The organism is Anaeromyxobacter dehalogenans 2CP-1, from assembly GCF_000022145.1.
GTDB lineage: Bacteria > Myxococcota > Myxococcia > Myxococcales > Anaeromyxobacteraceae > Anaeromyxobacter > Anaeromyxobacter dehalogenans.
The window spans coordinates 56,968-112,083 of record NC_011891.1; the positions used below are offsets into that span (position 1 = coordinate 56,968).

The following is a 55,116-nucleotide window of genomic DNA, read 5'->3' on the forward strand; positions in this document are numbered from 1 at the left end:
ACCCGGCCACCGGCAAGCCCAACGTGGACCGGCTCATGCCGCTCTACACGCAGGCGGCCATGCCGGAGTGGTTCGCGTACCTGTTCATGCTGGCGCTGCTCGCCGCGGCGATGTCCACGCTCTCGGCGCAGTTCCACGCCATCGGCACCGCCATCGGGCGCGACCTCTACGAGCAGGCGTTCCGGCTGGGCGGCGGGGCCGAGCGCACCGTGCTGCTGGCGCGCGGCGGGATCCTGGCGGGCTTCGCCGGCACGGTGCTCCTCGCCTGGAACCTCGGCCCCGGCGTCATCGCCATCGCCACCGCGCTCTTCTTCGGCATGTGCGCGGCGACGTTCCTGCCGGCGTTCGTCTCGGCGCTGTTCTGGGCCCGCTCCACCCGCGCCGGCGTGATCGCCGGGATGCTGGCCGGCTTCGCCGCCTGGGCGCTGTGGGTGCTGTTCGTGCACGAGCGCGAGTCGGCGGCGCTGGGCGTGGTGAAGGCGCTGACCGGCCGGACCAGCCTCGGCGCCGGCACCACCTGGGCGCTCGTCGATCCGATCGTGGTGGCGCTGCCGATCGCGGCGCTGGTGACGGTGGTGGGCTCGCTGCTCGGCCGCGCGGCGCCCGCCGCGGACGCGGCCGGGCCGGCCCGGACCGAAGAAGGGGGGCTCGATGCTGGGCTTCGGTGACCTCGGCGTAACGGCGGCGTTCGTGCTCACGCTCGCGAGCGCGGCGCTGTGCGTGGTGTACGGGCTCCTCCACTGGAACGACGACGACGCCCCCCTGCCCCCGCCCGTCCACCCGCCCGGCGAGGCCGAGCTCGACGACCTCTGATCCGCCCCGGTCCGCCCGCACCGCCCGACCCCGTCCCACGGAGCCCTCGATGCGCCGCATCCGCCTCGCCCTCGCCGTGCTCGCGGCCCTGGCCGCGCTGCCGCCCGCCGCCCTCGCCCAGACCCCGCCCGCCCCGCCGGCCGCGCCGCGGGCTTCGGCCCCTGCGCCGGCCCCGGCCGCGAAGCCGCCCGGCGTCACGGTGGACCTCTCCGGCTGGCTCATCGCGAACGCCTACTGGAGCGACGGCGGCCTGAACGCGAGCGACCTGCCGCAGTGGGCGACCCCCGCGCACTCCACCGCGGGCATGACGGTGCGCCAGAGCCGGGTGCGCGCCGCGGCCGGGCTGCCGGTCGACGGGCTGCTCGGGGGCGCGGTGCTGAAGGGGCTCGTCGAGGCCGACTTCATGGGCACCTACGTCAACTCCGACGCGTCGATGCCGCAGGTGCGGCTGCGCCACGCGTACCTGACCGCCGCCTGCGCGAAGGGGAACCTGACGCTGCTCGTCGGGCAGACCTGGTCGCTCTTCGGCGGCCCGTGGTTCGCGGCCAGCCTCGGCCACGTGGCGCTGCCCCGCTTCGCCGGGGCGGGGTACCTGTACCGGCGCGCGCCGCAGGTGCGGCTCACCGCCGAGGCGGGCCGCGGCGCCGATCTCGGCGTGACGGTCGCGGTCGCCGCGCTCGCCTCGAGCGGCGACAAGGCGACGTCACAGAACCAGCTCGTGGGCGAGCGCGCCGGCGTGCCGGACGCGGAGGGGCGCATGGCGCTCGTGCTCCGCCGCGGCGGGAAGGCGTGGCTGGAGGTCGGCGCCTCGGGCCGCTTCGGGCAGCAGCTCTGGAAGCTGGACGGGCTCTCGACGCCGCGCGAGGAGCGGCTCACCGGCTGGGGCGCCGCGGCCGACGGACGCCTGGAGGTGCCGCACCTCGTGGTGCAGGGCGGCACGTTCATGGGCGAGGTGCTGGGCGGCTACGGCTCGGTGGCGCCGGTGGTGCGTCAGACGAAGAACGCCACCGATCCGGCCAGGCTCGACGCCATCTCGCCGGTGCGGACCGGCGGCTTCTGGGCGCAGGCGGTGGTGACCCCGGTCCCGGTGCTGCAGCTCCTCGGCGGCTACGGCATCGAGGAGCCGCGCACCTCCGACCTGCCCGCCGGCAGCGAGGCCACCACCATCGAGCGCAACCAGCAGGTCTCGGGCGGCGCCATCCTGGCGCTCACCTCCCGCTGGAAGGTCTCGCTCGAGGGCACGCTCTACACCACCGAGACGCTCGACGGCGCGCGCCGCGAGAGCACGCAGGTGGAGGTGGGCTCGCTGTACGCGTTCTGAGCGGTATACCGCGCCACGCTCGCCCTTCGACAGGCTCAGGGCGAGCGGACGAACCGAAGCCTCCGCTCCCTCGACTCCGCGCGGCCCGGCTGGCCGCGCTACGCTCGGGATGAGCGGCCTCGATCGCTCACCCTGAGCGTAGGCGGGCCAAGGGCCCGCCGGAGTCGAAGGGTCGGGACGAGCGCCGGAGCCGAAGGGCTACGCCGGCCCGGCCTTCCGGTGATCGAGCACCCGCCGCGCCTTGCCGGCGGAGCGCTCCAGCGTGTTCGGCGCCACCAGCTCCACGATCATCCGGATCCCGGTCACCGCGTGGATCTCGCGATCGATGCGGTCGCGCAGGCCCACCATCTCGCGCATCTCGTCGCGGAAGTCCTCGGGCCGGACCTCCACCTTCACCACCGCCTCGTCGAGCGCGCCGGGGCGCGAGACCTCGATGAGGTAGTGCGGGGCGGTGCCCTCGACGCGGAGCAGCGCCTCCTCCACCTGCGACGGGAACACGTTCACGCCGCGGATGATGAGCATGTCGTCGGAGCGGCCGCGCACCCGGCTCATGCGCACGCCGGTGCGGCCGCAGGGGCAGGGGGAGCGGTCGAGCGCGGCGAGGTCGCGGGTGCGGTAGCGCAGCACCGGCATCGCCTCCTTCGTGAGCGAGGTGAAGACGAGCTCGCCCACCTCGCCGTCCGGCACCGGCTCGAGCGTGACCGGGTCGAGGCACTCGACGATGAAGTGGTCCTCCTGCACGTGCATGCCATCGCGCGCCGGGCACTCGCCGGCCACGCCCGGCCCGATCACCTCGGAGAGCCCGTAGTTGTTGAAGGCGAGGATCCCGAGCGACCGCTCGATCTCCCCGCGCATCTCCTCGGTCCAGGGCTCGCCGCCGAAGTGGCCGTACCGGAGCGGCAGGTCGCCGGGCTTCAGCCCCTCGGCGCGCGCCACCTCGCCCACGTGCAGCGCGTAGGACGGCGTGCTGATGAGCACGTCGGCGGAGAGATCGCAGATGAGCCGCACCTGCCGCGGCGTGTTCCCGCCGCCGGACGGGACCACCGCGGCGCCCACCCGCTCGATGCCGTAGTGCAGCCCGAAGCCGCCGGTGAACAGGCCGTAGCCGAAGGCGACGTGGACGGTGTGCTCGGGGCGGAGCCCGCCGGCCACCAGGAAGCGGGCCACCAGGCCGGTCCAGGTGTCGAGGTCGCGGCGGGTGTACGCGACGAAGGTGGGGCGGCCGGTGGTGCCGGAGGAGCCGTGGATGCGCACCACCTGCTCGCGCGGCACCGCCAGCAGGCCGAGCGGGTAGCTCTGCCGGAGGTCGTCCTTCACCGTGAACGGCAGGCGCCGCACGTCGGCCGGGCCGCGCAGGTCCTCGTCGCGGACGCCGGCCCGCTCCAGCGCCTTGCGGTGGTGCGGCACCGCGCGGGCGCGGCGGACGGTCTCGGCGAGGCGGCGGCCCTGGAGCGCGGCGAGCGCGTCACGGTCGAGCGTCTCCTCCGGATCGAGGATCCGGTTCTCGAGCGCGAAGCGGGCCATCGGCTAGGCCCCCGCGCGCGCGAACAGCTCGGCCGCGCCCACCAGGCGGACGCCGCGCGCCTGCAGCAGCGCGGCGGCACGGTCCGGATCCGAGAGCCGGAACACGAGCGTGGCGTGCTCGCCGCGGCTCCGCACCGAGTACGCGTACATGTACTCGATGCCGAGGCCGCAGGCCTCGAACCCCTCGAGCACCTCGGCGAGGCCGCCCGGCCGGTCGGGCACGTCCACCGCCAGCACGTCGGTGACGTTCACGACGACGCCCGCCTTCTCGAGGACCTGCTTCGCGCGCTCGGGGTCCTTCACGATGAGGCGCAGGATGCCGAACTGCTGCGTGTCGGCGAGCGAGAGCGTGAGGATGTCGATGCCCGCGTCGCCCAGCACCTGGCACGGGACCCGGAGCTGCCCGGGGCGGTTCTCGAGGAACAGCGAGAGCTGACGGATCTTCATGCCGGCCTCCGGTGCGTTCTCAGATGTTGCGACGGTCGATGACGCGCTTCGCCTTGCCCTCGCTGCGCTGCAGGGTGCGCGGGGCCACCAGCGTCACCTGCGCGCGGAGGCCGAGCACCTGCTCGAGCGCCGCGCCGAGGTGCTCCTGCAGCCGCTGCAGGCCGCGGATCTCGTCGGAGAACACCTCCGGCGTGACCTCGATCTGCACCTCCATCTCGTCGAGCCCCTTCGCGCGGGTGAGGACGATCTGGTAGTGCGGCAGCGTCCCCTCGACCTGCAGGAGCGCGGTCTCCACCTGCGACGGGAACACGTTCACGCCGCGGATGATGAACATGTCGTCGGAGCGTCGGCCGATGCGGCGGATGCGCCGGAGCGTGCGGCCGCACGCGCAGGGCGTGGGGTCGATGGCGGTGATGTCCCGGGTCCGGTAGCGGATCATGGGCATCGCCTGCTTGGAGAGCGTGGTGAGCACGAGCTCGCCCTCCGCGCCGTCCGGCAGCACCGCGCCGGTCTCCGGGTCCACGATCTCCGGGTAGAAGTGGTCCTCGAACAGGTGGAGCCCGTCGCGGTGGACGCACTCGATGCCCACGCCCGGGCCGATGATCTCCGAGAGCCCGTAGATGTCGTGGGCCCGGATGCCGGCCTCGCGCTCGATGTGCGCGCGCATCGACTCGGACCAGGGCTCGGCCCCGAACACGCCCACCTTCAGCCGGCCGAAGCCGATCTTCGCGTCGCGGGCGCGCTCGATGAGGTGGACCATGTACGAGGGGGTGCAGCAGATGGCGGTGACGCCGAAGTCCTGCAGCACCATGAGCTGGCGCTCGGTGTTGCCGCCGGAGATGGGGATCACCGTCGCGCCGAGCGCCTCGCCGCCGTAGTGCGCGCCGAGGCCCCCGGTGAACAGGCCGTAGCCGTAGGCGTTCTGGATGAGGTCGCCCTGGTGCAGCCCGCAGGCGGCGAACGCGCGCACCATCACGCTCGTCCACACCTCCAGGTCCGCCGCGGTGTAGGCCACCACGATGGGCTTGCCGGTGGTGCCGGAGGACGCGTGCAGCCGGACGATCTCCTCCACCGGCGAGGCGAACAGGCCGAACGGGTAGGTGTCGCGCAGGTCGGCCTTCACCGTGAACGGCAGGCGCGCGAGATCCTCGAGCGCGTGGATGGCGTCGGGGAAGACGCCGCGGGCCTCCATGCGCTGGCGGAGGAGCGGGACCTTCTCGTAGGCGCGCGCCACCACGGCGCGGAGCCGGGCGAGCTGCAGCTTCTCGAGCTCGCGGCGGGGGAGGAAGTCGGGGGCGCTGGCCGGGTGGAAGGCGCTGCCGGCGTCGTTCCAGGAGGTGGTCACGGGGCCTCCCGGGTCAGCGCGCGGCGGCGGCGGTCTCCCGGCCGAGCCGGAAGGCCGCGTCGTTCACGGCGTGGAGCCGCTCGGGGAGCGCGGCGTGGATGGCGGCGAGCCAGTGGGCCTCGTCGAGCTCGAGGTGGTGCGAGAGCAGGCCGAGCAGCGCCACGTTCAGGCTGCGGCGGTTCGGGAGCCTCGCCTCGTCCACCGCGTCCGGCGGGATGAGGAGGCCGCCGGGCCGGAGCAGCGGGCGGGTCACCTCCAGCTCGGAGGGCGCCAGCACCAGCAGGAAGTCGGCCTCGCCGGCCGGGACCATGGGCGAGAGCACCTCGGCGCCGAAGCGGACGTCGGTGGTGACCGAGCCGCCGCGCTGGCTCATGCCGTGGACCTCGGCCTTCTTCACGTCCAGGCCGGCGCGGAAGGCGGTGTCGGCCAGGATCTCGGAGGCCTTGATGACGCCCTGGCCGCCCAGGCCGGCGACGACCACGTTCACGGTCCGGCTAGGCATCGGACACCTCCCCGGCGCCGGCGCAGCCCGCGCAGGCGAGCGCGGCGCGCTTCTCGTCGGCCGCCTTCTCGTACCGGCGGATGTCGGCGGCGGCGAGGATGCAGGGCCGCCGCGCGATGATGACGGACAGCCTCGGCTCGGCGAGGCGCTGCTTCAGCAGCTTCTCCCAGCCGGCCGGATCGGCCACCGGGTCGACGACGTCCACGTTCGCGACGCCCAGCGCCCGGGCCAGCCCCTCGATCGACACCTTGCCGGTGGGCTCGTGGTCGAGCGTGCGGCCGGTGCCGGGGTGCTCCTGCTGGCCGGTCATGGCGGTGGTGCCGTTGTCGAGCACCACCAGCACGTGGCCGGTGGGCGGCGGGTTGTAGACCATCTCGACGAGGCCGTTCAGGCCGGTGTGGACGAACGTCGAGTCGCCGATGATCGAGACCACCCGCCGCGCGTCGGCCTCCGGCAGCACGTGCCGCAGCCCGAGGCCCACGCCGAGCGAGGCGCCCATGGCCACGCAGGTGTCGATGCCCTGGTACGGCGGGAGGACGCCGAGCGTGTAGCAGCCGATGTCGCCCGCCACGATGCAGTCGAGCTTGCGCAGCGTGGCGTAGACCGGGTGGTACGGGCAGGCCTCGCAGAGCGCCGGCGGCCGGCCCTTCGGCAGCTCCGGCTCGGGCGAGGTGTCACGCGCCAGGATCCGGCGCACGCGCTGCACGTCGAGCTCGCCGAAGCGGTACGGCGCCTCCTTCGCCTCGACCGCGATGCCGGCGGCGCGGATGGCGTCGGCGAAGATGGGGTCGCCCTCCTCCACCACGATGCAGCGATCGACGCTGGCGGCGAAGGCCCGGATCTTCTCGATGGGGAGCGGGTAGACCGTCTTCAGCTCGAGCCGGCTCGCCGAGGGCGCGGCCTCGGCCACGTGGCGCGCGGTCACGCCGGAGGTGATGACGCCGAGCGCGCGGTCGCCCTTCACCCAGACGTTGAGCGGGGTCTCCTCGGCGAACGCCTGGAGCGCCTCCAGCTTCTTGCGGAGCCGGCGGTGCGCGGGGCGGGCGTAGGCCGGGATCATCACGCGGCCGGGGATGTCGCGCACGAACGCCGGGCCGGGCGGGGCCGGCAGGTCGGTGCGGCGCGCGGCCAGCGTCTTCGAGTGGCACACGCGCGTGGTCATGCGGAGGATGACCGGGATCGCGAAGCGCTCGGACAGCTCGAGCGCGGTCACGGTGAGGTCGTAGGCCTCCTGCGAGTCGGCGGGCTCGAGCATGGGCAGCCCGGCCGCGGCGGCGTAGTGCCGGTTGTCCTGCTCGTTCTGCGACGAGGCCATGCCCGGATCGTCGGCGCTCACCACCACCAGGCCGCCCTTCACCCCGGTGTACGCGGCGGTGAAGAGCGGGTCGGCGGCCACGTTCAGCCCGACGTGCTTCATGGTGACGAGCGCGCGCGCGCCACCGAACGCGGCCCCCAGGCCGACCTCCAGCGCCACCTTCTCGTTGGGCGCCCACTGGGCGCGGCCGCCGAGCGCGTCGAGCGCCTGGAGGATCTCGGTCGAGGGGGTGCCGGGATAGCCGGTGCCGAGCCGCACGCCCGCGTCGCGGGCCGCCGCCGCCACCGCCTCGTCCCCGGATAGAAGCCGCCGTTCCATCGTTCGGGTTCTCCTCTCGCGCGCCCCGGACCGCGGGGCGTGCAGGCCGCCCTCGGTCCGGGATACAACCCGGCCCGGCCGCGGTCGTCTCTGACGTGGACCCGGCATGATACCTGAACGGGGCTGATGATTCCCATCCCTACCCTGGCGCGGCTGACCGCGGAGGCGCGCACCGCCGGCCCGCTCCGGCTGGCGGTGGCGGCCGCGGCGAGCGACTCGGCGCTCGGCGCGGCGGCGCTCGCCCGCCGGCAGCGGATCGCCGACGCGGTGCTGGTGGGCGGGCGGTCGGAGATCGCGGCGCGGCTGCGGGCGCTCGGCGAGGATCCGGCGCTGTTCGAGCTGCACGAGGCCGCGAACGACGAGGACGCGGCGCGCCGCGCGGTGGCGATCGTCCGGGGCGGCGAGGCGGCGGTGCTGATGAAGGGCCGGCTCCAGACCGCCGCGCTGCTCGCGGCCATCCTGGATCGCGAGGCCGGGCTCCGCGACGGGCGCCTCCTCTCCGACGTGCTGGTGGCGGATCACCCGCTCTCCGCCGCGCCCCGGCTGCTCGGCGTCACCGACGGCGGCGTGAACGTGGCGCCCGACCTCGGGCAGAAGCGGGCCATCGTGGAGAACGCGGCGGCGCTGTTCCGCGCGCTCGGGCACGACCGGCCCCGGGTGGCGTGCCTGTGCGCGGTCGAGACCGTGACCGAGGCCATGCCCCACACCCGCGACGCGGCCGCGCTCGCCGCCATGAGCGCGCGCGGCGAGCTGACCGGCTGCGTGGTGGGCGGCCCGTTCGCGCTCGACAACGCGCTCTCGGCCGAGGCCGCGCGGGAGAAGGGCATCGACCATCCGGTGGCCGGCCGGGCCGACCTCCTCCTCGCGCCGACCATCGAGGCCGGCAACGCGCTCGGGAAGGCGTTCACCTACCTCGCGCATCGGAGCGTCGCGCACGTGATCGTGGGCGCCCGCGCGCCGGTGCTCATTCCGTCGCGGGTGGAGCGCCCGGAGGACAAGCTCTGCTCGATCGCGCTCGGCGTGCTGGCGGCGGCGCGGGGGACCCGGTGAGCGCGGGCGCGGGGCCTCCGGGGAGCGGCGCCGGCGCCGGCGGCGGGCCGCTGGTGCTGGCGGTGAACCCGGGCGCCGGGTCCACCAAGCTCGGCCTGTTCCGCGGCGGCCTGCCATTGCGCGAGGAGAAGGTGCTCCACCCCGAGGCGATGGCGCGCCCCGCAGCGCGGATCTGGGACGAGCTGCCCGGGCGCGTCGCCGCCGCCGAGGACTTCCTCTCGCGGGCCGGGGTGCGGGCGGGGGAGCTCGCCGCGGTGGCCGGCCGGGGCGGGCTGCTCCCGCCGCTCGCCGCCGGCGCGTACCTGGTGGACGACGCGCTGGTGGCCGAGCTGGAGCGGGCCGCGCACGGCGAGCACGCCTCCAACCTGGGCGCCCCCATGGCGCGGGCGCTGGCCGCGCCGCACGGCTGCCCGGCGCTGGTGGTGGACCCGGTCTCGGTGGACGAGCTCGCGCCGGTGGCGCGCGTCACCGGCCTCGCCGGGGTGGAGCGCTCCAGCTTCGTGCACGCGCTCAACCTCCGGGCGGTGGCGCGCCGCCACGCCGCCGGGGCGGGGCGGCCGCTCGAGGCGCTCCGGCTGGTGCTCGCGCACCTCGGCACCGGGATCTCGCTCTGCGCCCTGTCCGGCGGCCGGATGGTGGACGTGGTGAACCCGCGCGACGAGGGGCCGTTCTCGGGCGACCGGGCCGGCGGCGTGCCCGCGAACGCGCTCGTCGACCTGTGCTTCGCGCCGGGCGCCGACGTGCGGACGGTGAGGCGCCGGCTGTTCGGCGACGGCGGGCTCTACGCGCACCTCGGCACGCGCGACGTCCGGGAGGCGCTGGCGCGCGCCGAGCGCGGGGACGCCCGGGCCGCGCTGCTGGTGGACGCCATGTGCTACCAGGCCGCGAAGGCCGTGGCGGCGATGGCCGTCGCGCTCGACGGGCGGGTGGACGCGATCGTGCTCACCGGCGGCCTCGCGCACCTCGCGCCGGTGGTGGAGGGCGTCCGCCGCCGGGTGGCGTGGATCGCGCCGGTGGAGATCCATCCGGGCGAGGACGAGCTGCGCGCGCTCGCCGAGGGCGCGCTGCGCGTCCTCGCCGGCGAGGAGCCGGCCCGGCGCTACGCGCCGCTCGCTCCGGCGCGCTGACCGCCGGCGCGCGGCGACGCGCCGCTCGCTTCGCCCTCCGACCTCACCGCGGCAGCGCCGCGGCCAGCCGGCGCACCGCCTCGGCCAGCTCGCGCTCGTCGAGGCGGCCGAAGCCGAGCCGGAGGAACGGACGGGCCCGGCGGTCGTGCGCGAACAGGCGGCCCGGCTGCACCGCCACCCCGGCGCGGAGGGCGCGCGCCGCCCACGCCTCCGGGTCGAGGCCGGGCGCGACCCGGCACCAGAGCGCCATCCCGCCCGCCGGCATCCGGAAGGAGAGCGCGCCGGGGAGCCGCGCGCGCAGCGCGGCCGCGAGCGCCTCGCGCCGCCCCGCGTAGACGCGGCGGGTCCGCCAGGCGTGCCGCTGCGCCTCGCCCTCCTCGAACAGCTCGGCGACGGCCGCCTCCACCGCGAGGTCGCCCTGCCGGTCGAGGAAGCGGCGGTGCGCGGTGACCCGCTCGATCGCGTCCGGCGGGCCGGCCAGCCAGCCGATGCGCAGCCCAGGGGCGAGCACCTTCGAGAGCGTGCCCACGTACACCACCACCCCCGCGCCGTCGGCGCTGGCGAGCGGCGGCACCGGGCGGCCGTCGTAGTGGAACTCGGCGTCGTAGTCGTCCTCGAGCACGAGCAGCCGCGCGCGACGGGCCACCTCGAGCAGCGCCAGCCGCCGGGCGGGGGCGAGCGTGACGGTGGTCGGGTACTGGTGGTGCGGGGTGAGGTAGACGGCGCGGACGGCGCCGGCCGCGGCGAGCGCCTCGAGGCGCTCCACCTGCAGCCCGCGCGCGTCCACCGGCACCGGGACGGTGCGGAGCCCCGCCAGGCGCAGCGACTCCCACGCCGGCCGGTACCCGAGCGCCTCGACCGCGACGCCGTCGCCCGACCTGAGCAGCGCACGCCCGGCGAGCGAGAGCGCCATCTGGGCGCCGCGGGTGACGAGGATCCCGTCCGCTGCCACCGCCAGCCCGCGCGCCTCGCCCAGCATGCGCGCGAGCGCGGCCCGCAGCCGCGGGTGCCCGGCGGCGTCGCCGTAGGACAGGTGCTCGCGCCGGCGCAGCGCGCGGCGGTAGGCGCTCCCGAGCGCGGCCACCGGCACGAGCCGCGGGTCGGGCGTGCCGCCGAGGAGCTCGAGCGTGCCCGGCGGCAGCGTGCTCCAGGTGGCGTCGGCCGGGGCGGGCGGGAGGTCGAAGCCGGCGCGCGCGGCCGGCGCCCCTGCCTCGGGCCCGGCGCGGCCCGGCGCGCCCGGCGGCGGGGGCGGGAGCTCGCGCGAGACGAAGGTGGCGCGGGCCGGGTCGGACGCGATCCAGCCCTCGGCGGCCAGCTCCCCGTAGGCGGCGAGCACGGTGTTGCGGTGGACGCCCAGCGTCCGCGCCAGCGCGCGGCTGGAGGGGAGCGGCGCGCCGGGGCGGAGCGCGCCGGCGCGGATGCGCGCGCCGAGCGCGCGGGCGATCTGCACCGAGAGCGGGGCCGGGTCGGCGCGGTCGATCGCGAGCGGGGTCTGCCAGGTGCGCACTGGTCCATCCGATACCTCGAAACTGGACCTTCTCGCCAGACCAGCCCCGGCGCAGCCTGCCGCGCATGCGACGCGAGATCTTCCGGGCCGGCCGCGGGGAGGCCCTGGCGCTCCTGCGGCGGGCGCCCACCGTGCACCTCGCCACCACCACCCCCGAGGGCGCGCCGGTGCTGCGCGCGCTCGACGCCGCCGTGCTCGAGGACGGCGTCTGGTTCCACGGCGCGCGCGCCGGCGAGAAGGCGCGCTGCCTGGGCCGGGCGGCGGTGGTCTCCGCCGAGGAGCTGGTGGCGCACCTGCCCAGCTGGATGGCGGACCCGGTGCGCGCCTGCCCCGCCACCACGCTCTACCGGAGCGTCCAGGCGCACGGGACGCTGGAGGAGCTGACCGACTCCGCGCGCAAGGCCGAGGTGCTCTCGGCGCTCATGGCGCGGTGGCAGCCGGAGGGGCGCTACCGGCCCCTCCGCGCCGACGATCCGCTCTACGCCGGCGAGCTGCGCGGCATCCTGGTGCTGGGCGTCCGCCTGGGCGAGGCGCTCGACGGCAAGTGGAAGCTGCTCCAGAACCGGACCCCCGAGCAGATCGGCGCGGCGCTCGAGGGGCTGTGGGCGCGCGGCGCGCCGGGCGACGTCGCCGCCATCGAGGCCGTCCGCGCCGCGAACCCGCACGCGCCGGAGCCTTCGTTCCTCGCCGCCGGGATCCCGGGAGTCCGGCTGCAGGTGGCGCTCGGCGAGGCCGACGCGCCGGCGGTCCGGGCGCTCCTCGCCGGCGAGTACTGGTGGGAGGGCGAGCCGCTCGCGCTGGCCGGGCCCTCGCACCTCGCCTCCACCGCGTGGGTGGGCGCCCGCGACGCGGACGGCGCGCTGGTCGCCTCGGCGCGCGCCATGGCCGACCCGCGCCACGCCTGGATCTACGACGTGGTGGTGGCGCCGGCCTGGCGCGGGCGCGGCCTGGGCAAGCGGCTCGTGGCGCTCCTCCTCGACCACCCGGCGGTGCGGCGCACCCGCTTCGTCCGCCTCGTCACCGCCGACGCGCAGGGGCTCTACGCGCGCTTCGGCTTCGTGGACGCGGCGGGCAAGCGGCGCTTCGGGACGTCCACCGAGATGGTGCTGGTTCGCGATCCGCCCGCCGGCGCGGACGCCGGCGCGCCCTGAGGTCGCTCACGCGGCGGCGCGGGCGCGGCGGCGGCGGAGCCAGACCGCCACCGCGGCCGCCAGCAGCACCGCCCCGAGCACCGCGAGCTCCACCCGGCGCACGCCGCGCTCGGCCGTGCCGAGGTGGTGCGCGAACAGGTAGCCGACCGAGACCACCAGCGGCACCGACAGGAGCCGCGGAGAGCCCGTCCGCGAGCGCGAACGTGCGCAGGCGCACCCCGTGCGTCGCGGCGAGGGCGAACGCGGCGAGCCGCAGGCCCGAGGTGTGCCGCGCCACCGCCACCGAGAGGAACGCGTGGCGCGCGAGGTGCGCCTCCAGCCGATCGCGCCGCGCCGGCGTGAGCACCCGGGCCACCATGCGCGTGCGCAGCACGCGTTCCGCGTGCCGGCGCGCCAGGAGGAAGAACGCGACGTCGCCGAGCACGATCCCGAGCCAGCACACCCCGATGACGAGCGGCAGGCGCAGGTAGCCCTGGTGCGCCAGCGCCCCCGCGCCGAGCTGGGTGGCCTCCTCCGGGATCGGGACGCCCAGCCCCGCGCCGGCCAGCAGGGCCAGCACGGCGAGGTAGCCGAAGCGGGAGAGGAGCGCCTGGAGCACCTCGGGCAATCTACGGCGCGCGGCGCGGGCGCGCGCCTAGAAGTAGCCGAGCACCAGCGCGGCGGCCTCGGTGGCGAGCGGCTGGCGCCGGGCCTCGAACGCCAGGGAGAGGTCGCGCGCGAGGTGCAGCCGGAGCGCGCCGCCCCACGACCAGGTGGTGCGCGGCGCGGCGTCGGGCAGCCAGCGCCAGCGCGCGTCGGCGAGCAGGACCGCGCGCGACCCGAGGCGGAGCCGCGCCAGCGCCGAGGGGCCGATGCCCGGGCGCCACCCGGTGCCGCCCGCGCCGGAGAGGCCCGGCGAGGCGCGCAGCTCCAGGTCCCCGGTGGCGGCCAGGTCGAGGCCGCCGGGCAGCGCCGCGGCCAGCCCGCCGCCGAGGTCGCTCGCGAACGCGAGGCACCGATCGCAGCCGCGGTCGCGCACGGTGGTGGCGCCGAAGCTCGCCTTCCAGGACGGCCGCGCGTCGAAGCGCGTCACCGGGCTGAGCGAGACGATGCGCACGAGCGCCACGTCGTCGAGGTCCACCCGCCGCTCGCGCGGCGTCCAGCGGAGGCGGGTGGGGAGGAACTCGATCTGCGCGGTGGGCGGGTAGCCCTCGGGCGGATCGCCGAGGTCGTGGAGCGCGAGGCGGGCGTCGAGGAGCACCGTGCCGCCCTGCCCGTCGACCGCGCCGCCGCCCACGCCGAGGCGCAGCGAGCCGTGGCCGCGCTCGGGGCGGCGCGCCTCCGGGAGCGGGAGCGCGAGCGGCGCGCTCGGCACGCCCAGCGCGGCCCGGCGCTCGAGCAGCGCCTGCCGGTCCTGCGCCGCCTTCGGCTCGAGGCCGCGGATGAGCTCGCGCGCGTGGCGGAGATCGAGCAGGTCCACCGCCGCGTCGAGCACCTTCGCCAGCCCGTCCGGCGGGGTGCCCGGCGCGAGCGGCGCGGCCGGGTCGCCGGAGAGCGCCTCCACCTCGCGCAGCTCGGCGCGGGAGAGCCCGCGGGCCCGCGCCTCGAACTGCGTGCGGATGGACGGCCGGTAGTGGACGCGCCGGACCAGCCCCGGGTTCTCGAACAGCGCCACGACGGTGTCGGAGGGCAGCACCACCGCCCGGCCCACGTGCGAGAGCAGGTCGAGCCGCGGCGCGGCGGCCTCGAGCGCGCCGAGCACGTGGTAGCTGCAGTTCTCGTCGAGGTACCAGTAGTCGAACCAGGTGCCGCCCAGCTCCCACACGTGCGCGCCGAGCAGCGCCACCTCGCCCGGCGTGAGCTCGAGGTCGTACTCCCACAGGTCGCGGGACTCGTAGTCCCCGTACTCGCGGACCTTGTAGTAGTACGGGTAGTACTTGAACTCGCCCTTGAAGAAGCCGAGCAGGCCCTTCGCCGCGTAGAGCACCGCGTTCCCGGTGTCCACGGTGGCGGCGTAGTCCACCCCGTAGTCGAGCAGCTCGAAGTGCTTGCCGCCGATCGCCTCCGGCGCCTTGTCGAGGCGGAGCAGGGTGTGGCCGAACGCCGAGGCGGGGTTGTTGAGGTAGTACGACGAGAACACCACCGTCACGCCCTGCGGCCGGATCTTGCCGTAGAAGTCCTCGAACTTCGGGCAGCGGCGGGGCGGCAGGCGGGCGAGGTCGAAGCCGAGCCGCCCGCCCAGGAACGCGAAGCGCGCCGGGAAGCGGCACTGCGCGTCGTCGAGCTCCTCGGCCTTCGGCGCGGCGTCGAAGAAGCCGGCCAGCGTCGCCTCCAGCTCGGCGGCCGGGTCGGTCTTCCCGTCGCGGGCCCGGAAGAACTTCCCGCCATCGGCCTCGCTCTTCCAGCCGCCCAGCGGGCGGCGCCGCCAGTGCCCGAGCTTCAGCCACCCGGGATCGTCCGCCAGCCGGAGCGCGCGCGCCTTCGCCACGAGCTCGGCGAGGTAGGCGGGATCGGGCGCGGCGGTCGCGCCCGCTGCCGGGGCGGCCGGGGCGGCTGCGGAGGCGATCGCGGCCGCGGGCGGCGCCCCGGGTTCGGCGGACGGCGGGGCGGGCGCGCCGGGCGGGGACGCGAGCGCGAGGGCGAGGGCGAGCGGGCCGAGCATGCGGGGGGACGAGGGTAAACGAAAGGGGAGCCCTCTCGCGAGGGCTCCCCTCTCATGAAGCGGACCGCGGGGCGCTAGCTGCGGCCGCAGCCGAGGGCCGCGTCACCGTGCAGCGTGTCGAGGATCGCCTTGGTCACGTCCTCGTTCGAGGCGCTCTCGCTCGGGAAGATCGCCTTGAAGTTCTTCTGCAGCGCCGCGCCGACCGCGTGCGAGTTCTCGCAGGCGTTGATCACGGTGAGCGCGCCGATGGCCTCGCCCTCGCCGCGGGAGATGTCCTTGGCGAGCGCCTCGCGGTTCGCGTCCACGAAGTTCTTGGTGCCGGCCGTGAACACGCCGCTGCCGCAGTTCGAGGTCCCGGTGGTGATGCCGAAGGTCTGGTTGCCGAAGGTGCCGTTGGTGGTGGCGGCCAGGATCTGGACCGCGCCCGGGGTGTTGCCGAACGCCATGGAGCCGAGGCCGCAGCCGGCGGTGCCGTAGCGGCCGGTGCCCTTGATGGCGGAGGCGGTCTGATCGGCGGCGGCGGCCGGCACGGCGAGCAGCGCGGCGACGAGCGCGAGCGTGATGCGGGTCATGTGTCTCCCTTTCGTTCTCGGGGGTTCACGAACCCCCAGTGAAGTCCCCCACGCATGCTTTCCGTGGAGATCGTTCCCGTATACCGCTGTCTCTCACGCCTGCGAACTTCGCAGACGACCCTTCTCGGGGCCCTGCCGGACGGGACAGGATTTCGGTTGCGGCACCGTGGCGCACTGCGCAATATGGTCGAGCCCCAGGCTTGATTCCGGAATCAGGAGCGATCATGGCCCTCAAGATCGTGGTGACCGCGAAGCGCGTCGAGGACCCGGAGTCGAAGATCCGCGTGAAGCCGGACGGCTCCGGGATCGTGACCGACGGCGTCAACTACAAGATCAACCCGTTCGACGAGATCGCCGTCGAGGAGGCGCTCCGCCTGAAGGAGCGCCACGGCGGGGAGGTGGTGGTCGCGTCCATCGGTGGGGAAAAGTCGCAGACCGAGATCCGCGCCGCGCTCGCCATGGGCGCCGACCGCGGCATCCTCGTCCGCCACGACGGCCCGCTCGATCCGGTGGTGGTGTCGGCGCTGCTCGCCAAGGTGGTCGAGCAGGAGAAGCCCGACCTCGTCATCCTCGGCAAGCAGTCCATCGACGACGACCAGAACCAGGCCGGCCAGTACCTGGCCGAGCGGCTCGGCTGGCCGCAGGGCACGTTCGCCTCGAAGACCGAGAGCCTGGAGAGCGAGGCCGAGCAGAAGAAGGAGCCGGGCCTCGTGCTCTCCGCCGACGGCAAGGCGCTCACGGTGGTGCGCGAGGTGGACGGCGGCGTGGAGACGCTGGAGCTGGGCCTGCCGGCGGTGGTGACCACCGACCTGCGCCTCAACAAGCCGCGCTTCGCCTCGCTGCCCGGCATCATGAAGGCCAAGAAGAAGCCGCTCCAGGAGCTGGCCGCCGCCTCGCTCGGCGTGGACCTCGCGCCGGTCGTGGTGATGAAGCGCCTGGCCGAGCCGCCCGCCCGCAAGGGCGGCGTGAAGGTGGCCGACGTCGAGGAGCTCTGGAAGAAGCTGCACGACGAGGCGAAGGTCCTCTAGCCCACCGTCCGCGCGCCGCGCGGCGATCGAACCTCCGGAGGCGACATGTCGAACGTCCTCATCGTGGCCGAGCAGGGCGGCGGCCAGCTCCGCAAGGCGACGCTCCACGCCATCTCGGCGGGGCGCGCCCTTGCCGCCCGCACCGGCGGCGCGCTCCACGTCGCGCTGCTCGGCCAGGGCGTGCGCCCGCTCGCCGACGCGCTGGCCGCGACCGGCGCCGAGGTGCACGTGGCCGACGCGCCCGCGCTCGAGCACCCGCTCGCCGACGCGTGGGCGCCGGTGATCGCGGAGATCGCGAAGGCCTGCGGGGCCGCGTACGTGGGCGCCGCCGCGACCGCGCAGGGCAAGGACCTCCTCCCCCGCGTGGCGGCCCGGCTCGGCGCCGGGATGGCGACCGAGGTGCTCGGCTTCGGCGGCGACGGCGCGGCCGTGACGTTCCGCCGGCCCATGTGGGCGGGCAACGTGCTCGCCGAGGTGGAGATCGCGACGCCGGTGAAGGTGTTCACGGTGCGTGCGACGGAGTTCCCAGCCGCCGAGCCGGGCGCCGGCAAGGGCGCGGTGCACGAGGTGGCGGTCCAGGTGCCGGCCGGCCTGCGCACCCGGCACGTGGCCTTCCGCGAGGTGAAGAGCGAGCGGCCCGAGCTGACCGAGGCGCGGGTGGTGGTGTCGGGCGGCCGCGGCACGAAGGGCGACTTCAAGCCGGTCGAGGCGCTGGCCGATGCGCTCGGCGCCGCGGTGGGCGCGAGCCGCGCCGCGGTGGACGCGGGCTGGGTGCCGAACGACTGGCAGGTGGGGCAGACCGGCAAGGTGGTCGCGCCGGACCTCTACGTGGCGGCGGGCATCTCCGGCGCCATCCAGCACCTCGCCGGCATGAAGGGCTCGAAGGTGATCGTGGCGGTGAACAAGGACCCGGACGCGCCGGTGTTCCAGATCGCCGACTACGGCCTGGTGGCGGACCTGTTCCAGGCGCTGCCGGCGCTCACCGAGAAGGTGAAGGCCTCGAAGTGAGGGCGCCGCGGGGCGCGGCGGTGCGAGCGTGACCGAGGCGGATCTCGAGGGGCTCGGCGTCCACCGCATCGCCATCCCGGTTCCGTTCCCGCAGGCGGGCGGGCCGGTCAACGCGTACCTGGTGGAGGAGGCCGGCGGCGGCCTCCTCATGTTCGACTCGGGCCTCGGCACGCCCGAGGCGCAGGCGGCGCTCGAGGCCGGCTTCCAGCGGCTGGGCCGCCGCTTCGACGAGGTCGGCCGCATCGTGGTCTCGCACGGCCACGTGGACCACTACGGCGCCGCCCGCTTCGTGCAGGAGCGGCACGGCGGCCCGGACGTGCCGGTGTTCGGCCACCCGGCCGACGCGCCCAAGATGTCGGAGCAGGGGCCGCGCTGGCGGGAGCTGGCCCCGCGGCTGGCCGCGTACCTGGCGCGCCAGGGCGTGCCGCCCGAGGTGGTCGAGCTGCTCGCGAAGCAGGGCGAGGGTGGCTTCCGCTACGCGCGGCGGCTCCCCGAGATCCGGCCCATCGCCGAGGGGGAGGTGCTGCGCACGCGCCACCTCGCGCTCGAGGTGATGCACATGCCGGGGCACACGCCCGGGCTCCTGTGCCTGTACGACCGGGAGAAGCGGCTGTTCCTCTCCGACGACCACCTGCTCGAGAAGGTCTCCCCGAACCCGCTCATCGAGCTCGGGCCGGACGGCCAGGACGGCTTCTTCCGCCCGCTGCTCGCGTACCTCGACAGCATCCGCCGCCTGCGCGCGCTCGAGGTGGACCTGGTGCTCCCCGGCCACGGCCCGCCGTTCTCGGGCCACCGCGAGATCATCGACGCGCTCGTCGGCTTCTACGCGAAGCGGCAGGCGCGGCTGCTCGAGCTGCTCCAGGCCGGGCCCCGGACCGCGCACGAGCTCGCCCGCGCGCTCTGGCCCCGCGCCCGCCCCACCGACGCGTTCCTCACCCTCTCGGAGACGGTGGCGAACCTGGAGGTGATGGAGTCGCGCGGCGAGGTGCGGCGCGATCGCGCGGCCGAGCCCTGGCGCTACCTGGCCGCCTGACCGGGGCGGCGGCGCCGCTCGACAAGCGCGGCGCCATCGGGCATTCAAGGCGCCATGCTCGAGCTGCTCGGCCAGGCCGACACGTGGATCTCGCTCGTCACGCTCTCCGCCATGGAGATCGTGCTCGGCATCGACAACGTGGTGTTCCTCACCATCCTCGCCGGGCGGCTGCCGCAGGAGCAGCAGGGCAGGGCGCGCAAGCTGGGCCTCTCCTTCGCGCTGCTCACCCGGCTCGGCCTGCTGTTCGCCATCAGCTGGGTGATGGGGCTGACCCGGCCGCTGTTCTCGGTGCTCGGCCGGGAGGTCTCCGGGCGCGACCTCATCCTGCTGGGCGGCGGCCTGTTCCTCATCGCCAAGGCCACCCACGAGATCCACGACAAGCTCGAGGTCGAGCACGCCGAGGAGCGGAAGGCCGGCGGCGGCGCCGCGTTCTGGGCGGTCATCGTGCAGATCGCGCTGCTCGACATCGTGTTCTCGCTCGACTCGGTCATCACCGCGGTCGGGATGGCGAAGCACCTGCCGGTGATGGTCGCCGCGATGGTCCTGGCGGTCGGCGTGATGCTCGTCTTCGCCGACGCCATCGGCGGCTTCGTGGAGCGCCACCCCACCATCAAGATGCTGGCGCTGTCGTTCCTCATCCTCATCGGCGTGATGCTGGTGGCGGAGGGGCTCGGGAAGCACATCGAGAAGGGCTACGTCTACTTCGCCATGGCGTTCTCGCTCGGGGTCGAGCTCCTGAACATGCGGGTGCGCAAGACGCGGCAGGCGCCGGTCCACCTGCACGGGCGCTTCGAGGAGGAGCGGGCCGGGCGCTAGCGCCGCCCGCCGTGCGCCGTGGCCGACCTCGCCCTGCTCGTCCTCACGCTGCTGTGGGGGACCACCTTCGCGCTGGTGAAGGAGGCGCTCGAGATCGCCTCCCCGGGCGTGTTCCTCACCGCCCGCTTCGGCCTGGCCGCGGTGGCGCTGCTCGTCGCCTGGGCGCTCCGGCCGCGCGCGCCGCTCGGCGAGGGGTTCTGGCGGCACGGCGTCCTGCTCGGCCTCACCATGCTGGTGGGGTTCGTGCTCCAGACGGTCGCGCTTCGGCACACCACGCCCTCGCGCTCCGGGTTCATCACCGGCCTGAACGTGCTGGTGGTGCCGATCGTCGCCCGCTGGCTCCTGGGGCGCCGGGTGCGCCTCGCGTTCTGGGTGGGCGTGACGTTCGCGCTCGCCGGGCTGGTGCTGCTGACGCGGCCGTTCACCCCCGGTGCGGTCACGGAGGAGGTCCGCTTCGGCGACCTGCTCACGCTCTTCTGCGCGGTGGCCTACGGGCTCCAGGTGACGTTCACCTCGGAGTGGGCGCCGCGCCACCCGCTCGCGCCGTTCGTGGCGGTGCAGGTGCTGGTGACGCTGGCCGGCGCGCTCGTGCTCGCCCCGCTGGAGGGGCCGCGCTTCGATCCGGCCGGGGCCGGCCACTTCCTCGCGGTGGTGGCCTTCACCGGCCTCGTCATGACCGCGCTCGCGTTCTTCGTCATGAACTGGGGCCAGCGCCACACCACCGCGGTGCGGGCCGCGCTCATCTTCTCGCTCGAGCCCGCCGCGGCGGCGGTGTTCAGCTGGCTGTACTACGGCGAGCCGCTCGGGCCGCTCGACTGGGCCGGCGGCGGGCTCATGGTGCTCGGGGTGGTGGCCGGCGAGGTGGGCGGGGTGCTGGAGGCCCGCGCCGCCGAGGCCCGGGCCCGGGCCCGCGCGGGCGCGCCCGCGGCGTAGCCGTCGAGGCGCCGGCGGCCGGCCCGCGCCGCGCGGCCGGACCTCTGCTACCTTCGGCCCGATGCGACGCACCCCCCTCGAGCACGCCCTCCTCGCGGCGCTCGCCCTGTCAGTCGCCGCCTGCCGCCACGCGCCCCCGCCCGCGCCGGCGCGCACCGCCGACGAGGCGCTCCGCGAGGTGCCGCCCTCCGACCTCCCGGCGTTCGCCGACGATCTCGACTACGCCGGCCTGGAGGACGCGATCGGCCGCTCCGAGACCTGGCTGGCACGGCTCGCCGCCTCGGATCCGGGCCGGACGTTCGCCTACGGCAGGGAGCGCGTCCCGCTCGCGCGCGTGCAGGCGACGCTGGCGCGCTTCCGGACGGTCGTGGCGGCGCGGCCCGCGCCGGCGGCGCTGCGCGAGACGCTCCGCCGCGAGTTCCGCGCGTTCCGCTCCGCCGGCGACGGGCGCGGGACGGTGCTGTTCACCGGCTACTACCTGCCGGAGCTGCGCGGCGCGCTCGCCCGCGGCGGCCCGTACCGGGTGCCGCTCCACCGCGCGCCGGACGACCTCGTGGTGGTGCGCGCGCGCGACTTCCCGCAGGTCGCGGAGGACCTCGTCGGCCGGGTGGAGCAGGGCAGGCTCGTCCCGTACCCGACCCGCGCCGACATCGCGCGCGGCGCGCTCGACGGGAAGGGCGCGGAGCTCTGCTACGTGGACTCGGCGCTCGACGCGTTCTTCCTCGAGATCCAGGGGAGCGGGGTGGTGCGCCTCGAGGACGGCAGCTCGCGCGTGGTCACGTACGCCGGCAAGAACGGCCAGCGCTACGCCGCGGTCGGCGCGGAGCTGATCCGGCGCGGCGCGCTCCGGCGCGAGGAGGTGTCGATGCAGTCGATCCGCGCCTGGCTGCTCGCGCACCCGGAGGAGCAGGCGGCGGTGCTCGCCACCAACCCGTCCTACGTGTTCTTCCGGTTCGCCGACGACGCCATCGGCGCGCTCGGCGTCCCGGTCACCCCGGACCGCACCATCGCCGCCGACGCGAAGGTGTTCCCGAAGGGCGGGCTCGCGTTCCTGGAGACGGAGCGGCCGGTGGACGCGACCTCGGCCACCCTGCGCCCGTTCTCGCGCTTCGTCCTCGACCAGGACGCGGGCGGCGCGATCCGCACCTCCGGGCGCGTGGACCTCTACCTCGGGAGCGGCCCCTACGCCGCGAACGCCGCCGGCCGCATGAAGCAGCCGGGGCGCCTCTGGTACCTGCTGCTCAGGTAGGGCTCCCCGCCCGCGGCCGACGGCTCACCGCGGGCGGGATCGCCTCACCGGTGCCGAGCGGCCCGCTCGCCCCGGGCGCACCGAGGGGCGAGCGGGTCCCGCCGGCTACACGTCCGGCGCCTCGGCGACGGCGCCGTTCGCGGCGGTGCCCTCCATCCCGCGCGGCAGCACCAGGTTGAGCAGGATGCCGACGTAGGTGGCGAGCGGCATGGCGTCGATCTTCACCGAGCCGAAGTGCATCTCGGCGCCGCCCACGCCGATGACCAGCACCACCGAGGCGATGATCAGGTTCCGCTTCTGCGAGAAGTCGATGCCCGCCTCGACCAGCATGCGGATGCCGGCGGAGGCGATGATCCCGAACAGCAGGATGCAGATGCCGCCCATCACCTGGGTCGGGATGGAGCGGATGAGCGCGCCCACCGGCGGCAGGAAGGACATCAGGACGGCGAGCACCGCCGCGCCGCCGATCACCCACACCGAGAAGACGCGGGTGATGGCCATGACGCCGATGTTCTCGCCGTAGGTGGTGTTGGGCGGGCCGCCCAGCGCGCCGGAGATCATGGTCGCGACGCCGTCGCCGGCGAGCGAGCGGTGCAGGCCCGGGTCCTTCACGAAGTCCCGGCCCACCACGTTGTTCGTGACGATGAGGTGGCCGATGTGCTCGGTGATGACCACGAGCGAGATGGGGGCGAGCGTGATGATGGCCGCCCAGGTGAACCGCGGGAGCACGAAGGGCGGCACCGCCAGCGGCCGCGCCGCCGCCACGCCGGAGAGGTCCACCTGGCCGGCGAGGAGCGCCACCACGTAGCCGCCCACGATGCCGATGAGCACCGGGATGACGCCCAGGAAGCCCTTCAGGAACACCGCCGCCAGGATGGCGATGGCGAGCGACGCGAGCGCCACCGCGAAGAACTCCGGCCGGTAGGTGGGGCCGCCGCCGTTCATGGCCATGTTGACCACCGCCACGCGGGCGAGGCCGAGGCCGATGACCATCACCACCGAGCCGATCACCACCGGCGGGAGCAGGCGGTCGATCCAGCCGGTGCCGAACTTCGCGATGAGCGCCGCCACCACGAGGTAGCAGACGCCCACCGCCACGCAGCCGCCCATGGCCACGGCCACCCGGTCGGCCGGCGCGGCCTGGCCGGGCGCGACCCCGATGATGGCGGAGAGCGCGGCGATGAACGCGAACGAGGAGCCGAGGTAGGCCGGGATCTTCCCCTTCGTGATGAAGATGTAGACGAGCGTGCCGACACCGCTGGTGAACAAGGTCACCGAGGTGTCGAGCCCGACCAGGAACGGCACCAGCACGGTGGCGCCGAACATGGCGAACAGGTGCTGCAGCGACAGGGGAATGCTCTGGAGCAGCGGCAGCCGCTCCCCGACGTCCACGGTCCTCTTCATGGTCCCTCCTCGAGATGCGCCACGCGACGCGCCCGCTCGCCCGGGCGCTGGCCGCGAGGCGGCCGGGGTGCCGGAGGGCTGGGGCGGCGCATCATGCCCTCCCGCCCTGACACCCGCCAGAGGGGTGCGGGGCGGCGCTCGGCCGCGGCCGCCCCCCCATCGCGGGGAGACCTCGGGGGCGAACCCACCGTGGCGCGGACCGGTGCGCCTGGCCGCGAGAGGATCCCTAGGGTCCTCGAAGGAGGTGTTCCATGGCGGAGGAGAAGAAGAAGGGCGGGTTCCATTCCCTCGAGAAACGGATCCACCAGATCGAGGAGGAGGACCGGAGCCAGGCGGCGCGCGAGTCGAAGCCGGAGGAGAAGAAGGCGCCGGCGAAGGAGCCGCCGAAGAAGTAGCGGCGGGGTCCGCGGGCCTGCCGCGCGCCTTTGTCGGGCGCCCGTTGTAGAACGGGCGCCCGATGAGGCGCCCGCCGATCGAGCTCCACCGGGGCGAGCTGAAGGTCACCGGCTCGTCCCTCCACCTCGACGCCACCCGGCGGGTCGAGTGCGCGTTCGTGTCGCACGCGCACGGCGATCACATCGGGCGCCACGATCGGACCATCGCCACCGCGGCCACGCTGGCGCTCATGCGCCACCGGCTGGGCGAGGGGAAGCGCCGCAAGACCGAGCACCTGCCCGCCTCGTACCGGTCGCCGTTCGGCCTGGGCGAGCTGACGCTGGAGCTGTTCCCGGCCGGCCACGTGCTCGGCTCGGCCCAGGTGCGGGTGACGCGCAACGGCGTCTCGCTCGGCTACTCGGGCGACCTCTGCACCGAGCCCACCCACGCCGCCGAGCGCGCCGAGGTGATGGGCTGCGACGTGCTCGTGATCGAGTCCACCTTCGGCCACCCGCGCTACGTCTTCCCGCCGAAGGACGAGACGCTCGCGGCGGTCCGCCGCTTCGTGGACGGCGCGCTCGCCGACGGCGTCACGCCGGTGCTGCTCGGCTACGCGCTCGGCAAGGCACAGGAGATCCTGAAGTACCTCTCCGACCTCGGCTACGCCTGCCGCGCCCACCCGGTGGTCCACGCGGTGAACAAGGTCTACGAGGCGCACGGGGTGGCGCTGCCCAACGTGCGGCCGCTCGGGCCGGAGGGCGCCGGGATGGACGAGGTGGTGGTGTGTCCCCCGCACCTCGCCCGCAGCCCGGCCATGCGCGGCCTCCGCAAGCGCCGCACCGCCATCCTCACCGGCTGGGCCATCGACGGCGGCCGCTTCTTCCGCGGCGTGGACGCGGCGTTCCCGCTGTCCGACCACGCCGACTTCCCCTCGCTGGTGCGCTACGCCCGGGCCACCGGCGCCGGCCGGGTGTTCACGGTCCACGGCCACGAGGACGCGCTCGCCGCCGCGCTCCGCAAGGAGGGGATCCGCGCCGAGCCCCTGCGCGAGCACATGCAGCTCGAGCTGATTTGAGGTGTCGCGGGCCCGGGTGAGGTAGATCTCCCCCGTGATCCAGCTCACCGTCACGGCGGACGCGGCCGGCCAGCGGCTCGACAAGCTCGTGCGCAAGGCGCTGCGCGACGTCCCGCTCAGCCACGTCTACAAGATGTTCCGCACGCGCAAGGTGCGGGTGAACGGCCAGCGCGGGAAGGCCGACCAGCTCGTCGCCGAGGGCGACGTGGTGGTGATCCGCGGCGACGAGGAGCGGCTGCTCGCGAAGGCGGCGCCGGCGGCGCCGGGCGGCGCGCCGCGGGTGACGTTCGGCGTGCTGCACGAGGACGCCGACCTGCTCGCGGTGGACAAGCCCGCCGGCCTGGCCGCGCACCCCGGCACCGGGATCGAGGGCGCCACGCTGGTGGAGATGGCGCGGGGCTACCTGAAGACGCCGGACGACCTCCCGCCCACCGAGTTCAAGCCGTCGCCGGCGCACCGGCTCGACCGCGACACCTCGGGCGTGGTGCTGGTGGCGAAGCACCGGAAGGCGATGGTGCGCCTCACCGAGACGTTCACCAGCGGCGAAGGCGTCCACAAGACCTACCTCGCGCTCGTGAAGGGGAAGATGCCGCGCGAGGCGGGCACCATCGACCTGCCGCTCTCCGAGCACGAGCAGACCTCGAAGTCGAAGGCCATGCGCGGGGTGAACTTCCAGGAGGCGCTGACCCGCTGGAAGGTGGTGTCCGCCGCGAAGGAGATCTCGCTCCTCGCCGTCACCATCGAGACCGGCCGCACGCACCAGATCCGCCGGCACCTCGAGGCGGTGGGCCACCCGGTGGCGGGCGACCGGCGCTACGGCGACTTCGCGTTCAACCGGACCGCGCGGACGCGCTGGGGGCTGCGCCGCATGGGGCTGCACGCGTGGAAGCTGGAGGTCCCACATCCCCTCACCGGCGCGCCGCTCCGGCTCGAGGCGCCGTTTCCGGCGGAGCTCGCCGAGGTCCTCTCCCGCGCCAACCTGAAGCTCCCCGGGTCGCCCACCGGCGCACACGCGCCGGCCGCGCGCCGCGACGGACCGCACCGCGAGCGTTGAACTCCGGGGCGGGGCACGCATAGATTCGGCCACCCATGCGCGAGCCCGGCGATCCACAGCAGCCACCCGAGGAGCCCTCCTCGCGCGTGGTCCTCGACGGGCTGCCGCCCGAGCGCCCGCTGCGCCGGCGGCTCCTCCGCTGGGGGCTGTTCGCGGCGATCGCGGCGGTGAACGCCGTGATCGTCGCGGCGGTGGTGGGGTGGTTCGTCTTCTCGCGCGGGCTGCCGGACATCCCCACGCTGGAGCAGTACCGCCCGCCCATCATCACCGAGATGATCTCGGCCGACGGCCAGATCGCCGGCGAGTTCTTCGTGGAGCGCCGCAAGGTCGTCCCCTACGCGCGCATCCCGAGGCGCGTCATCCAGGCGTTCATCGCCTCGGAGGACAAGAACTTCTTCGAGCACGGCGGCATCGACCTGCTCGGCACGCTCCGCGCCGCGGTGAAGACGTACGTGCTCCGCTCGCGGATCCAGGGCGCCTCGACGCTCACGCAGCAGACCGCCAAGGCCATCCTCATCAGCGCCGAGGGCTTCGACCGCGGCACCGAGCGCAGCCTGCGCCGCAAGATCCGGGAGCTGATCCTGGCGCGGCGCCTCGAGGCGCGCTTCACGAAGGAGCAGATCCTCTGGATGTACCTGAACGGCGTGTACCTCGGGCACCACAGCTACGGGGTGCAGTCGGCCGCGGAGAACTACTACCGCAAGAACGTGGAGGACCTGACGCTGGAGGAGGCGGCCCTCATCGCCGGGCTGCCGCAGGCGCCCTCGCGCTACTCGCCGTTCTCGCGGCCGGAGGCGGCCGCCGAGCGGCGGCGCTACGTGCTCCGGCGCATGGCCGAGGAGGGGATGATCACCGAGGGCGAGCGCCGCTCCGCCGAGAAGGCCGAGGTGAAGGTGTTCGGCGTGGACGACGTGTTCCGCGAGACCGCCCCGTTCTACGTGGAGACCGTGCGCCGGCAGGTGGTGGACCGCTACGGCAACGACCGGCTGCTGCACGACGGCCTGCGGGTCGAGATGGCGATGGACCTCGAGAAGCAGCGCGCCGCGCAGGCGGCGGTGCTGAAGGGGCTCGTCGAGGTGGACCAGCGGCAGGGCTTCACCGGGCCGGTGGCGAAGGTGGCCGGCGCGGAGCGGACCGCGCTCGCCGCGCGCCTCGCGAAGGCGTGGCCGAAGGGCACGCTCCGCCCCGGCGACTTCTGCGTCGGCATCGTGGATCGGGTGGACGACAAGGCCGGCGTCGTCGAGGTGGAGGTGGGCGAGACGCGCGGCGTGCTGCCCATCTCCGGCATGCGCTGGGCCCGCAGGCCGAACCCGGTGGTGTCCTACGCGGACTCGCTCCTCTCCCGCCCCTCGAGCGCGCTCCACGCCGGCGACGTGGTGGTGCTGAAGCGCGTCGAGCGCGCCGAGCTGCAGCGGAAGGAGGCGCAGCTCGGGGTGGGCCGGCCGAAGGACGTGCCCGAGGCGCCGGTGCTGTTCTCGCTGCAGCAGGATCCCACGCTGCAGGGCGCGCTCGTGGCGGTCGATCCCGGGACGGCCTACGTCACCGCCATGGTGGGCGGCTACGACTTCGAGGCGTCCGAGTTCAACCGCGCCTTCCAGGCCTGCCGCCAGCCGGGCTCGGCGTTCAAGCCGGTCGTCTACTCCGCCGCGGTGGAGAAGCTCGACTACACGCCGGCCACCATCCTCACCGACGCGCCCATCGTGTTCCGCGACGACGAGTCGAGCTGGAAGCCGCAGAACTACGGCGAGGACTTCAAGGGCGACGTCACGCTGCGCACCGCGCTCGTCAACTCGATGAACATCCCGGCGGTGAAGACCGCCGAGGCGCTCAACGCGAAGCTCGGGCCGGCGGGGCTGGGCGACTGGGCGAAGACGCTCGGGATCACCACGCCGGTGAAGCAGGAGCTGGGCAGCGCGCTCGGCTCGTCCTGCGTCACGCCCTGGGAGCTCACCAACGTGTACGCGCTGTTCGCGCGGTACGGCGAGAAGCGGCCCAGCGCGTTCGTGAAGCGCGTGCTGGATCGCGACGGGCGCGTCCTCGAGGACCACGCCGACTACCGCGACCCCTGGGTCGGGCTCGACGAGCGGCTGGCCGGCGCGGTGGCGGAGGTGACGCGCCCGCGCGAGCAGGTGATGGACCCGCGCAGCGCCTACATCCTGGTCCGCCTCATGCGCGAGGTCGCGACCGTCGGGACCGGCGCGCGCGCGGCCGCGCTGGGGAAGCCGGCGGCCGGCAAGACCGGCACCACCAACGACTCCTTCGACACCTGGTTCATGGGCTTCACCCGCGACCTCGCCACCGGCGTCTGGCTCGGCTACGACGTCAACGTCACCCCGCTCGGCCGCTACGAGACCGGCGGCCACGCCGCGCTGCCCATCTGGCTCGACTTCATGTCGGCGGCGCTGAAGGGCAGGGCGCAGCCCGAGTTCGAGGCGCCGTCGGGCATCGTCGAGGTGCGGATCGACCCGGCCACCGGCAAGGCGGTGGCGGACGGCGCCGGCGGCGTGCCGGAGCCGTTCAAGCAGGGGACCGAGCCCGTGCTCGCCGATGCCGAGAAGAAGCAGGTCGAGGTGCAGGACCTGTTCATGCAGTAGTCCGCAGGAGATCGGCCCGGCTGCGTCCCGCGGTCGTGGTTCGCGCCGGCCTCCCGGGTGCGCACGCGGCGTGCGCGGAGGTGCGTGCGCCGCCGCCGCGGGCGCCGGCCGTTCCCTTGCCTCGATCCCGACCCGCCGGTAGCATCGCGCCGAACCGCCGGAAAATCGCGTGCTTCAGCCCGCGCCGGCGAGAAGGGCCCGATGCGTCCAAAGCTCGCCCACCTCGGCGTGAAGCGGATCCTGTTCCTGTCCATCGCCGGCGCGCTGGCCATCGCCGGCGTGCTCACGTCGATCGCGGTGAACCGCGAGATCCACGTCGCGCTGGAGCGCGCCGCCGTGCACCGCGGCGAGGCCGACGCCCGCGTCTACGCCTCCGCGCTCGCCCCGGCGCTCGCGGCCGGCGATCCGGCGCGCATCGCGGCGCGGGTGGACGAGGACTGGGACGAGGAGTCGTTCGCGTACGTGGTGGTGGTCCGCGAGGACTGGTCCGTCGCCGCGAGGCACCTCTCCCGCAACCTGGGCCGCAGCGCCGAGGAGGTGGTGGCCTGGCACCAGGCGGCGGGCGGCGCGGCGCAGCCGCAGGCGCCGGGCGTGCTCGCCTTCACGCGCCCGGTCGAGGGCGCGGGGGGCGGCGCGCGCGCCGGGTACGTCCTGCTCGGCCTCGACCGCGACCCGCTCGACGGCCAGGCCGGGCGCGCGGGCTGGTACATCTTCGCGCTCCTGGTGGGCGGCGGGATGGTGCTGGCGGGGCTCGTGTACGTGTTCGTCTCGCGCCTCGTGCTCCGGCCGCTCGACGAGATGAGCGCGGTGGCGCGCCGGGTCTCCGACTGCGACCTGACCGCCCGCTCCGCCCAGCTCGGCCCGGACGAGCTGGGGACGCTGGCCGAGTCGCTGAACCGCATCGGCGAGAACCTGGCCGCGACGCTGTCCCGCGTGCAGAACGTGACCGGCGGGGTGGCGACCGTCATCGACCGGATCTCGCGCACCGGCTCGGCGGTCTCCTCCGGCGCCGGCACCGTCACGGCGCGGGTGGTGGACACCTCCTCTTCGATGAGCCAGATGATCTCCTCGCTGAAGGGGATCGCCGACAACGTCGAGGTGCTGGCGCAGAGCGCCGAGGAGTCCTCCTCGTCGATCCTGGAGATGGCCGCCACCAACGACGAGGTGGCCGAGAACATCCAGGCGCTCGCGGCCAGCGTCGAGGAGACCACCGCCGCGATCGAGCAGATGACCTACTCGATCAAGGAGGTGGCGAAGAACATCGAGGACCTGTCCGCCACCACCGAGGAGACGTCGTCCTCGATGAACGAGATGGACGTCTCCATCTCGCAGGTGGAGTCGAACGCGAACGAGACGGCGCGCCTCTCCGAGCAGGCGCAGCGCGACGCGGAGTCGGGGGCGGAGGCGCTCTCGCGCACGCTCCTCGGCATCGACAAGATCAAGGAGTCCTCCAAGGAGGCGGCCAGCGTCATCGAGGCGCTCGGCGCCAAGATCGCCGCCATCGGCAACATCCTCAACGTGATCGACGACGTGGCCGAGCAGACCAACCTGCTCGCGCTGAACGCCGCCATCCTGGCGGCGCAGTCGGGCGAGCACGGCAAGGGCTTCGCGGTGGTGGCGGACGAGATCAAGGACCTGGCCGAGCGCACCGGCGCGTCCACCAAGGAGATCTCCGAGCTCATCCGCGCGGTGCAGGACCAGTCGCGCAACGCCATCCAGGCGATGGACCGCGGCGTCCGCAACGTCGAGGAGGGCGTGCGGCTCGGGCAGGAGACCGAGACCGCGCTGAAGAAGATCCAGGAGTCGAGCCAGAAGTCCACGCAGATGGTGAAGGCCATCGCGCGGGCCACCCTGGAGCAGGCGCGCGGGTCGAAGCAGGTGACCATGGCGATCAACCGCATCGCCGAGACGGTGCAGCAGATCGCGAGCGCGACCGCCGAGCAGGCGCGCGGCTCCGAGCAGATCATGAAGAGCGCCGAGCGGATGAAGGCGATCACGAAGCACGTGGAGCGCTCGGCGCAGGAGCAGGCGCGCGGCTCGAAGCAGATCACCCGCGCCATCGAGTCGATCTCGGAGATGGTCCACCACCTGAACCGCGCCCAGAAGGAGCAGACCAAGGGCTCCGAGCAGGTCATGACGGCGGTGGTGCAGATCAAGCAGGTGGCCGAGGCGCAGACGCACTCGGTCCGTGACCTCGAGGCCGCCATCGTCGATCTCGCCTCGCAGGCGGAGGTGCTCCGCGGCGAGGTGAGGAGATTCAGGATCTAGGGGAACAGCGGGCCGACCGGCGCGCCCGCGAGGTCACGGGCCCCGCAGCAGGAGTGGGGCCCCGGCGGCTCCGCCGGCGGGGCGAGGGCGCGGCCCTCGGCGGATCAGAACCGCGCCTTGCGCCGCAGGCCGCCGGTCCGGGCGATCACGTCGGCGAGCGAGGCGAGGTCGCGCCACTCCGCGGGCGCGAGCGGCACCACCGAGAGCCTGCCCTGCCTGAGCAGGACCGAGCCCTCGAACGCGGGCTCCTGCTTCAGCGCCTCGAGCGGAACGGGCGCCGGGAGCGGCTCGACCGCCTTCACGTCCACGCAGACCAGCTCGCCGCCGGCGGTCGGGTCCGGGTAGGCGGTCCGCACCACCTCCGCGATGCCCACCGCGCGCTTCTCGCCCGAGTGGTAGACGATCGCCCGATCGCCCGCCTTCATGGCCCGGAGGTTCGTCTGGGCCTGCGGGTTGGCGACGCCGGTCCACGGGGTGGTCCCGTCGGCGACGAGGTCGGACCACGCGTAGGTGCCGGGCTCGGTCTTCAGCAACCAGTAGGCCATGCGCGGGGACGTTAGGCGTGGCATGCTGCCGCCGCAACCGGATCCGTCCGGCGGCGGAAGCGTCCCGGTTTCCGCCGTGTTATAGGAACCGCCCTATGTTCGGTCTGTCCTTCGGCGAGATCGTGATCATCGCCGTCCTCGCCCTCATCCTCCTCGGGCCGGATCGCCTCCCCGAGGCGGCGAAGACCATCGGCAAGGGCCTGCGCCAGTTCAAGCAGGCCACCGACGACCTGAAGGACCAGATCGAGACCGAGATCTACAAGGATGACCGGAAGGTGGCGCGCCCCTCGCTGGTGCCACCCGTCCCGAACCGCCCGGTCCCCGGTCCGGCCGGCCCGCCCCCCGCCGCCACCGCCGAGAACGTTCCGGGGCTGGAGGCGGCGCTGGTGGACGCCGAGCCGGCCGCGCCGCCGGCCGAGCCCGCGGTGCCCGCCGCCGCGCCGGCCCCCACCCCTTCGCCTGCGCCGTCCGGCGAGGGCGCCCCGCCGCCCGGCACCGGCGGCACCGCCGCGTAGGTCCGCATGAGCGAAACCGTCCCGCAGCTGCCGCCGCCGCCGTCGCCCGAGCCCGAGGGCGAGGTGAAGCTGTCGTTCCTCGATCACCTGCGCGACCTGCGCGTCCGCATGGTGCGCGCGATGCTCGGCATCGCGATCGGGATGGGCCTGGTCGGCGGGTTCGTGCCGCAGATCGTGGACCACCTGATGAAGCCGGTGCGCGACGCGCTCCCGGCCGGCCGCCAGCAGCTCGTGTACACGAGCGCGATCGAGCCGATGATGGTCTACATCAAGGTGGCCATGTACGGCGGCGTCTTCGTCGCGGCGCCCTGGGTGCTGTGGCAGCTCTGGCTGTTCATCGCGCCCGGCCTGTACAAGCGCGAGAAGAAGGTGGTGTTCCCGTTCCTGTTCTGGGGGACGCTGCTCTTCTACCTGGGCGCGCTGTTCTGCTTCGAGCTGGTGATGCCGCAGGCGTTCCCGGCCATGCTGGCGTTCGCAGAGAGCGACACGCTCTCGCCGATGCTCTCCCTCTCCGAGCAGCTCTCGCTCGTGCTCGCCATGCTGCTCGGCTTCGGGGTGGTGTTCGAGGTCCCGGTGGTCATCGCGTTCCTGTCGATGATCGGCCTGGTGCAGTGGCGCACGCTCGCGAAGTACCGGCGCATCGCCATCATCGTGAACGTGATCGCGGCCGCGATCATCACGCCCACCGGCGACCCGCTCAACCTCGCGCTCATGGCCGTGCCGATGATCGTCTTCTACGAGGTCGGCATCGTGCTGGCCCGGATCCTCGGCAAGAAGCCCGCCGCGGACGCCGCCCCCGCGGCCTAGGCCCGCCTGGCCCGGGCGGGCGCGGCGCGCCGGCGCGCTGTTCACGGCCGGCGCGGCCGTCTAGCATCGGCGCATGCTCGTCTTCCAGTCGGTCGCGGCGCTGTTCGCGGTCTACATGCTCGCCCGCCACGCCCCGCGCGCCTACGCCGCGCTCCGGGGGCGCGCCGGCGACCGGGTGGGCGCGCTCGTGCCGGCCCTGAACGTGGCGCTGGCGCTGGCCATCCTGGTCGTGGCCGTGAAAGGCCTGGCGGGCGCGCTTATCTCGAGGTGACGCACCAGGAGGCGTCATGAACCGGGCCGGCCAGCAGGACGTGGTGTTCCTCGCCGCGAAGCGGACGCCCTTCGGGACGTTCGGCGGCTCCCTGAAGGACCTCAGCGCGACCGACCTCGCGGTCCACGCCGCGCAGGCGGCGATCGAGCAGGCGGGGGCGCCGCCCGCGGACTACGGCCACGTGGTGGTCGGGAACGTGGCCCAGACCTCGCCGGACGCGATCTACCTGGCGCGCCACGTCGGGCTGCGCGCCGGCCTCCCCGAGGGCGTGCCCGCGGTCACCGTGAACCGTCTGTGCGGCTCCGGCTTCGAGGCGGTCATCGAGGCGGCGCGGCTCATCCACGGCGGGGAGGCGGAGCTGGTGCTGGCCGGCGGCACCGAGTCGATGAGCCAGGCGCCGCTCGTGCTGCGCGGGACGCGCTTCGGCCACGCGTTCGGCAAGACGCCGCCGCTCGAGGACATGCTCTGGTCGGCGCTCACCGACACCTACGCCGGCATGCCCATGGCGCTCACCGCCGAGAAGCTGGCCGAGCGCCACGGGATCGGGCAGGACGCGGTGGACGAGCTCGCGGTGTCCTCGCAGCGGCGCTGGGCCGCCGCCGACGAGGCCGGGCGCTTCCGCGAGGAGCTGGCGCCGGTGGAGCTCCGGACGCGCAAGGGGACGGTGCGGTTCGAGAAGGACGAGCACCCGCGCCCCGGCACCACGCTGGAGGGGCTGCGGAAGCTCCCCAAGGTGTTCAAGGCCGACGGCGTCATCCACGCCGGCGCGGCGAGCGGTATCGCCGACGGCGCCGGGATGCTGGTGGTGGCCTCGCGCGCCTACGCGGAGCGGCGCGGGCTGCGGCCGCTGGGACGCCTGGTGAACTGGGGCCACGCCGGCGTGGACCCCACCGTGATGGGCATCGGGCCGGTGCCGGCGGTCCGGAACGCGCTGGCCCGCGCCGGCGCCACGCTCGCCGATCTCGACCTGATCGAGGTGAACGAGGCGTTCGCGCCGCAGGTCCTGGCGGTGGAGCAGGAGCTGGGGCTCCCACGCGACCGCACCAACGTGGACGGCGGCGCCATCGCGCTCGGCCATCCGCTCGCCGCGAGCGGGGCCCGGATCACCATGCACCTGCTGTACGAGCTCCGTCGCCGGAAGGCCCGGGCCGGCCTCGGCTCGGCCTGCATCGGCGGCGGCCAGGGCGTGGCGGTGATCCTGGAGCCGCTGTAGCGGCGACGTTCTTGCCCCCGCCCGGAGGGGACGATAGGGTCCCCGAGGGTCCGCGGCGAGGAGGGGCGACGATGACGAGCTTCACCGGCGTGAAGGTCTTCTCGACGACGCTGGCGCGCGATCGCGACGCCATGGGCGAGACGATCACGCGCTGGCTCGCCGGCAACCCCGAGCTCGAGGTGGTGAGCCACGAGGTCCGGCAGAGCTCGGACAAGGAGTTCCACTGCCTCACCATCACCCTCTTCTACCGGGAGAGGAAGAAGGGCTAGGACCGCGTGCGCAGCAGACGGAGCCCCGACCTCGGCAGCGCGTTCACGTTCGGCGGCCGCATCCCCTCCGGGCTGGGGCTGCTGCTCGTCCTCATCCTGGTCGCGACCGTCGGCTCCTGGGTGACGCGCGACGACACCTGGGCGGCGCTGGTGCCCGGGCTGGTGCTGCGCGGGCAGGTGTGGCGGCTCGTCTCCTGGGCCTTCGTGCAGAACGACCCGCTCACGCTGCTGTTCGGCGGGTTCATGCTCTACTCGATCGGCCAGCAGCTCGCGTTCACCTGGAGCGAGCGGCGCCTGGTCGGCACGTTCCTCGGGCTCGCCGCCGGGGCGACGGCCGTGACCGTGGTGGCGGCGCTGCTCTGGTTCCCGGCCGACCGCCCGCACCTCGGCATGTGGCCGGTGGTGAACGCGCTCCTGCTCATGTGGGCGATGATGTACCCGGATCGCCAGGTCAGCATCTGGGGCGTGCTCCCGCTCACCGGGAAGACGCTGGCGCTGCTGGTGGTGTTCGGGACGGTGCTCTACGGCCTGGCCGGCGGCGGGCTCCCCGGGCTGGGCGCGTTCGTGCCGCACTTCGCGGCGCTCGCGCTGGGCTTCGCGCTGTCGCGCGGCGGCCGCATGCCGACGCGGCGCTGGAAGCTGCAGGCGCGCGAGTGGTGGGCGGAGCGCGAGTTCCGCCGGCGCTCCAAGCACCTGAAGGTCATCGGCAAGGACGGCAAGGGCGAGCCGCCCCGCTGGATGAACTGAGCCGCGGCGGGCGCGCCCGCGCTCGGAGCGCGTGAATCAATCCCCGGGGTTGGGTTCACGTGCTCTCAGCTCACCGCCACCTGGCGCACCGCCGAGCGGTAGATCCAGATCCGCGCCGTGCTGGTGCGCGTGTCCGCGGGGATCATGAAGAAGCCGGGCCCGTCCTCACGGTAGTCCGGGCTGAACCCGGCCACCTGCCGGCCGTCGCGGAAGGTGACGCGCACGCGCTTCCCCTCCGGCGCCGGCGCGGCCTCGCCCGGCGCCAGCATGAAGAAGATCGCCTTCACCTTGTCGGTGGGGATCCGCTCGGGGAGCGGCCCCTGCGCGACCACGTCCAGCGCGGGCGCGTCCAGCGCCGCGTCCTCGATGAGGCCACGCTTCACCAGCCCCTCGAGCGTGTGGATCACCACCCGGTGTGCGCCGGGCACCTGCCACGCACCGGCCGGTGCCGGCGCCGCCTCGACCGCCGGCGGCGGGGTGAAGGAGACCTCCTCGACCGGCAGCGGCTCGAAGGCGGCGTCGGGGATCGCCGCCGCGGCTGCCGGCGGGGCGGGGACGGCGGCGGGCTCCGGCTCGGCGGCCGGCTCCGGGGCGGGCGCCGGCGCCGGCGCCGAGACGGACGCCGAGACGGGCGCGGGGGCGAGCGAGACCTCGCCGAGCTCGACGCCGCCGCCGGCCTCCTCGTCGGGTGGCAGCGGCACCAGCTCGTCGGCCGGGATCTCCTCGAGGATGTCCTCGCCGTCGAGCGTGGGCAGGTCGTCGGCGTCCGGCGGAGGCATCGCGGCCAGGTCGGCCACCTCGGCCACCTCGGCCACCTCCGTCGCGTCGGCCCCGGGCGCCGCCGGCAGGTCGCCGAGCAGGTCGTCGATGGCGGGCGGCGCCTCGGCGCCGGCGTCGAGCAGCGTGCCGGCCGCCGCGGTCAGCGACGCCGCGGCGTCCGCCGCGGGCTCCGCGTCGGCGAAGGGCTCCGGCGCGGCCGGCCCGTCCAGCTCGAGCGGCGGCAGCGCCTCGGCGGCCTCGGCGAGGAGCGCGGAGGGCTCGGCCGCCGCGATCGCGGCGCCGCCGCCCACGAGGTCGACGGCCGCCGCCTCGTCCCACCGGGACGGCTCCAGCTCGAGCGCGGGCGCGGCGCCGGCGTCCCACGCCGGAAGCTCGGCCTCCGGATCGGGCCCGGCGAGCGGTTCCGCCTGCGGACCGACATCACCCATCGTGAATGGTTCCGGCTCCCCGGGCGCGGTCTCCGCCGCGGCCCAGGCGTCGGCGTCCTCGCCCAGCTCGCCGGCGGCGAAGTCGAGCGCCGAGAGGTCGCGCGCCCCGGTCGGCTCGGGCTCCGGCGCGCGCAGCGCGAAGGGATCGTCGCCGGGCGAGGCGCCGGCCTCGCCGGCCGCCGGCTCCTCCAGCTCGGCCAGCTCGAGGGTGGGCTCGACCGGCGCGCCCAGGTCGAGCGTCGGCTCGAGCGCGATCGGCTCGCCGTCCTCGCCCGCCTCGTCGCCGAGCGCGATCGGCTCGGCTGCGGGCTCCACCGGCGCCTCGACGTCGCCGTCGAGGCCCAGGCTCCCGGCCTCGAGGGCGTCCGGGGCCGGCGCGTCCCACGGCGGGAGCCCGGCCTCCCTGGCCCACTCGGGCACGGTGGCCTCGGCGGCGGCGTCGAAGGAGCCGCCCGACTCGAGCTCGAAGCCCTGGTCGAGCGCCACCTCCTCGGCCCAGCCCGCGTCGGCGGCGGGCGCTGCGCCGGGGGGCGCGACCTCGAGCACGCCCTCGGCCGCCGGCGCCGCGAAGCCGCTCGTGTCGTCGTACTCGCCGAGCTCGAGCGGGGCACCGGGCGCCTCCGGCTCCGGCGCCGGCTCGGCGCCGAGGTCCTCCGGGGACAGCGCCGCCGGGGCCGCGCCGGCCTCGTCGTACTCGCCGAGCACGGCGGCCACGGGCGCGTCCGGCGGTGGCGCCGTCACCTCCCAGCCGTCGGGCGGCAGCGAGGCCGCGTCGCCGCCGGCGAGCGGCGCGGGCGGCTCGGCCGAGGGATCGCCCTCGAGCGCAAGCCCGTCCGCCGAGAGCGGCTCCAGCTCCTCGATCACCGCCTCGGTGGCGAGGTCCACCGTCTCGGGCTCGTCCGCCGGCGTGGTCCACGCCTCGTATCCGGGCGCGCCGTCGGCCGGCGCCGCCTCGGCGGAAGGCTGCGCCTCGGGCTCGCCGAAGGTGGCGGTCGTGTCCGGGTTCCACGCCGGCTGCGCGGCGTCCGGATCGTACGGCTGCGCGCTGGGATCCCAGGCCTGCGCGGCGCCGGGATCGTACGGCGTCGCGTTCGGATCCCACGCCGCCGCGTTGGGATCGTACGGCTGCGAGTTCGGATCGTACGGCTGCGCGTTCGGATCGTACGCCTGCGCCGCGTTGGGATCGTAGGGCGGCGCGTTGGGATCCCACCCCTGCGCCGCGTTCGGATCGTAGGGCTGCGCGTTCGGATCCCACGCCTGGGCGGCGTTCGGATCGTACGGCTGCGCGTTGGGATCCCAGGCCTGCGCGGCGTTCGGATCGTACGGCTGCGCGTTGGGATCCCAGGCCTGCGCGGCGTTCGGGTCGAAGGGCTGCGCGTTGGGATCCCACGCCTGCGCGGCGTTCGGATCGAACGGCTGCGCGTTCGCATCCCAAGCCTGCGCGGCGTTCGGATCGTACGGCTGCGCGTTCGGATCCCACCCCTGCGCCGCGTTCGGATCGAGCGGCTGCGCGTTCGGATCCCAGGCCTGCGCGGCGTTGGGATCGAAGGGCTGCGCGCTGGGATCCCAAGCCTGCGCGGCGTTCGGATCGAACGGCTGCGCGTTCGCATCCCACGCCGGTGCGGCGTCCGGATCGGAGGCCGGCGCCTCCGGGTCCCAGCCCTCCGCTGCCTCCGCCGCGGCGGGCTGCGCGGCGGCCTCCCACGCCGGCGCGTCCGGCGCGGGAACCTCCAGCGCCTCGAACGCCTGACCCTCGAACGCCTCCGCGAGCCCGGCGTCGGGCGCGACGTCCTCGAACAGCGGCGCCGGCCCGGCCTCGGCGGCGGGCGCCGCCGGCGGCGCCTCGGCCGGCGCGCGGCGAAGCCCGGCCGGCTCGAGCGAGGCGCGCAGCCGATCGGCCGCGGCGCCCACGTCGAAGCCCGAGCCCGACGCCTGCAGCTCGGGCTCCACCAGGTCGCGCAGCTCGGCGTGCCGCCGCTCCTCCTCCGCGGTCAGCCCCTCGGAGAGGCGCTTGCGGTCGAGCTGGCGGAACTCCTTCAGTGCGCTGCGCGGATCGGGCATGTGCGGTGTACCGCCGGTGGGCGAGGGGGCCGGCGCTCCGGAGGGCCGGATGATACCTCCGCTCCCCGTCCGCTCAAAGGCGAGGGCGGCTTGCTTTCCCGGGGCCCGGCGGCCATCTATGTGCGCCGATGGCCCGACTTCCCGTGCTCCAGGGCGACCGCGCCCGCCGCCCCGCGCCGCCCGGCCCGGAGGCCTTCCTGCCCATGTTCCCGGAGCACCTGCGGGCGCGGGGCTGGGCCGACCTGGACGTGCTCCTGGTGAGCGGCGACGCGTACGTCGATCACCCGAGCTTCGGCGCGGCGGTGATCGGGCGGGTGCTGGAGGCGGCTGGCTACAAGGTGGGCGTGGTGGCGCAGCCGGACTGGCGCTCGCCGGCCGAGCTCCTGCGGCTGGGGCGGCCGCGGCTGTTCGTCGGGATCACCTCGGGTGCGATGGACTCGATGGTGAACCACTACACCGCGCACAAGCGGCGGCGCTCCGAGGACGCGTACACGCCGGACGGCGCCGCCGGCAGGCGGCCGGACCGCGCCACCACCGTCTACGCGCGGCTGGCGCGCGCGGCGTTCGGGGCCACCACGCCCATCGTGCTGGGCGGCATCGAGGCGTCGCTCCGCCGGATCGCCCACTACGACTACTGGGACGACCGGGTCCTGCCCTCGGTGCTGGTGCCGTCCGGCGCCGACCTGCTCGTCTACGGCCAGGGCGAGAAGCCCATCCTGGAGATCGCGCGCCGGCTCGCCTCGGGCGAGGACATCTGCGGCCTCACCGACGTGCCCGGCACCGCGCTCGCCGTGCCCGACCTCGGCATGGCGATGCTGGACGGGCGCGATCGGAAGGTGCTGGAGCTGCCCGCCTACGAGGAGATCGTCCTCGACAAGCGGCGCTTCGCCGAGTTCAGCCGGCTCTACCACCTCGAGCACAACGAGGCGAACGCGCGCATCCTGGTGCAGCGCCACGGCCGCGGGCCGGCGCAGCGCCACGTGGTGGTGAACCCGCCCATGCGGCCGCCCTCGACCGAGGAGCTGGACCGGATCGCCGAGCTCCCCTACGTGCGCGAGGCGCACCCGGCCTACGGCGGCGCGCACATCCCGGCGCTCGAGCAGATCCGCTGGTCGGTCCAGATCCTGCGCGGCTGCGCGGCCGGCTGCGCCTTCTGCTGCATCACGGAGCACCAGGGGCGGGACATCGCCAGCCGCTCCGAGGCGAGCGTGCTGCGCGAGATCGCGACGCTCGCGAGCAAGGACAGCTTCCGCGGGACCATCACCGACGTGGGCGGCGCCACCGCCAACATGTGGCGGATGGAGTGCACCAGCGCGGCGGCGCACGCCGCCTGCCGGCGCGCGAGCTGCGTCTACCCGAGCGTCTGCCAGTTCTTCTCGGTGGACCACGGGCCGCTCGTGGACCTGTACGAGAAGGCGCGGAAGGTGCCCGGGGTGAAGCACGTGTTCGTGGGCTCCGGCGTCCGCTACGACCTCGCGCAGGCCGACGAGAAGAACGGCGCGCGCTACCTCGAGGCGCTCGTCGCGAACCACGTGTCCGGCCAGCTCAAGGTCGCGCCCGAGCACGTCTGCGAGCCGGTGCTGAAGGTGATGAAGAAGCCCGGGGTCGAGTCGTTCGAGCGCTTCCGCAAGGACTTCGAGCGGTACACGAGGAAGGCGGGCAAGGAGCAGTACCTCGTCCCGTACTTCATCTCCTCCCACCCGGGCGCCTCGCTGGAGGAGGCGGCGGATCTGATGGAGTACCTGCAGGCGAACCGCTGGAAGCCGCAGCAGGTGCAGGACTTCATGCCCACGCCCATGACGCTCGCCTCGGACATCTTCTGGTCGGGCTACCACCCGATGACGGGCAAGCCGGTGCACGTCACCCGGGACATGGAGGAGAAGCGCATGCAGAAGGCGCTCCTCCGCTGGGGCGATCCGGCGAACCGGCCGCTCATCGAGAAGGCGCTCCGGAAGATCGGCCGGCTGAGGCCGGGCGAGCGGCTCGGGCCGGGCATGCGCCCGGGCCGGCGCGGCGCGGGGCGGCCCGGGCCGGGCGCGCGCGGCGGGGCCGGGCCCGGCCGCGGACCGCGGTAGGGCAGCCAGGGCTCCCGAGCGGCGCCCTCACCCCGCGACCCGGATGTGGTAGGGTCCCGTATGCCCCAGATCCGCCTTTTCCCCGCCGCCGCCCTCCTGTCCCTCGCGCTCGCGCAGCCCGCGCGCGCCGCCGACCCGGCCCCGGCGCCGGCGAAGCCCGCCGCCCCGGCCGCCGCGCCCGCCCCCGCCGCGAAGCCGTCGCCCGCCGCAATGGACCTGGCGCGCACGCTCGCCACGCAGGAGACGTGGAAGCGCGGCATGGATGGGCTCACGCAGTCGCTGGTGGGCCAGTTCCGCGGCCACCCCGGCTCGGAGCTGAGCATGCCGAAGGACTTCCAGGCCAAGGCGCGCACCGAGGTCGAGGCGCTGCTCCCGTACGAGGACCTGGTGAACATCCACGCGCGCCAGCTCTCCGCCGCCTACAGCGAGCAGGAGCTGAAGGACCTGGTCGCGTTCTACAAGTCGCCGCTCGGGCAGAAGGCGCTGAAGGCCATGCCCGAGGTGCAGGAGAAGGTGGCGATGGAGACGCAGCAGCGGATCGAGCCGAAGCTGCCGCAGGTGATGCAGAAGCTCGCGAAGGACGTGAAGCCGCCCGCCGGCGGCGCGAAGGCGCCCGCGAGCCCGCACGGCGGCGCCGCGCCTGCGAAGCCGGCGCCCAAGAAGTAGCCGCGCAGCAGGTCCCGGGCGGGCGGCCGGGCGCTCACCCGCTCCCGCGCCCGCCCGTGGTGGTTAGCTTCACCGCGTGATCCCACCGACCCCTGGCCGCGCCGGGCGCCTCGTGCGCCCGGCGGTCGCGCTCGCCGTCGTCCTCCACGCGCTCGGCGCGAGCGCTGCGCGCGCCGCCGGCAATGCGCCGGCGCCGCTCGTCTACGTGGCGCTCGGCGACTCCACCGCCGCCGGGCAGGGCGGCGGTCCCGGCGGCGGCTACCCGCCACGCCTCGCCCGCCGGCTCGAGGCCGCCGGGCTCGGCGTGAAGCTCGTGAACCTCGGCGTCGCCGGCGCGACGGCCGGCGACCTGCGCCGCGATCAGCTCCCGCGGGCGCTCGAGGCGCGCCCCGGCCTCGTCACGGTGGGCATCGGGATCAACGACCTCGTGCAGGGACGACCGCTCCGCGAGTTCGCGCGCGACCTCGAGATCGTGGCCGACTTCCTGAAGCAGACGCGCGCGACGGTGGTGATCTCCAGCCTGCCGGACCTGGTCGATTCACCGTCCGCGAAGGGGGCGCCCGCGGCGCTGGCGCGCCGCCTCGACCAGTTCAACGCCGCCATCGAGCGGGTGGCCGAGCGGCACGGGTTCCTGGTGGCGGACGCGTTCGGCGAGACGCGCCGCGCGGTGAGGCGGCTCGGCGCCGCCGCGGTGTTCTCGGGCGACGGCTTCCACCCGTCGGCGGCCGGCTACGACGCCTGGGCCGACGCGCTCCGGCAGCCGGTGGAGCGGGCGCTCGGCGCGCGCCTGCAGGGCCGCCGCCCCCCCGCGCCGCCCGCGGCCGCCCGGCCGTGACGGCGCCGGGCCGGTGCGCTAGGGTCGCGGCCCTATGGACGACCGCGAACGCCGTGAGCGGCACCGCCGGCTGTGGGAGGCGGACCACCGGCACCTCTGGCACCCGTTCACGCAGATGAGGGACTGGCTCCGCGAGGAGCCGCTCATCGTCGACGCGGCCGAGGGCGTCCACCTCGTGGACACGCTCGGGAACCGCTACCTCGACGGCGTGTCGTCGCTCTGGTGCAACGTGCACGGCCACCGCGTCCCGGAGCTCGACGCCGCGGTGCGCGCCCAGCTCGAACGCGTGGCGCACTCGACGCTGCTCGGCCTCGCCTCCACCGCGTCGATCGAGTGCGCCGAGGAGCTGGTCCGCCACCTGCCGTCCGGCCTGACCCGGGTCTTCTTCTCCGACGCGGGCGCCACCGCGGTGGAGATCGCCATCAAGATGGCGTTCCAGCACCACCAGCTCCGCGGCGACGAGCGCCGCACCGAGTTCGTGGCGCTGCACGGCGGCTACCACGGCGACACCCTCGGCTCGGTCTCGGTGGGCGGCATCGACCTGTTCCACCGCATCTTCAAGCCGCTGCTGTTCGACGTGCACCACGCGCCGCAGCCCTACTGCTACCGCTGCCCGCTCGGGAAGGCGCTCCCCGGCTGCGGGATGGCCTGCGCGGACGAGGTGGAGCGCATCCTCGCGGCGCGCGAGGGCAGGGTGGCCGCGCTCGTGGTCGAGCCGCTCGTGCAGGGCGCGGACGGCATGATCACCCAGCCGCCCGGGTACCTGCGCCGCCTGCGCGAGCTCTGCGACCGCCACGGCGCGCTGCTGGTCTGCGACGAGGTCGCGACCGGCTGGGGCCGCACCGGGACCACGTTCGCGGTGGAGCAGGAGGGCGTCCTGCCGGACATCCTCACCATGGCGAAGGGGCTCACCGGCGGCTACCTGCCGCTCGCCGCCACCGTCACCACCGAGCAGGTCTTCGAGTCGTTCCTGGGCGAGCACGCCGAGAAGCGGACCTTCTTCCACGGCCACACCTACGCCGGGAACCCGCTCGCCTGCGCCGCCGCGACGGCCTCCATGACGCTGTTCCGCGAGCGCGGCGTGGGCGCGGCGGTGCCGGCGAAGGCGGCCGCGCTCGCCCGCGCGCTCGCGCCGGCGGCGCGGCTCCCGCACGTGGGCGAGGTCCGGCAGCGCGGGCTGATGGTGGGCATCGAGCTGGTGCGCGACCGGGCCACGAAGGAGGAGTACGCGTACGCGCTGCAGGCCGGGCACCGGGTGATCCTGGAGGCCCGCAAGCTCGGCGCGATCCTCCGGCCGCTCGGCAACGTGGTGGTGCTCATGCCGCCGCTCGCCATGACCGAGGCCGAGCTCACGCGGCTGGCCGGGATCACGCTCGCCGCCATCGAGGCGGCCACCGCGAGGCTCTAGTGCGCGGGCTGTTCGTCACCGGCACCGACACCGGCGTGGGCAAGACCGAGGTGGCGTGCGCGCTGGTGCGCGCCGCGCGCGCCGCCGGCCTGGACGCGGTGGGCATGAAGCCGGCGCAGTCCGGCCACGTGCCCGGCGAGCCGTCCGACGCGGAGCGGCTCCGCGAGGCGTCGGACCGCGTCGAGCCGCTCGAGGCGATCTGCCCGTACACGTTCGGTGCCCCGCTCGCGCCGGCCGCCGCGGCGCGGCTGGAGGGGCGCGAGGTCTCGCTGGCGCGGGTGGTGGAGGCGGCGCGCGCGCTCGCGGCGCGCCACGCCGCGGTGGTGGTGGAGGGGGCCGGCGGGCTGCTCGTGCCGCTCACCGCGCGCGAGACCCACGCCGACCTCGCCGCGGCGCTGGGCCTGCCGGTGCTGGTGGTGGCGCGCGCCGGGCTCGGGACGGTGAACCACACCGCGCTCACCGTCGAGGCGCTGGAGCGCCGCGGCCTCGCGGTGGCCGGGATCGTGCTCAACCGGACCGGGCCCGAGGACGATCCCTCGGTGCCGCTCAACGCCGCGGAGATCGCGCGCTTGACGTACCGTGAACCACTCGCGCTGCTGCCGTGGGAGCCCGATATCGCGCGGCGCGCGCGCTCTCTCGGATCCATCCTCGGCGCGAAGATCCAGTTTTGAGCGGTGGGAGCGAAAATTGGATCGATCGCGAGATCGATCCTAGATCGCTGACGTGCCGAACGTCGTCGACCTCACGCTCGTCTCGCGCGCCCGGCGCGCGCTCCACGCCGTGCTCGAGGAGCGCGGCCTCGGGTTCTTCCTCGCCGCGGGCTCGCGCACGCCGCGCCTCGATCCGCGCCGCATCGCCTGGGTGGTGGAGGTGGCGCGCCGCCAGGTGTCGCTCCGCGCCCGCCGCGATCCGGACGCGCTCTCGCGCACCCGCCGCGTGCTGCGCCGCGAGCTGATCCGCCGGCTCACCGAGGCGATGCTGCAGGCGGGGCTGTAGCGCTCCTTCGACTCCGGCGAGCGGCGGCGCGCCCACGCTCCGGGTGACCCTTCGACTCCGGCCGTGCCTGCGGCCCGCCTACGCTCAGGGTGAGCGGTGGTCGTTCAGAGGCGTCGGCTCCGGCCGCTCATCCCGAGCGTAGCGCCGCGTGAGCGGCGCGGAGTCGAGGGAGGGCTACCGCCCGCTCGACTTGCCCACGTAGCGCAGCCTGAGATCAGTGAGCAGGTTCTCGAGGAAGCGCGCCTCCTCGTCGGTCAGGTTGCCCTTCGTCTTCTCGGCCAGCATCGACAGGATGTCGATGGTCTGCTTCGCGAGCAGCAGGTTCGCCTCGGCGATCTCGCCGGTCTCCGGGTGCGGGGCGTCGCCGAGGTGGACGAACGCGGAGGAGCCGAGCGACAGCACGAACGTGTAGAAGTCGATGGGCGCGGGCTGCTTCTCGTCGGCCATGGTCGGGTCCTCCCGGACGATCTAGTCGAAGTCGAAGGCGATGCGGTCGGCGGCGTAGCCGCGCTGGACGAGCAGCACGAGCCGGCCGCCGCGGCGGGCGCGGGCGGCGGCGCGCTGGAACGCCGCCACCGAGGAGACCTCGGACGAGTTCACCTCGCGCACCAGGTCGCCCGGCTGCAACCCGGCCTCGGCGGCGGGCGAGCGGCCGGTCACGCTGCGCACCACCACCAGCGTGCCCCCGGAGACGCGCTCCTCGGAGACGCGCAGCCCCACGCGGCGCTGCACCAGCTCGGCGGCGCGCTGCGGGGTGAGCTCCACCGCGGTGACGGCCGCCTGGACGCGCGCGCCGCGGCGCGACAGGTCGAGCCGCGCGGCGCGGCCGATGGGGAGGTCGCGCAGGCGGAACAGGAGCTCCGCGGCGCTGCCGGGCGGGGTCCCGTCCACCGCCTCCACCACGTCGCCGGCGCGGACGCCGGCGCGCTCGCCGGGCGAGCCCGGGTCCACCCCGGTGACGCGCACGCCGCCGGACCCGCCGTCCACCGTGCCGTCCTTGCGAGGCAGGTCGTCCACCGAGACGCCCAGGTAACCCTCGCGCACCTCGCCGTGCGCGATCAGGTCCTCGGCGACGCGGCGCGCGCGGTCGATGGGGATCGCGAAGCCGATGCCGGCGCTGCGGTCGCCCAGGATGGCGGTGTTCACGCCCACCAGCCGCCCGTCGATGTCGAGCAGCGGCCCGCCGGAGTTGCCGGGGTTGATGGAGGCGTCGGTCTGGATGAAGTCGAACATCATCCGCTCGCCCGCCTTGAAGTTGCGGTGCACCGCCGAGACCACGCCGGTGGTGACCGTGTGCGCGAGGCCGAACGGGTTGCCGATGGCGATCACCGTCTCGCCGATGAGCAGGTCGTCGGAGCGGCCGGTGGTGACGTAGGGGAGCTTCTCGCGGGTGTCGAGCTTCAGCACCGCCAGGTCGGACGACGGGTCGGTGCCGACCACCTTCGCCATGAGCTCGCGGCCGTCGAGCAGGCCCACCCGGAAGCGGGCGCCGCGCTCCACCACGTGGTTGTTGGTGAGCACGTAGCCGTCGGGCGACACGATCACGCCCGAGCCGAGCGAGGTGGTCGCGTAGCCCTTGCGGTAGCGCGGCCGCTCGAACAGGTCGCCGAACAGCAGGTCGCCCATCGAGCCGCCGCGCGGCTGCGAGGGGACGCGGATGCGGACCAGCTCCTCTGCGGAGACGTTCACCACCGCGCCGCGCACCTTCTCCACCGCGATCACCACCGGCGTGCGGCGGTTCGCGGAGGGGCGCTCGTCGGCGCGCGGGAGCGCGGCGGGGGGCCGGGCCGCGGCGGGCGCCGGGAGCCCGGCGGCGAGCGCGGCGGCGAGCGCGAGGGCGCGCCCGGCGCCGCGAACGGCGCTACGGCTGCTGCTGCGGCGGGACCTCACCACCTCCGACGTCCTCCTCGGGCTCGTCGTCGTCGAGATCGTCCGGCTCCTCGACGCCGCTCATCGACGCCTCGATGGGCATCGCCTGATCGGCGAGATCCGGGAGCGCCTTCTGGAACTTCTCGTACTCCTTCTCGTCGACCTTGCCCTTGCGCAGGTAACGCTGCACCACGCGCTTGTCGACGAGCTTGTTCTCGAACGGGTCGGCCATGTCACTTCCTTGCTGTCTGGGCGGAGGCCGGAAAATAGGCCCCGCCTTGCGGCCCCGTCAAGCGCGTGTTAGCGCTGTCGCCATGCCGGTTTCCGAAGCCTCGGTGGGCGCCGGGCGGCGCGCGCGGCTCGGCGGGCTCTACGTCATCGTGGGGGGGGCGGATCCGGTGGCGCAGGCACATGCCGCGATCGGCGGAGGCGCCCGCGCCGTCCAGGTGCGGATGAAGGACGCGCCCGCCGGCGCGGTGCTCGAGGCCACCCGCCGCATCCTGGCGCTCGCCGCCGGCCGGGCGCTCGTGCTCGTGAACGACCGCGCCGACCTGGCGCTCCTCGCCGGCGCCGACGGCGTCCACCTCGGCGACGACGACCTGCCGGTGCCGGAGGCGCGGCGGCTGCTCGGCCCCGACCTGCTGGTGGGTCGCACCACCCGGACGCTGGAGGAGGCCCGGGCGGCGCTCGCCGAGGGAGCCGATCACGTGGGCTACGGGCCCATCTTCGCGTCCCGGTCGAAGGCGCTGCCGGTGCCGCCGCGCGGGCTGCAGGCGCTCGCCGAGGTGGCGCGCGCGCTCCCCGCGCCGGTGGTGGCGATCGGCGGCATCGGGCTCGACGACGTCGGCGCGGTGGCGCGGGCGGGCGCCGCCTGCGCGGCGGTGATCGAGGCGGTGGTGGGCGCGGCGGATCCGGAGGCCGCCGCGGCGCGCATGCAGGCCGCGTTCGAGGCCGGCCGCGCCGCGCGGGGGGCGAACCCGTGAGCCCGCGCCCGAGGATCGGGATCACGCTCGACGCCGACGCGTCGGGCCGCCGCTACGAGCTGCCGCGCGGCTACGTGGAGGCGGTGCTGGACGCGGGCGGCCTGCCCATCCTCCTGCCGCACGCGGTGGACGTGGCCGGCGCGTACCTGTCGCTGCTCGACGGCCTCGTGGTGAGCGGCGGCGACTTCGACCTGCCGCCCGAGCTGTACGGCGAGGCCCGGCGCCCGGGCTGCGGCCCCTCGCGCCCGGAGCGCACCCGCTTCGAGAAGGACCTGCTCGAGGCCGCGCTCGCCGCGCGCCTGCCGGTGCTGGGCGTGTGCGGCGGCATGCAGCTCCTCGACGTGGTGCGGGGCGGCACGCTCTGGCAGGACCTGCCGGGCGAGGCCGGCCTCCACGGCCACGAGCAGCCCGCGCCGAAGGACGTGCCCTCGCACGAGGTGACCATCGCGCCCGGCACGCAGCTGGCCGCGCTCGCCGGGGCGGGTCCGCTCATGGTGAACTCGACGCATCACCAGGCGGTGCGCGAGCCCGGGCCGGGCGTGCTCGTGTCGGCGCGCGCGCCGGACGGCGTGGTGGAGGCCATCGAGCTCCCCGACCTGCCGTTCGCGCTCGGCGTGCAGTGGCACCCCGAGGCGACGCGCGACGATCCGCGCCACGCCGCCATCTACCGGGGCCTGGTGGACGCGGCGCGGAGCCTGCGCCGGTGATCCCGCGGGTCCTGGTGGTGGCCGGCCTCGACCCGTCGGGCGGGGCGGGGCTGACCGCCGATCTCGAGGCGCTCGCCGCCGTCGGGGCGCGCGGCTGGGCGGTCGCGACCGCCCTCACCGCCCAGGGCCCCCGCGGCGCGCGCGGCGTCTCGCCCGCGAGCGAGGCGTTCCTGCGGCTCCAGATCGACGCGCTGCTGGAGGGGCGGGAGCGGCCGCACGCCGTGAAGACCGGCATGCTCGGGACCGCGGGCCTGGCCCGGGCGCTGGCGGCGCGGCTCGCGGAGCCGCCGATCGCGCGCGTGCCGCTGGTGGTCGATCCGGTGCTGCTCGCGTCCTCCGGCGCGCCGCTCCTCGACCCGGGGGGCGTCCCGCCCGGCGAGGCGCTCGCGCCGCTGCTCGGCCGGGCGCGGCTCGTCACGCCGAACCTGCCCGAGCTCGCTGCGCTCACCGGCGTCGAGGTCGCGGACGACGAGGCGGCGGTCCGGGCGGCGCGGATGCTCCCGGCGCGCGCGGTGCTGGTGAAGGGCGGGCACCGCGAGGGCGCGCCGGTGGACCTGCTGGTGGAGGGGCGGCGGCGCGTGACGCGGTTCACCGGGCGGCGGCGGGCGGGGACGGCGCGCGGCACCGGCTGCCGGCTGGCGTCGGCGATCGCCGGGCTGCTGGCGGGCGGCGCGTCGCTGGAGGAGGCGGTGCGCGGGGGGAAGCGGGTGGTGGAGCGGTATCTGGATGCTTGCGGTCGGGGGGCGGTCGGGCGTTGAGGGTGCGGGCGGGGGCGAACGGACGGTGAATGGGAGAGGTCGGGGCGGGGGGGGTGGGTTGGCGGGGCCTTGAGGGTGCGGGGGCGGTCGGGGCGGGACCGTGTGGCCGGAACCGGGGTTGGTGGGATCGGCTTGCGAGAGGCCGGAGGGTGGGGGCGCGTGGCGCGGGGGGCTCCGCTCGCGGTGATCGCGGCGAACGGGCGAGTGGGGCGTGGACGGGGGAACCAGTCAAGACATCGCTGACACGTGCGCGGAGCGTCGCCCGGGTCGCGACGTCGAAGCGCGGGCATGGCAGCGGAACGCATCTTCCTGCCGAAGCGCCCGACGATGTGGCCGGTGCGGTCCGTGCTGACCATGAGGCTATCGTCGTCGCCATGGACACGTTGCCATTCCGAGAGGGAACGAGCGACGCCAAGGAGCAGCGGCGGTTCGAGCCCCGGTGAGCTCCACCAGGAGTCCACGCGAGCGGAGCCCTCACCCTGCGCCCCGCGCTCCACCCTCGGGCCTCTCGCAAGCCGATCCCGCCGGCCCGGTTCCGGTCACGCGGCGCCGGGCCCCGACCGCCGCCGCACCCTCGTAGCCTGGAGGGTACCGAAACGTCCCTGACCGTAGTCGTCTCAGGACATCGCTGACACGGGTGGCTGCCCGACCGTCACGCGTGCCCCGGAGGCGCAGCGAGTCATGAGCCAGAAGCGTCGAACGGCGAGCTGGGCGCGGAAGCGAGCCGGGGCCGCCGAGTGGTGATAGGTGCCCAATCATCTCGCGCGAGCGGACGTTTGCGACCCACACGGACGGTGGATCGCGGCTTCACGTCGAGTTAATATCTGCCCAATCATGATGCGCGGCGCTCGCCAGCTCCGGTTCCGGCTCTCCCCTCCTCGCGCCCACGGCGGCCGCCGGGCGGGCGCGGGGCGGAAGCCCTCGGGCGCGCGGGCGGGGGTCTCGCACCAGGGGCGGCCTGCGGTCACCGGGTCCTCGCCGGTGCACGTCACGCTGCGTGTACTCCCGCACGTCTGGAACCTGCGGAGCCAGCGCGCGCTCCGCGTGATCGAGGGGGCGCTCGAGGCGGCGACGGCGGCTCGCAGCACCTTCCGCGTGGTCCACTTCTCGCTCCAGGTGAACCACCTCCACCTCCTCGCGGAGGCGGACGGGTCGCGGGCGCTCTCGTCGGGGATGCAGGGGCTGTGCATCCGGCTCGCGAAGGGGCTGAACCGCATGATGGGGCGGCGCGGCAAGGTCTTCGCGGACCGCTACCACGCGCGCGTGCTGGGCACGCCCACCGAGGTCCGCATCGCGCTCGCCTACGTGCTGCTCAACCACCGGAGCCACCTCGCGCGGATGGGAAAGCCGGTCGGGCACGGGGGCGTGGACCGGTTCTCCTCCGGCGGCTGGTTCGACGGGTGGCGCGGGGGCGAGGCCGGGGTGGCTGCGGCGGTTGCGGCGCGGGAAGGGGCACGGCGGCCCACGGCGGCGCCGCGCACCTGGCTGCTCTCCACGGGCTGGAGATGCCGGGGGCTGCTCTCGCTCGACGAGGTCCCGCGGGCGGTCGGGGGATGACGGGCGGGTGCGCCGACGGGCCTACTGCTGGGGCCGGCGGTCCATCTCGGCGAAGTAGGTGGTGCTCTTGAAGAACACCAGGTCGATGGTGCAGGTGGGGCCCTGGCGCTGCTTCGCCACGATGAGCTGCACGGGGAGCGTGTCGCCGGCGGCGGTGCCCTGCTGGACGTCCTTGTTGTCCTCCTCCGCGCGGTGCAGGAACATCACGATGTCGGCGTCCTGCTCGATGGCGCCGGACTCGCGGAGGTCGGAGAGCATGGGGGGCTCGCCCTTGCGCTTCTCCACGCTGCGGTTCAGCTGCGAGAGCGCCACGATGGGGCACTCGAGCTCCTTCGCCAGCGACTTGAGCGAGCGGCTGATGGTGGCGATCTCCTGCTCGCGCGACTGGTTGGAGCGATCGCTGGGCGCGTGCATGAGCTGCAGGTAGTCGATCATCACCAGGTCGAGCCCGCCGTTCTCGCGCTTCAGCTTGCGGCACTTCGAGCGCAGCTCGACGGGGGTGAGCACGAAGTTGTCGTCGAGCCACAGGCTGGCGGCGCCGATGCGGTCGGCCTGGGTGGCGAGCTTGTCCCAGTCGTGCCGGGAGAGCTGGCCCTGCGAGAGCTTGCGCCAGTCGAGCTTGCCCTCGGACGCGAGCATGCGGAGCGCGAGCTGGTCGGCGGGCATCTCCAGCGAGAAGAACGCCACCTTGCGCTGCGCCTTGGTGGCGGCGTGGGTGGCGATGTTGAGCGCGAAGGCGGTCTTGCCGACCGACGGGCGGGCGGCGAGGACGGTGAGCGTGCCGGGCTGCAGCCCGAGCGTGTTCCGGTCGAGCGTCTGGATGCCGGTGGGCACGCCGGTGATGGGCGACAGGCCGGCCTGCACCCGCTTCTGCACCGCCTCGAGGTTCTCGAGCGCGCGCAGCACCGGCTCGGAGATCTTCTTCAGCGTGTCGACGCTGGTGCCCTGCGCCGCGCCGAACACCTCCTGCTGGGCGGCGTCCAGGAAGTGCTGGACGTTCGCGCCCGCCTCGTAGCCGCGCTCCACCAGCCGCTGCGCGGTGAGCATCATCACGCGAAGCCGGGCCAGGTCCTGCACGGTGCGCGCGTAGTGGCCCACGTTCGACGCGGTGCCGATGGCGCGCGCCAGCGTGAGCGGGAGCTCGTGCGGGACCGCCGAGCCGAGCAGCCCCTTCGCGTCGAGCCGCTGCTGGATCAGGATGGGGTCGAGCGTCTTCGACTCGCGGGCCAGCTCCTCGCACGCGCCGTACACGTGCTGGTGGGCGAGCAGGTAGAAGTCGCCGGCCCGGAGCAGCGCCGCCACCTGGTCGAAGGCGGTCTCCTCCACCAGGATCGCGCCCAGCACCGCCTGCTCGGCCTCGAGGCTGTGGGGGAGATCGCGCGCGGAGCGCAGGGGGGAGACGCCGGCTTCGGCGACGCGGCGGGCAGGATCCGATTCGGCCATCGAGCGGCGCAGCCTACCAGCCGACTGTGACCCGATCATTGTCGATGTGCGGTGGATAACCGCCGAAAACGCATGGAAAGACGCGGTGGAAAGGCTGTGGACGGCGTGTGGATGGGCTGTGGACGGCTCGCCCGGGCCCGGCGGTGTGCCCTGGGCGGGTGGGGTGGGAGGTGGGTCCGGTACGCCCGCGTCCCGCGGTCGCGGTACAACCACCGGATGCGATCCCTCCGGCTCCTCGCCCTCACCTCGATCGTGGCGCTCTCGGGCTGCGCCGCCCTCAACCAGCTCGCCGCCTCGGCGTTCGAGAAGCCGAAGCTCACCTTCCGCTCCGCCACGCTGCAGTCGCTCGACCTCGAGGGCGCCACGCTGGGCTTCCAGTTCGACCTCGAGAACCCGAACGGCTTCGGCCTCACGCTGGCGCGCCTCGGCTACGGCGTCGAGGTGGAGGGGACGCGCATCGCCGCCGGTGACATGCCGGGCGGCCTCAAGATCCCGGCGGCCGGGAAGGCGCCGGTCACGTTCCCGGTGCGGGTGCGCTTCAAGGACGTGCCGGGCATCGTGTCGCTGCTCGGCCGCCAGCAGGAGTCCATCCGCTACAAGCTGGGCGGCACGGTCGGGGTCTCCACGCCGGTGGGCGTGGTGGACCTGCCCATCTCCCACGAGGACAGCCTGAAGCTGCCGCGCCTCCCCGGCTTCACGCTGGAGGGGCTGTCGGTCCGCTCGGTGTCGCTCTCCGACCTCGCGCTCGACGTGAAGCTGCGGGTGAAGAACCCGAACGCGTTCGCGATCCCCTCCGGCACGCTCGACTCGGCGGTCTCGCTGGCCGGCAGCCAGGTCGGGCGCATCGACGGGCGCGCCCTGGCCGCGGTGCCCGCGCAGGGGAGCACGGTCCTCACCATCCCGCTCAAGGTGGACCTGGTCCGCGCCGGCCGGGCCGCCAGCGAGCTGATGCGTGGCGCGCCGGTGGACGTGGGGATGCACGGCACGGCCGACCTGGGAGGCCTGCCGCTGCCGCTCGACCTGGGCGGGCGCGTCCCCGTCGCGAAGTGAACGAAAGGAGACGCCCGGCGGGGAGACCGTCCGCCGGGCGCCTCGAGGCCGGCGTGGGAGGGGAGGAGCCGGCCTCCCTCCACCCTGATGCCCGACGGGCGTGCCAGCAAGCCCCCGCCCGAACGTTCCGCGCGTGGGGGTGCGGTGCCCCGCCGTGGAGTCGGTCGCCGCGAGGGCGGGCCGCGACCACCGCGGGGCGCGGCTAGAGCGCCAGCCGGAGGAGCGGCGTCGCGACCAGCACGCCCAGGCCGGCGACGATCATCACCACCCCGGCGACGGCGCCCTCGACGCGCCCCAGCTCCATCGCCTGCGCGGTGCCGGCGGCGTGCGCGCCCATGCCGAACAGCGCGCCGCGCGCCACCGGGCTCCGGAGCGGCAGCCAGCGCACCAGGAGCTGCCCCACCACCAGGCCGACCACCGCGGTGAGGATCACGAACACCGCCGCCAGCGCCGGCACGCCGCCCAGGTCGCCCGCCACCTGCATCGCGAACGGCGTGGTGATGGAGCGCGGCGCGAGGCTGAGCGCGAGCGGGCGGGCGAGGCCCAGCGCGCGGGCGAGCAGGAACGAGCTCCCGACCGCCACCGCGCAGCCGGCCAGGATCCCGGCGCAGAGCTCGGCGGCGTGCCGGCGCAGGAGGCCCGCGTGCCGGTGGAGCGGCAGCGCGAACGCCACCGTGGCCGGGCCGAGGAGGTCCACCAGGAGCCGCCCGCCCTGCATGTAGCCCGGGTACGGCACGCGCGCGGCGAGCAGGAGCGCCGCGAGCGCGCCCGGCACGACCAGCAGCGGCGTGAGCCACGGCCGCGGGAAGCGACGGTGCAGCGCGCGGGCGGCCGCGTACAGCGCGGCGGTGACGGCGATCCAGGCGGCGGCGATCACGGCGCCTCCTCGCGGCGGCGCGCCAGCCACTCCACCGTGGCCCCGGTCACCGCCATCACGAGCACCGTGCTCACCGCCACCACCGCGAGCGCGCGGGCCCCCTCGCCGCCGAGCAGCTCCGGGTACTGGATGGCGCCGACCGCGGCCGGGATGAAGAAGAGCAGCATGTGGCGGAACAGCCACGCGGCCCCCCGCTCCAGCCACTCCGCCCGCACCACGCCGAGCCGGAGCGCGGCGAGGAGCAGCAGCATCCCCACCACGCCGCCGGGGAGCGGGAGGCGCAGCGCGCGGGCGGCGAGCGCGCCCGCGCCCCAGAACGCGCCCAGCGCGAGGAGCTGGAGCGGGAGCGCCAGCAGCGCGGCGGTGCGGGGCGGCGGGGCGGCGGGGGAGGCTGCGGGGACGGCGCGAGGCATCGGCGGAACCTAGGCGGCGCCCTGCCATGATGGAAGTGAATCTTTGGACTAGGATGCATTCCGGACAGGCATGGAGGCGCGGATGGATCTGCGCGGGCTGGGCGCGTTCGTCGAGGTGGTGCGGCAGGGCGGCTTCACCCGGGCGGCGGCCGCGCTGCACGTGACGCAGCCGGCGGTGAGCAAGGCGGTGCGGGCGCTGGAGGACGAGATCGGCGTGCCGCTGCTCGAGCGCGGCGCGCGCCGGACCGTGCCCACCGACGCGGGGCGGGCGGTGCTGGGGCGGGCCGAGGGTGTGCTCGCGGCGGTGCGGGCCATCGAGGACGAGGTGGCCGACCTGGGCGCGCTGCGCCGCGGCCGCGCCCGCGTCGGCCTGCCGCCCATGGTGAGCGGCGCGTTCTTCCCCCCGGTGCTGGCCGCCTACCGCCAGCGCTACCCGGGCATCCAGCTCGAGCTGCGCGAGGAGGGGGCGCGCGAGGTGGAGGCGCTGGTGGCGTCCGGCGCGCTCGACGTCGGCGTGACGGTGCTCCCGACCGACGAGGCGCGCTTCGAGGCGCTCCCGTTCGTCCACGACGTGCTCGCGGCGGTGCTCCATCCGGCGAGCCCGCTCGCGCGGCGTCCGCGGCTCGCGCTGGCCGACCTCGCCGGCACGCCGTTCCTGCTCTACCGGGCCGACTTCGCGCTGCGCGGCCGCATCCTCGATGCCTGCCGCGCGGCCGGGTTCTTGCCGCAGGTGGCGAGCGAGACCGGGCAGTGGGACTTCATGGCGGCCATGGCCGCGGCGGACGTGGGGGTGGCGCTGCTCCCCCGCACCATCTGCCGGCGGCTCGACCCGGCGCAGGTGGCGGTGGTGCCGCTCGCCGCGCCGGCCATCGGCTGGAACCTGGGCCTCGTCTGGCGGCGCGAGGGGACGCTCTCCGCCGCCGCCCGCGCGTTCGTCGAGACCGCGCGCGAGGTGCTGCTCCCGCGGCGGGCGGCGGGCTACCCGGCCGCGCGCTCCAGGCCGCGCACCAGGAAGTAGATGGCGTCCGGGTGGTGGAGCACGATGGCGCTGGTCGACTGCTCCGGCACCATCTGGCAGGCGTCGGTGAGCGAGACGCCGATGGTGCGGACCGGGTCGAGGAGCTTCCAGACCTGCCGCTGGTCCGAGAGCTCCGGCCACGACGGGTAGCCGGGCGAGTACCGCTTCCCCTGGCCGTCGGCGAGCCCGAGCTCCCCGCGGACCTGGCGGTGCCAGTACTCGGCGAGCGCCTCGGCGGTCTCCACCGCCAGGCCGTGCAGGAACAGCGCGCGGGTGTAGTCGCCGCGCTCCTGCGCCTGCTCGGCCAGGTGCGTCGCCTGGTCGCCGACCGTGACCACCTGCAGCGCGCACACGT

At 75.0% G+C, this 55,116-nt stretch carries 54 protein-coding genes and 1 pseudogene (2 of these 55 cut by a window edge); 35 read left to right on the plus strand and 20 right to left on the minus strand.

Annotated elements, in window-relative coordinates:
• The 3 genes in view from A2CP1_RS00260 to A2CP1_RS00265 are tightly spaced (at most 49 nt apart) and all read left to right on the plus strand, a layout consistent with a single transcriptional unit that may run on beyond the window.
• A protein-coding gene (locus A2CP1_RS00260; RefSeq protein ID WP_012631503.1) for a sodium:solute symporter family protein crosses the window boundary here: on the plus strand, window positions 1–668 show its 3' end. The gene continues 964 nt to the left of window position 1, outside the view; 668 of the gene's 1,632 nt are visible here — the last part of the coding sequence; its start codon lies beyond the left edge, outside the window; its stop codon occupies window positions 666–668.
• Complete coding sequence (locus tag A2CP1_RS23350; RefSeq protein ID WP_012631504.1) at window positions 652–813, plus strand: symporter small accessory protein; 162 nt, start codon at window positions 652–654, stop codon at window positions 811–813. The genes A2CP1_RS00260 and A2CP1_RS23350 overlap by 17 nt, the downstream gene beginning before the upstream one ends.
• 49 nt (window positions 814–862) lie before the next feature.
• Window positions 863–2,134: a hypothetical protein gene (locus A2CP1_RS00265; protein WP_012631505.1), complete on the plus strand. Its 1,272-nt coding sequence runs from the start codon at window positions 863–865 to the stop codon at window positions 2,132–2,134.
• A 198-nt stretch (window positions 2,135–2,332) separates the two neighbouring features.
• Here A2CP1_RS00265 and A2CP1_RS00270 read toward each other — a convergent pair whose 3' ends face one another.
• Genes A2CP1_RS00270 through A2CP1_RS00290 form a run of 5 tightly spaced genes read right to left on the minus strand, consistent with a single transcriptional unit; the run spans window position 2,333 to window position 7,585 of the window.
• Complete coding sequence (locus A2CP1_RS00270) at window positions 2,333–3,658, minus strand: phenylacetate--CoA ligase family protein (RefSeq protein WP_012631506.1); 1,326 nt, start codon at window positions 3,656–3,658, stop codon at window positions 2,333–2,335.
• Between the two features lie 3 nt (window positions 3,659–3,661).
• Window positions 3,662–4,105 carry an amino acid-binding protein gene (locus tag A2CP1_RS00275; RefSeq protein WP_012524122.1) on the minus strand — a complete coding sequence of 148 codons (444 nt, stop codon included), beginning with the start codon at window positions 4,103–4,105 and terminating at the stop codon, window positions 3,662–3,664.
• A gap of 19 nt (window positions 4,106–4,124) precedes the next feature.
• Complete coding sequence (locus tag A2CP1_RS00280) at window positions 4,125–5,450, minus strand: phenylacetate--CoA ligase family protein (RefSeq protein ID WP_012631507.1); 1,326 nt, start codon at window positions 5,448–5,450, stop codon at window positions 4,125–4,127.
• Between the two features lie 13 nt (window positions 5,451–5,463).
• Window positions 5,464–5,952, minus strand: a complete 489-nt coding sequence (locus tag A2CP1_RS00285; RefSeq protein WP_012631508.1) for an indolepyruvate oxidoreductase subunit beta — start codon at window positions 5,950–5,952, stop codon at window positions 5,464–5,466.
• Complete coding sequence (locus A2CP1_RS00290) at window positions 5,945–7,585, minus strand: thiamine pyrophosphate-dependent enzyme (protein ID WP_012631509.1); 1,641 nt, start codon at window positions 7,583–7,585, stop codon at window positions 5,945–5,947. Before A2CP1_RS00290 ends, A2CP1_RS00285 begins: the two co-directional genes overlap by 8 nt.
• 126 nt (window positions 7,586–7,711) lie before the next feature.
• On the opposite strand from A2CP1_RS00290, the gene A2CP1_RS00295 reads away from it, so the two are divergent.
• Entirely contained in the window at window positions 7,712–8,635 is a 924-nt protein-coding gene (locus tag A2CP1_RS00295) for a phosphate acyltransferase (RefSeq protein WP_012631510.1), read from the plus strand.
• Complete coding sequence (gene buk / locus A2CP1_RS00300) at window positions 8,632–9,762, plus strand: butyrate kinase (RefSeq protein WP_012631511.1); 1,131 nt, start codon at window positions 8,632–8,634, stop codon at window positions 9,760–9,762. The genes A2CP1_RS00295 and buk overlap by 4 nt, the downstream gene beginning before the upstream one ends.
• Before the next feature lie 43 nt (window positions 9,763–9,805).
• On the opposite strand, the gene pdxR is transcribed toward buk, so the two are convergent.
• A complete protein-coding gene (pdxR, locus tag A2CP1_RS22715; protein WP_012631512.1) occupies window positions 9,806–11,269 on the minus strand; it encodes a MocR-like pyridoxine biosynthesis transcription factor PdxR in 1,464 nt (487 codons plus the stop codon).
• A gap of 65 nt (window positions 11,270–11,334) precedes the next feature.
• On the opposite strand from pdxR, the gene A2CP1_RS00310 reads away from it, so the two are divergent.
• On the plus strand, window positions 11,335–12,420 hold the full coding sequence (locus tag A2CP1_RS00310) for a GNAT family N-acetyltransferase (RefSeq protein WP_012631513.1): 1,086 nt from the start codon (window positions 11,335–11,337) through the stop codon (window positions 12,418–12,420).
• A gap of 6 nt (window positions 12,421–12,426) precedes the next feature.
• Here A2CP1_RS00310 and A2CP1_RS23630 read toward each other — a convergent pair whose 3' ends face one another.
• The 4 genes and pseudogenes from A2CP1_RS23630 to A2CP1_RS00325 all read right to left on the minus strand — a co-directional run bounded on the left by A2CP1_RS23630 (window position 12,427) and on the right by A2CP1_RS00325 (window position 15,633).
• Window positions 12,427–12,585, minus strand: coding sequence for a hypothetical protein (locus A2CP1_RS23630; RefSeq protein WP_245530063.1), 159 nt, complete (start codon window positions 12,583–12,585; stop codon window positions 12,427–12,429).
• 64 nt (window positions 12,586–12,649) lie between these two features.
• Window positions 12,650–13,018: pseudogene (locus A2CP1_RS23635) on the minus strand (DedA family protein); the annotation flags it as partial.
• Window positions 13,019–13,054: 36 nt separating this feature from the next.
• Window positions 13,055–15,061 (minus strand): Lnb N-terminal periplasmic domain-containing protein, encoded by a 2,007-nt coding sequence (locus A2CP1_RS00320; RefSeq protein ID WP_012631514.1) that lies wholly within the window; start codon window positions 15,059–15,061, stop codon window positions 13,055–13,057.
• 74 nt (window positions 15,062–15,135) lie between these two features.
• Window positions 15,136–15,633, minus strand: coding sequence for a DUF3015 domain-containing protein (locus A2CP1_RS00325; protein ID WP_012631515.1), 498 nt, complete (start codon window positions 15,631–15,633; stop codon window positions 15,136–15,138).
• A 224-nt stretch (window positions 15,634–15,857) separates the two neighbouring features.
• Between A2CP1_RS00325 and A2CP1_RS00330 the strand changes: the two genes are divergently transcribed.
• From A2CP1_RS00330 to mltA, 6 genes are all read left to right on the plus strand, one after another.
• Complete coding sequence (locus tag A2CP1_RS00330) at window positions 15,858–16,661, plus strand: electron transfer flavoprotein subunit beta/FixA family protein (RefSeq protein WP_012631516.1); 804 nt, start codon at window positions 15,858–15,860, stop codon at window positions 16,659–16,661.
• Window positions 16,662–16,706: 45 nt separating this feature from the next.
• Window positions 16,707–17,669, plus strand: coding sequence for an electron transfer flavoprotein subunit alpha/FixB family protein (locus tag A2CP1_RS00335; RefSeq protein WP_012631517.1), 963 nt, complete (start codon window positions 16,707–16,709; stop codon window positions 17,667–17,669).
• Between the two features lie 28 nt (window positions 17,670–17,697).
• Entirely contained in the window at window positions 17,698–18,702 is a 1,005-nt protein-coding gene (locus A2CP1_RS00340) for an MBL fold metallo-hydrolase (protein WP_012631518.1), read from the plus strand.
• A gap of 54 nt (window positions 18,703–18,756) precedes the next feature.
• Complete coding sequence (locus A2CP1_RS00345; protein ID WP_012631519.1) at window positions 18,757–19,518, plus strand: TerC family protein; 762 nt, start codon at window positions 18,757–18,759, stop codon at window positions 19,516–19,518.
• A gap of 18 nt (window positions 19,519–19,536) precedes the next feature.
• Window positions 19,537–20,451 (plus strand): DMT family transporter, encoded by a 915-nt coding sequence (locus A2CP1_RS00350; RefSeq protein ID WP_012631520.1) that lies wholly within the window; start codon window positions 19,537–19,539, stop codon window positions 20,449–20,451.
• A gap of 61 nt (window positions 20,452–20,512) precedes the next feature.
• Entirely contained in the window at window positions 20,513–21,700 is a 1,188-nt protein-coding gene (gene mltA, locus A2CP1_RS00355; RefSeq protein ID WP_012631521.1) for a murein transglycosylase A, read from the plus strand.
• A gap of 105 nt (window positions 21,701–21,805) precedes the next feature.
• Here the strand turns inward: mltA and uraA are convergent, their stop codons facing one another.
• Window positions 21,806–23,104 (minus strand): uracil permease, encoded by a 1,299-nt coding sequence (uraA, locus tag A2CP1_RS00360; RefSeq protein ID WP_012524139.1) that lies wholly within the window; start codon window positions 23,102–23,104, stop codon window positions 21,806–21,808.
• Window positions 23,105–23,355: 251 nt separating this feature from the next.
• Here uraA and A2CP1_RS23355 point away from each other — a divergent pair, with 251 nt between their 5' ends.
• The 5 genes from A2CP1_RS23355 (at window position 23,356) to A2CP1_RS00380 (ending at window position 30,470) form a co-directional block, all read left to right on the plus strand.
• Window positions 23,356–23,499 carry a hypothetical protein gene (locus tag A2CP1_RS23355; RefSeq protein ID WP_012631522.1) on the plus strand — a complete coding sequence of 48 codons (144 nt, stop codon included), beginning with the start codon at window positions 23,356–23,358 and terminating at the stop codon, window positions 23,497–23,499.
• A 62-nt stretch (window positions 23,500–23,561) separates the two neighbouring features.
• On the plus strand, window positions 23,562–24,554 hold the full coding sequence (locus tag A2CP1_RS00365; RefSeq protein WP_012631523.1) for an MBL fold metallo-hydrolase: 993 nt from the start codon (window positions 23,562–23,564) through the stop codon (window positions 24,552–24,554).
• Window positions 24,555–24,588: 34 nt separating this feature from the next.
• Window positions 24,589–25,608 (plus strand): RluA family pseudouridine synthase, encoded by a 1,020-nt coding sequence (locus A2CP1_RS00370; RefSeq protein WP_012631524.1) that lies wholly within the window; start codon window positions 24,589–24,591, stop codon window positions 25,606–25,608.
• Between the two features lie 35 nt (window positions 25,609–25,643).
• A complete protein-coding gene (locus A2CP1_RS00375) occupies window positions 25,644–28,202 on the plus strand; it encodes a penicillin-binding protein 1A (RefSeq protein ID WP_012631525.1) in 2,559 nt (852 codons plus the stop codon).
• A gap of 201 nt (window positions 28,203–28,403) precedes the next feature.
• Window positions 28,404–30,470, plus strand: coding sequence for a methyl-accepting chemotaxis protein (locus A2CP1_RS00380; RefSeq protein WP_012631526.1), 2,067 nt, complete (start codon window positions 28,404–28,406; stop codon window positions 30,468–30,470).
• A gap of 104 nt (window positions 30,471–30,574) precedes the next feature.
• Here A2CP1_RS00380 and A2CP1_RS00385 read toward each other — a convergent pair whose 3' ends face one another.
• Window positions 30,575–31,015, minus strand: coding sequence for an EVE domain-containing protein (locus A2CP1_RS00385; protein WP_012631527.1), 441 nt, complete (start codon window positions 31,013–31,015; stop codon window positions 30,575–30,577).
• Between the two features lie 95 nt (window positions 31,016–31,110).
• On the opposite strand from A2CP1_RS00385, the gene A2CP1_RS00390 reads away from it, so the two are divergent.
• From A2CP1_RS00390 to A2CP1_RS00415, 6 genes are all read left to right on the plus strand, one after another.
• Window positions 31,111–31,530, plus strand: coding sequence for a Sec-independent protein translocase subunit TatA/TatB (locus tag A2CP1_RS00390; protein ID WP_012631528.1), 420 nt, complete (start codon window positions 31,111–31,113; stop codon window positions 31,528–31,530).
• Between the two features lie 6 nt (window positions 31,531–31,536).
• Complete coding sequence (gene tatC, locus A2CP1_RS00395; RefSeq protein ID WP_012631529.1) at window positions 31,537–32,337, plus strand: twin-arginine translocase subunit TatC; 801 nt, start codon at window positions 31,537–31,539, stop codon at window positions 32,335–32,337.
• 73 nt (window positions 32,338–32,410) lie between these two features.
• Window positions 32,411–32,608, plus strand: a complete 198-nt coding sequence (locus tag A2CP1_RS00400; protein WP_012524148.1) for a hypothetical protein — start codon at window positions 32,411–32,413, stop codon at window positions 32,606–32,608.
• Window positions 32,609–32,624: 16 nt separating this feature from the next.
• A complete protein-coding gene (locus tag A2CP1_RS00405) occupies window positions 32,625–33,821 on the plus strand; it encodes an acetyl-CoA C-acetyltransferase (RefSeq protein ID WP_012631530.1) in 1,197 nt (398 codons plus the stop codon).
• Window positions 33,822–33,892: 71 nt separating this feature from the next.
• Window positions 33,893–34,090 carry a hypothetical protein gene (locus A2CP1_RS00410; protein WP_011419124.1) on the plus strand — a complete coding sequence of 66 codons (198 nt, stop codon included), beginning with the start codon at window positions 33,893–33,895 and terminating at the stop codon, window positions 34,088–34,090.
• A 6-nt stretch (window positions 34,091–34,096) separates the two neighbouring features.
• Window positions 34,097–34,837 (plus strand): rhomboid family intramembrane serine protease, encoded by a 741-nt coding sequence (locus A2CP1_RS00415; RefSeq protein ID WP_012631531.1) that lies wholly within the window; start codon window positions 34,097–34,099, stop codon window positions 34,835–34,837.
• A 65-nt stretch (window positions 34,838–34,902) separates the two neighbouring features.
• Here A2CP1_RS00415 and A2CP1_RS00420 read toward each other — a convergent pair whose 3' ends face one another.
• Entirely contained in the window at window positions 34,903–38,106 is a 3,204-nt protein-coding gene (locus A2CP1_RS00420; RefSeq protein WP_012631532.1) for a DUF6982 domain-containing protein, read from the minus strand.
• A gap of 128 nt (window positions 38,107–38,234) precedes the next feature.
• Between A2CP1_RS00420 and A2CP1_RS00425 the strand changes: the two genes are divergently transcribed.
• The 6 genes from A2CP1_RS00425 to A2CP1_RS00450 all read left to right on the plus strand — a co-directional run bounded on the left by A2CP1_RS00425 (window position 38,235) and on the right by A2CP1_RS00450 (window position 44,086).
• Window positions 38,235–40,181: a YgiQ family radical SAM protein gene (locus A2CP1_RS00425; protein ID WP_012631533.1), complete on the plus strand. Its 1,947-nt coding sequence runs from the start codon at window positions 38,235–38,237 to the stop codon at window positions 40,179–40,181.
• Between the two features lie 60 nt (window positions 40,182–40,241).
• A complete protein-coding gene (locus tag A2CP1_RS00430) occupies window positions 40,242–40,847 on the plus strand; it encodes a DUF2059 domain-containing protein (RefSeq protein WP_012631534.1) in 606 nt (201 codons plus the stop codon).
• A 76-nt stretch (window positions 40,848–40,923) separates the two neighbouring features.
• Window positions 40,924–41,682 (plus strand): SGNH/GDSL hydrolase family protein, encoded by a 759-nt coding sequence (locus tag A2CP1_RS00435; protein WP_049771349.1) that lies wholly within the window; start codon window positions 40,924–40,926, stop codon window positions 41,680–41,682.
• 34 nt (window positions 41,683–41,716) lie between these two features.
• A complete protein-coding gene (gene bioA, locus A2CP1_RS00440) occupies window positions 41,717–43,090 on the plus strand; it encodes an adenosylmethionine--8-amino-7-oxononanoate transaminase (protein ID WP_012631536.1) in 1,374 nt (457 codons plus the stop codon).
• Entirely contained in the window at window positions 43,090–43,761 is a 672-nt protein-coding gene (gene bioD, locus A2CP1_RS00445; RefSeq protein WP_012631537.1) for a dethiobiotin synthase, read from the plus strand. The genes bioA and bioD overlap by 1 nt, the downstream gene beginning before the upstream one ends.
• A gap of 52 nt (window positions 43,762–43,813) precedes the next feature.
• The gene (locus tag A2CP1_RS00450; protein ID WP_011419132.1) at window positions 43,814–44,086 is read left to right on the plus strand and encodes a hypothetical protein; all 273 of its coding nucleotides are present in this window, start codon (window positions 43,814–43,816) and stop codon (window positions 44,084–44,086) included.
• Window positions 44,087–44,260: 174 nt separating this feature from the next.
• Here A2CP1_RS00450 and A2CP1_RS00455 read toward each other — a convergent pair whose 3' ends face one another.
• Genes A2CP1_RS00455 through A2CP1_RS00465 form a run of 3 tightly spaced genes read right to left on the minus strand, consistent with a single transcriptional unit; the run spans window position 44,261 to window position 46,187 of the window.
• Complete coding sequence (locus A2CP1_RS00455; RefSeq protein ID WP_012631538.1) at window positions 44,261–44,533, minus strand: DUF1844 domain-containing protein; 273 nt, start codon at window positions 44,531–44,533, stop codon at window positions 44,261–44,263.
• A 21-nt stretch (window positions 44,534–44,554) separates the two neighbouring features.
• Window positions 44,555–45,976 (minus strand): trypsin-like peptidase domain-containing protein, encoded by a 1,422-nt coding sequence (locus tag A2CP1_RS00460; protein ID WP_245529934.1) that lies wholly within the window; start codon window positions 45,974–45,976, stop codon window positions 44,555–44,557.
• On the minus strand, window positions 45,948–46,187 hold the full coding sequence (locus A2CP1_RS00465) for a hypothetical protein (protein ID WP_012524159.1): 240 nt from the start codon (window positions 46,185–46,187) through the stop codon (window positions 45,948–45,950). The genes A2CP1_RS00460 and A2CP1_RS00465 overlap by 29 nt, the downstream gene beginning before the upstream one ends.
• A gap of 82 nt (window positions 46,188–46,269) precedes the next feature.
• Here A2CP1_RS00465 and thiE point away from each other — a divergent pair, with 82 nt between their 5' ends.
• From thiE to A2CP1_RS00485, 4 genes are all read left to right on the plus strand, one after another.
• A complete protein-coding gene (gene thiE / locus A2CP1_RS00470) occupies window positions 46,270–46,938 on the plus strand; it encodes a thiamine phosphate synthase (protein WP_012631540.1) in 669 nt (222 codons plus the stop codon).
• The gene (locus A2CP1_RS00475; RefSeq protein WP_012631541.1) at window positions 46,935–47,645 is read left to right on the plus strand and encodes a gamma-glutamyl-gamma-aminobutyrate hydrolase family protein; all 711 of its coding nucleotides are present in this window, start codon (window positions 46,935–46,937) and stop codon (window positions 47,643–47,645) included. The genes thiE and A2CP1_RS00475 overlap by 4 nt, the downstream gene beginning before the upstream one ends.
• On the plus strand, window positions 47,642–48,403 hold the full coding sequence (locus tag A2CP1_RS00480) for a hydroxymethylpyrimidine/phosphomethylpyrimidine kinase (RefSeq protein ID WP_012631542.1): 762 nt from the start codon (window positions 47,642–47,644) through the stop codon (window positions 48,401–48,403). The genes A2CP1_RS00475 and A2CP1_RS00480 overlap by 4 nt, the downstream gene beginning before the upstream one ends.
• Window positions 48,404–49,237: 834 nt before the next feature.
• The gene (locus A2CP1_RS00485; RefSeq protein ID WP_012631543.1) at window positions 49,238–49,960 is read left to right on the plus strand and encodes a hypothetical protein; all 723 of its coding nucleotides are present in this window, start codon (window positions 49,238–49,240) and stop codon (window positions 49,958–49,960) included.
• Between the two features lie 21 nt (window positions 49,961–49,981).
• On the opposite strand, the gene dnaB is transcribed toward A2CP1_RS00485, so the two are convergent.
• Complete coding sequence (gene dnaB, locus A2CP1_RS00490) at window positions 49,982–51,403, minus strand: replicative DNA helicase (protein WP_012631544.1); 1,422 nt, start codon at window positions 51,401–51,403, stop codon at window positions 49,982–49,984.
• Window positions 51,404–51,619: 216 nt separating this feature from the next.
• On the opposite strand from dnaB, the gene A2CP1_RS00495 reads away from it, so the two are divergent.
• Window positions 51,620–52,453 carry an LEA/WHy family protein gene (locus tag A2CP1_RS00495; protein WP_012631545.1) on the plus strand — a complete coding sequence of 278 codons (834 nt, stop codon included), beginning with the start codon at window positions 51,620–51,622 and terminating at the stop codon, window positions 52,451–52,453.
• A 202-nt stretch (window positions 52,454–52,655) separates the two neighbouring features.
• Here A2CP1_RS00495 and A2CP1_RS00500 read toward each other — a convergent pair whose 3' ends face one another.
• A complete protein-coding gene (locus A2CP1_RS00500) occupies window positions 52,656–53,330 on the minus strand; it encodes an LrgB family protein (protein ID WP_012631546.1) in 675 nt (224 codons plus the stop codon).
• Window positions 53,327–53,743 carry a CidA/LrgA family protein gene (locus tag A2CP1_RS00505; RefSeq protein WP_012631547.1) on the minus strand — a complete coding sequence of 139 codons (417 nt, stop codon included), beginning with the start codon at window positions 53,741–53,743 and terminating at the stop codon, window positions 53,327–53,329. The genes A2CP1_RS00500 and A2CP1_RS00505 overlap by 4 nt, the downstream gene beginning before the upstream one ends.
• A gap of 82 nt (window positions 53,744–53,825) precedes the next feature.
• Between A2CP1_RS00505 and A2CP1_RS00510 the strand changes: the two genes are divergently transcribed.
• Window positions 53,826–54,761 (plus strand): LysR family transcriptional regulator, encoded by a 936-nt coding sequence (locus A2CP1_RS00510; protein WP_012631548.1) that lies wholly within the window; start codon window positions 53,826–53,828, stop codon window positions 54,759–54,761.
• Here A2CP1_RS00510 and metH read toward each other — a convergent pair.
• A protein-coding gene (gene metH, locus A2CP1_RS00515; RefSeq protein WP_012631549.1) for a methionine synthase crosses the window boundary here: on the minus strand, window positions 54,722–55,116 show its end. Its footprint extends 3,058 nt past the window's final position; 395 of the gene's 3,453 nt are visible here — the last part of the coding sequence; its start codon lies off the right edge, out of view; its stop codon occupies window positions 54,722–54,724. The two genes, A2CP1_RS00510 and metH, sit on opposite strands and share 40 nt — an antisense overlap.

Coding starts and splice junctions, on each gene's coding strand:
- A2CP1_RS23350 (WP_012631504.1), top strand. CDS start 652: ATGCTGGGCTTCGGTGACCTCGGCGTAACGGCGGCGTTCGTGCTCACG.
- A2CP1_RS00265 (WP_012631505.1), top strand. CDS start 863: ATGCGCCGCATCCGCCTCGCCCTCGCCGTGCTCGCGGCCCTGGCCGCG.
- A2CP1_RS00270 (WP_012631506.1), bottom strand. CDS start 3,658: ATGGCCCGCTTCGCGCTCGAGAACCGGATCCTCGATCCGGAGGAGACG.
- A2CP1_RS00275 (WP_012524122.1), bottom strand. CDS start 4,105: ATGAAGATCCGTCAGCTCTCGCTGTTCCTCGAGAACCGCCCCGGGCAG.
- A2CP1_RS00285 (WP_012631508.1), bottom strand. CDS start 5,952: ATGCCTAGCCGGACCGTGAACGTGGTCGTCGCCGGCCTGGGCGGCCAG.
- A2CP1_RS00290 (WP_012631509.1), bottom strand. CDS start 7,585: ATGGAACGGCGGCTTCTATCCGGGGACGAGGCGGTGGCGGCGGCGGCC.
- A2CP1_RS00295 (WP_012631510.1), top strand. CDS start 7,712: ATGATTCCCATCCCTACCCTGGCGCGGCTGACCGCGGAGGCGCGCACC.
- A2CP1_RS00310 (WP_012631513.1), top strand. CDS start 11,335: ATGCGACGCGAGATCTTCCGGGCCGGCCGCGGGGAGGCCCTGGCGCTC.
- A2CP1_RS00320 (WP_012631514.1), bottom strand. CDS start 15,061: ATGCTCGGCCCGCTCGCCCTCGCCCTCGCGCTCGCGTCCCCGCCCGGC.
- A2CP1_RS00325 (WP_012631515.1), bottom strand. CDS start 15,633: ATGACCCGCATCACGCTCGCGCTCGTCGCCGCGCTGCTCGCCGTGCCG.
- A2CP1_RS00330 (WP_012631516.1), top strand. CDS start 15,858: ATGGCCCTCAAGATCGTGGTGACCGCGAAGCGCGTCGAGGACCCGGAG.
- A2CP1_RS00335 (WP_012631517.1), top strand. CDS start 16,707: ATGTCGAACGTCCTCATCGTGGCCGAGCAGGGCGGCGGCCAGCTCCGC.
- A2CP1_RS00345 (WP_012631519.1), top strand. CDS start 18,757: ATGCTCGAGCTGCTCGGCCAGGCCGACACGTGGATCTCGCTCGTCACG.
- mltA (WP_012631521.1), top strand. CDS start 20,513: ATGCGACGCACCCCCCTCGAGCACGCCCTCCTCGCGGCGCTCGCCCTG.
- uraA (WP_012524139.1), bottom strand. CDS start 23,104: ATGAAGAGGACCGTGGACGTCGGGGAGCGGCTGCCGCTGCTCCAGAGC.
- A2CP1_RS23355 (WP_012631522.1), top strand. CDS start 23,356: ATGGCGGAGGAGAAGAAGAAGGGCGGGTTCCATTCCCTCGAGAAACGG.
- A2CP1_RS00365 (WP_012631523.1), top strand. CDS start 23,562: ATGAGGCGCCCGCCGATCGAGCTCCACCGGGGCGAGCTGAAGGTCACC.
- A2CP1_RS00375 (WP_012631525.1), top strand. CDS start 25,644: ATGCGCGAGCCCGGCGATCCACAGCAGCCACCCGAGGAGCCCTCCTCG.
- A2CP1_RS00380 (WP_012631526.1), top strand. CDS start 28,404: ATGCGTCCAAAGCTCGCCCACCTCGGCGTGAAGCGGATCCTGTTCCTG.
- A2CP1_RS00385 (WP_012631527.1), bottom strand. CDS start 31,015: ATGGCCTACTGGTTGCTGAAGACCGAGCCCGGCACCTACGCGTGGTCC.
- A2CP1_RS00390 (WP_012631528.1), top strand. CDS start 31,111: ATGTTCGGTCTGTCCTTCGGCGAGATCGTGATCATCGCCGTCCTCGCC.
- tatC (WP_012631529.1), top strand. CDS start 31,537: ATGAGCGAAACCGTCCCGCAGCTGCCGCCGCCGCCGTCGCCCGAGCCC.
- A2CP1_RS00400 (WP_012524148.1), top strand. CDS start 32,411: ATGCTCGTCTTCCAGTCGGTCGCGGCGCTGTTCGCGGTCTACATGCTC.
- A2CP1_RS00405 (WP_012631530.1), top strand. CDS start 32,625: ATGAACCGGGCCGGCCAGCAGGACGTGGTGTTCCTCGCCGCGAAGCGG.
- A2CP1_RS00410 (WP_011419124.1), top strand. CDS start 33,893: ATGACGAGCTTCACCGGCGTGAAGGTCTTCTCGACGACGCTGGCGCGC.
- A2CP1_RS00420 (WP_012631532.1), bottom strand. CDS start 38,106: ATGCCCGATCCGCGCAGCGCACTGAAGGAGTTCCGCCAGCTCGACCGC.
- A2CP1_RS00425 (WP_012631533.1), top strand. CDS start 38,235: ATGGCCCGACTTCCCGTGCTCCAGGGCGACCGCGCCCGCCGCCCCGCG.
- A2CP1_RS00430 (WP_012631534.1), top strand. CDS start 40,242: ATGCCCCAGATCCGCCTTTTCCCCGCCGCCGCCCTCCTGTCCCTCGCG.
- bioA (WP_012631536.1), top strand. CDS start 41,717: ATGGACGACCGCGAACGCCGTGAGCGGCACCGCCGGCTGTGGGAGGCG.
- A2CP1_RS00455 (WP_012631538.1), bottom strand. CDS start 44,533: ATGGCCGACGAGAAGCAGCCCGCGCCCATCGACTTCTACACGTTCGTG.
- A2CP1_RS00465 (WP_012524159.1), bottom strand. CDS start 46,187: ATGGCCGACCCGTTCGAGAACAAGCTCGTCGACAAGCGCGTGGTGCAG.
- thiE (WP_012631540.1), top strand. CDS start 46,270: ATGCCGGTTTCCGAAGCCTCGGTGGGCGCCGGGCGGCGCGCGCGGCTC.
- A2CP1_RS00485 (WP_012631543.1), top strand. CDS start 49,238: ATGATGCGCGGCGCTCGCCAGCTCCGGTTCCGGCTCTCCCCTCCTCGC.
- dnaB (WP_012631544.1), bottom strand. CDS start 51,403: ATGGCCGAATCGGATCCTGCCCGCCGCGTCGCCGAAGCCGGCGTCTCC.
- A2CP1_RS00495 (WP_012631545.1), top strand. CDS start 51,620: ATGCGATCCCTCCGGCTCCTCGCCCTCACCTCGATCGTGGCGCTCTCG.
- A2CP1_RS00505 (WP_012631547.1), bottom strand. CDS start 53,743: ATGCCTCGCGCCGTCCCCGCAGCCTCCCCCGCCGCCCCGCCGCCCCGC.
- A2CP1_RS00510 (WP_012631548.1), top strand. CDS start 53,826: ATGGATCTGCGCGGGCTGGGCGCGTTCGTCGAGGTGGTGCGGCAGGGC.